The following is a 57671-nucleotide window of genomic DNA, read 5'->3' as shown; positions in this document are numbered from 1 at the left end:
GCCGCTCGGGGCATTCGGTGCGATGGCATTTACGATCGGTCGCTATGGCATCCGCTCGATGGGCTCGCTCGGGCTCCTGATCTTGACCTTTTATGTCGCCTGCGGGGCTTTCGTCGTGCTGGTCCTTGGGGCCTTGGCCCGGATCAACGGCTTTAGTCTCTGGAAGACCATCCGATACTTTCGGGAAGAACTGCTGATCGTCCTCGGCACCTCCTCTTCCGAACCCGCCCTGCCCGGCGCACTGCGCAAGCTGGAGCGGCTCGGCTGCCAGAAGGGAGTGTCCGGGTTGGTGCTGCCGCTGGGCTATTCGTTCAACCTGGACGGCAGCGCGATCTATCTGACGCTCGCGTCGCTGTTCATTGCCCAGGCCTGCGACGTCCATCTCTCATGGGGACAGATCGCGGCGATGCTCGGGCTGATGCTGCTAACCTCGAAGGGTGCGGCGGGGGTAACCGGCAGCGGCTTCGTCGCACTCGTTGCCACGCTTACCGTGATGCCGGACCTGCCGGTCGCCGGCGTCGCGCTCTTGATCGGGATCGATCGCTTCATGTCGGAAGCGCGTGCGCTGACCAGCATGATCAGCAATTGCGTCGCCAGCATCGTGGTCTCGCTATGGGAGAACGCTTGCGACCGGAGCACGCTGACGCGCGAACTTGATCAGAACGGCGCCGCCGCGGTCAGCTGCGTTGAGACCCGTCAATTCGCATGAGCAATTCCTGCCTGGAGATTCGACCATGAATTTGACCGACTGGATCGGCCGTAGCGAGACCGTGACCGACACCGCCACTCCCACGCCTTATGCTGCGCTCTCGGCCATGCTGGACGGCCCGGCCGAACGTCCGGCCGTGGGGACGCCTTTGCCTCCGCTGTGGCACTGGCTGTATTTCCTGCCGCTGCACCGGCAATCCGAGATCGGACCGGACGGCCATGCCAAGCGGGGCGGTTTTCTGCCTCCCGTGCCCCTGCCCCGCCGCATGTGGGCAGGAAGTCAGTTCCACTTTCACAGGCCGATTCGGATCGGAGACCGCCTGAAGCGCGTGTCGCGGATCGAAAATATTACGGAGAAGTCTGGCCGCAGCGGCTGTCTAGTTTTCGTGAAGGTGCGTCATGAGGTGAGCCGCAACGACGCAGCGGCGCCTTCCCTAACGGAATTCCATGACATCGTCTATCGTGGGCCTCCCAGACCCGAGGACAAGGCACCGCCGCCGATCGCGGCACCGGCCAACGCGGAATGGCAGCAAGAGTGGACGCCCGATGACGTGTTGCTGTTCCGCTATTCGGCCCTGACCTTCAACGGTCATCGCATCCACTACGATCGACGCTATGTCACGGAGGTCGAGGGCTACCCTGGGCTTGTTGTACACGGCCCCCTGATCGCAACGCTGCTGCTCGACCTGCTTCGTCACAAGCGAGCCGATGCCGAGTTGGTTGAGTTCCGGTTCCGGGCTGTGCGGCCAATCTTCGATGTGAACAAATTCTCCGTGTGCGGCGCGCCCGATCCGGATGGCAACATTCATCTGTGGGCCAGGGATCATGAGGGCTGGCTCACCATGGACGCGACGGCGGTGACGAAGTGAGGGACATGCGATGAGACCATTGGATGGAATAACCGTCATCACCCTTGAGCATGCGATCGCAGCTCCGTTTGCCACCCGGCAGCTCGCCGATCTCGGCGCGCGCGTCATCAAGGTCGAGCGACCTGGTGTGGGAGACTTTGCACGCGGTTATGACGCGCGGGTGCGCGGCCTGGCCTCTCATTTCGTATGGACCAACCGCTCCAAGGAAAGCCTGGCGCTCGATATCAAGCACCCCGAGGCGCGGCAAATCCTGAAGCGCCTGATCCAGGTGCATGCCGACGTCCTGGTGCAGAACCTCGCTCCGGGCGCTACAGCGCGGCTGGGCTTTGGTTATCAGGATCTCGTCGCACAAAAGCCTGGGATCATCGTCTGCGATATCTCGGGTTACGGCAATGACGGCCCCTACAGGGACAAGAAGGCTTACGACCTTCTGATCCAGGCAGAGGCCGGCTTTCTCTCGGTCACGGGGACCAAGGAGACACCCTCGAAGGCCGGGCCGTCGATCGCCGATATCGCCGCCGGAATGTACGCATTCAGCAACATCCTTGCCGCGTTGATCGAGCGTCAGAAAACCGGCAAGGGTCGGCACATCGACATCTCGATGCTCGAAGCGCTCGGCGAATGGATGTCGTACCCGCTCTACTACGCGTTTGACGGTGCGGCGCCACCGGCGCGGACCGGCGCCAGTCACGCGACCATCTATCCTTATGGCCTGTTTCAAGCCGGCGATGGAAACACCGTGCTCCTCGGCCTTCAGAACGAGCGCGAATGGGTGGCGTTTTGCGAGTACGTTCTGCGTCGTCCGGAGCTCGCGCGTGAAGAGAGATTTGCCGGCAACGCCCAGCGCAATGCGGCGCGACAGGAACTCGAAGCGATTATCGACGCAACGTTCGCAAGCCTTTCAGCTGCCGAGGTCATCGAGCGTCTTGAGCAAGCGAACATCGCGAACGCGCGGGCCAACGACATGGATGCGCTTTGGGCGCACCCGCAGCTCCAGGCGCGCGCCCGCTGGCGGAACGTTGGCACGCCAAGGGGCGAAGTGCCCGCCCTGCTGCCGCCGGGATCGTGGGAGGATGGCGATCCGAGGATGGATCCCGTGCCCGCATTGGGCGAGCACACCGGAGCGATTCTCGAACAGCTCGGTTATTCGGCGACGCAGATCGCAGGCCTGCGCGCAGAAGGAGCGATTTGACCCATGCGCCTTCCGATCACCTACCTTTTCGTACCCGGCGATCGGCCGGAGCGCTTTAAGCGGGCGCTTGGCTCGGGCGCTGACGTCGTGATCCTGGATCTCGAGGACGCCGTTCATCCCGATAGGAAAGCGGAGGCCCGCGCGGGCGTCGCGGAATGGTGCCATTGCAGGCCGGTTGCGAACAAACGGACGCTGGTTCGGATCAACGGCGCGACCACACCTTGGTTCGCAGATGACCTTGCGATGCTCCGCGCCCTGCACGGTGTCGGCGCGATGGTGCCAAAGGCAGAGGCGCGTGACGTATTGACGGATGTCCTCGCCGCGCTCGGCGAAGAGCCGGTGCTGGTGCCGCTGATCGAGAGCGCGCTGGGGCTCCGTGCAATTGACATGCTTGCCGGCACTGTGGGAGTCCAGCGTCTCGCCTTCGGGACGCTCGATTTTGCCCTGGACCTCGGCCTCAGCGAGGATCCGCGAGGGCTGCTGATGCCGGCCAGCCAGATCGCGCTGGCGTCGCGTTGCGCCGGCCTTGCCGCTCCGATCGCCGGCGTCACCGCGGCCATTCACGATCATGATGCCCTGGTCAACGACATTGCTTTCGCCCGGTCGCTGGGATTCGCCGCCAAGCTTTGCATTCATCCCCGACAGGTCCCGATCGTACGGGCGGCTTTCGCGCCTAGTGCCGAGGAACTGGACTGGGCGCGCCGTGTCGTTTCCGCCGTAGCAGCGGGCGTCGGCGCGGCACAGGTCGACGGACGGATGGTGGATGCTCCTGTGCTCCGCAGGGCGCAATCCATCATCGAACGCGCAGATTCATCCAGCAACCAAGAGGCCCAGTGATGCCAGCCACCATCATCGATTCCACTATCTTCGGCAACATCTTCAGCACCGACGCCATGAAGGCGGTCTGGTCGGACGAGAACCGAACGCGGAAATATCTGGACATCGAGGCAGCTCTGGCCCGCGTGCAGGCCCGGCTCGGCATCATCCCGCAGAAAGCAGCCGACGAGATCGTCGCCGCCTGCGACATCAACAAGATCGACATGGGAAAACTGCGCGCCCAGACCGAGCGCATCGGCTATCCCGTGCTCGGCGTCGTGTCACAGATCAACGCCTTGTGCCGCGACCGCCTCGGCGAATTTTGCCACTGGGGCGCCACGACCCAGGACATCACGGATACCGCCACCGTGCTGCAGATTCGCGAAGCGCTGGCGTTGGTCGATCAGGATCTTGCCGCGGTGTCGAAAGCTCTCGCGGCTCTGGCCCGGCGTTACCGCGATACTCCGATGATCGGACGCAGCAATCTGCAGCAGGCAGTGCCGGTCACCTTCGGCTACAAGATGGCCGGGCTGTTGTCGGCCATCGAGCGCCATCGCGAGCGGATGTTGCAGCTTCGCCCGCGCGTGCTGATGGGGGAGTTCGCGGGCGCCGCCGGCACGCTCGCCTCGATCGAAAAGGGCGCCATGGAGACGCAGGAAGGCCTGATGAGCGAACTCGACCTCGCACAGCCGGTGATCGCCTGGCACACCATCCGCGATACGATCGCGGAGGTTGGCGCCTTTCTCGGACTGGTCGGGGGCACGCTGGGCAAGCTGTCGATGGACATCAAATTGATGATGCAGACTGAGGTTGCCGAGGTGTATGAGCCCTTCGCTCATGGGCGCGGCTCCTCCTCAACCATGCCCCAAAAGCGCAATCCAATCTCTTCCTGCTACATCCACGCGGCCATTTCAGTCGTCCGACAACATGCCGCGGCGCTAATGGATGCGATGGTCGCCGATCACGAACGTTCGACCGGTCCGTGGGAAATCGAGTGGATCGTCTTGCCGGAGGCGTTCTGCCTTATCGCGGGAGCGCTAAAGCAGGCGCGCTTCGTGCTCGAAGGTCTTGAGGTCGATGAAAAGCAGATGCGGGCCAATCTGGACATGACCAACGGTCTGGTCGTCTCCGAAGCGGTCATGATGGGACTCGGACCTCGCCTGGGACGCGAATACGCCCACGATCTGGTGTACGATATCTGTCGCGAGGCGGTGCGGCAGAAGCGGCCGCTGCTGGGGCTCTTGCTGGAGAACAAGGAGATCGCGAGCGCGATGAGCCGCAGCGAACTCGAGGCGCTCTGCGATCCCGCGAACTATCTGGGCCAGGCTGGTGTCATGGTCGACCGTGTGCTGGCCCGGCTTGACGAGGGATCTGATTGACGTCCTTGTTGGACAGGCAAAGCCGCTCCTGATCATGAATAGACATCGATCTAGAGCAAGGGTCGTGGCACGGAGCGTAAAGCTGCGCTCTTTGCTCACGCGCCGACTGGTCGCGCGGCGCCCCCGTTCTTCGTGACACGGCGACAGCTCAGCTGTCGAGCTCAGCTGTCTACGCTGTCTCTTCGCTTTCGCCACAAGACGATCCCAGCTGCTCTAAGGCTTTGAGCTTTCGGAGTCGCGAGTGCGCCAGGTCGAACGGTCACCGCATTAACCGCGCTCAGGGCGCAATACAAAAAGCTACCGGCGTGGTCAAGCAAAACGGGAAGAAGATGGCATGACGACATCCGCGCAATCTAAGATCGGAATGGTTCTGCGCGTCACCAGCGGCAACTTCCTGGAGACGTTCGATTTCTTTCTATCCGGGGTATTTGCCTCCTCCATCGCCAGGGCATTCCTTCCGCTCGAAAGTCAGTATGCATCGCTCCTGTTGACGTTCGTGGCTTTCGGCGCCGGCTTCTTGATGCGTCCGCTCGGGGCTATCTTCCTAGGTGCCTACGTCGACCGAATCGGACGCCGCAAGGGCCTGATCGTGACACTCTCGATCATGGCTTGCGGAACCGTCTTGATTGCGTTCATCCCGAGCTAGGCAACCATAGGCATCGCAGCCTCCTTCTCGTGCTGATCGGAAGGCTGTTGCAGGGCTTCTCGGCGGGCGTAGAACTGGGCGGTGTTTCAGTCTATCTCTCCGAGATGGCGACGCCCGGCCACAAGGGTTTCTAGTTGGCAATCGGCGAGCCAGCAGGTCGCGATCATCGTGTCGGCCGCATTCGGCTTCGCGCTTAACGCCTGGCTTTCAGGTCAATGATTGGGGATGGAGGATTCCGTTCTTTGTTGGCTGCATGATCGTGCCGTTCGTGATCTTCATCCGGCGCTCCCTCCAGGAGACGGACGAATTTCTTGCGCGCAAGCATCATCCGACCGTAGGTCAGATTTATCACTCGATCCTCGCAAACTGGGCGATCGTGCTCTGCGGCATGATGATGGTCATTATGACGACAGTTTCATTCTACCTCATCACTGTCTATACGCCCACATTCGGGAAGTCGGTTTTGAAGCTTTCCGCCACCGACAGTCTGTTGGTCACAGCCTGCGTCGGCATTTCGAACTTCTTCTGGCTTCCGGTCATGGGAGCTTGGTCAGATAAAGTCGGCCGTACGTCCGATTCTCGTGGGCTTTTCTTTGCTGGGACTCGTGACAGCCTACCCTGCTCTCTCTTGGTTGGCAGCGGAGCCGACGCGATCTCGGCTCACGCCCCGAGCGGCACTGCCCCGACTAGCAACCTGTCTACGTGGCCTTCCAGTCTCCCAGCCGCTCGAATGCAAAAGCGGCCCGATAGATCGATGGCTCGTCGAAATGGCGACCGACCAGCATGAGCGAAACAGGCAAGCCGTCCACCATGCCGCAGGGGATGGCCATTGCGGGGTGGTGACTGATGTCGAAAGGCGCGGTGTTGGCGATCATGTTGAGCGCCCGATCAACACAGACTTCGCGGCTCGCATCGGGCGGGGGCAACTCCGTCGCCTTGATGGGCGTCGTCGGCATTGCAAGCAGGTCACATTCGGCGAGCGCGGCATCATAGGCTGCGGTCAGCCGACGGCAGATATTCATCGCCTTGCCATAGTAGCGGCTACCGTAATATCTGCGGATATAGGTGCCAAACATGGTGAAAAGCTTGGTGGTTTCAGAGAGTTCGTTAGCACGCGCACGCCAACCGCGGTGAAAATCCATTAGGCTCGTCACATAGAGATCGGGCCGGCTCACGCCGTAGCCATCGCCCCACATCATGGTTTGGGTGAGACCTTCGACGCCAATCGGCATCCAGATCGCGCCTGCCATGAGATGCATGGGGATGGAGACCTCGCTGACTTCGGCACCTTGGTCTTCAAGGCGACGGATCGCAGCGCGAACTTTTGCACTGACCGCCTCCTCCGCGTTCGGCTGTGCAAATCCTTCCCTCACCACCGCAATCTTCATGCCCTTGACGCCGCCTTCCGCAGCCCTGGTGTAGGGGTGAACCTCCACGTCGTACTGCCGCGGGTCATAGCCGTCGGGACCGGCGAGCACCTCGAGAAGCAGCGCGTTGTCGGCGACGGTGGCAGTGATTGGGCCAGTGTGGTCCACATAGATCTCGATCGGCATGATTCCCGTATAGGGCACGAGACCGTGCGTCGGCTTCATACCGTAGGTTCCGCAGAACGATGAGGGCATGCGGATCGATCCGCCCTGATCGCCCCCGAGCGCCATGTCGACCTCGCCGAGCGCGACAAGGACCGCACTGCCCGAGGACGAGCCGCCGGCGGAGTAGCCCATCTTGTGAGGATTATGCACCGGCCCAGCCGCACAGGTGTGGCTGCCGCCCGATAGGCAAAAGGACTCGCAATGCGCCTTTCCGACGATGGTCCCGCCGGCATCGAGGATCCGCTGCACGACCGTGGCGTCAATGTCGGGAGTATAGCCTTCGAGCGTCGAGGCCCCGTTCATCATCGGCACGCCGGCGAGCATGATGTTGTCCTTCAGCACAACCGTCTTGCCGCGCAGTTTTCCGCTCGACGCGCCCTGGACCTCGGTCTTGATGTACCAGGCGTTATGCCTGTTCTCCTCCGCCGGTGGACGATAGCCCGGGGTACGCGGATATCTAACCTTCGGCAAATTATCCGGCATCGCATCGACGACATTGTAGGCGGCGACACTGGGGCGCATCAGATTGATGAAGGAAATGATGTCCTCGCTCGTCAGCGACAAGCCCATGTCATCGGCAACGGCTCGGAGTTGATCGGGGGTCGGGACTTGAACCGCCATTGTATCCTCCTCTTTGTTTTTCGAAGCGATGGCGGCAAAGCCGCCTCTCTTCACGGCGAGAGATAGCGAAGCAGGTTGTCGTCGCCTCGGACCTGCGCGGATGGCCCCTCCAGCGCGATTGCGCCGCGATCCATGACATAGGCATACTCGGCGACATGCAGGGCAAGCTCGATATGCTGCTCCACCAGAATGATGCTGATGGATTTTGCGAGCGCTGTGAGCTGATCGGCAATCTCGTCGATCAGGCCGATCCAGACGCCCTCGGTCGGCTCGTCCAGCATGAGGAGCTTCGGACGTCCGACCAGCGCGCGCCCGATCGCGAGCATTTTCCGCTCGCCGCCGGACAGAGTGGCGGCCATCTGGCCGAGGCGTTGGCCAAGCTTGGGAAAGATCGCAAGAACCCGGTCGAGCCCCGACTTGTCCTTCTGGTTGATGGCACCGAGCAGCAGGTTTTCCCGCACGGTCATGCGGTCGAAAACGGCGTTCTCCTGCGGCACGTAGCCCAGACCACGACGGACGCGGCACTCGCTCGGCTCTTTCGCGGTGTGCTGCTGGTCGAACCGGATGACACCGCTGATCGGATTGATCTCGCCGGCGATGGTCTTGAGCAAAGTGCTCTTGCCGGCCCCGTTGCGGCCGAGGACGGCCACTGCCCCGCGCGCTGGCGCCAATATGGTCAGGTCAAAGAGAACCTGGCTGTGGCCGTAGCCGGCGTTGAGGTCTCTCACGTCGAGGAGGTAGGGTCCATCAGACACGGCTAGTATAGACCTCCTGGACCTTGGTCGAATTCTCGATCTCTTCGATGCTGCCCTCGTCCAGTACTCTGCCTTGATCGAGCACCGTCAGACGGTCGCACAGGTTCTTGATGAAGTCGATGTCGTGCTCGACGATGACCAGTGTGCAGTCCGATCTGATCGGACGCAACAACTCGCCCGTTACGCGACGTTCTTCCGGACTCATGCCTCCTGTCGGCTCGTCGAGCAGCAGCAGCTTCGGCCGGCACGCCAGCGCCAGCGCAATCTCGAGCCATTGCTGCTGGCCGTGGCTCAGCTCGCCCGCAAGATCGTCGGCGCGAGCGGCAAGTTTGAAGCGGTCGAGCGCCTCGATCACTTTGCCTTTGAGGATGCGGCGGGTGCCCGAGCCCAGCAGCGACAGCAAGCCTTCCGCGGATTGCAGCGCAAGCAGCACATTGTCGTAGACCGAGAGTTCAGGCAGCACCGAGGTGATCTGGAACTTGAGACTCAAGCCCGCGCGCACCCGCGCAAACGGCGGCAGCGTGGTTATATCCTTGCCATCGAAACGGATGCTGCCGCTGGTCGCGGGATGTGCGCCTGCAATCGCCTTCAGCAGTGTGCTCTTGCCCGAGCCGTTGGGCCCGATAAGACCGTGGAAGGTACCAGCGCGTACGGTGAGATCGACCCCGTCGAGCGCGCGGAGCTGACCGAACATCTTCTTGAGCGCCGCGACCTCCAACAATGCCATGAGGCTTCATCCTGCCGTTACGCGCCTTTGCGCCGTAAGCCGTAAGAGCCGATCCGTTCACGCGCACTGACTGCCAGGCCGAGAATGCCGCTCGGCTGGAATAGAATGATGCCAAGCAGAACGAGACCGAGAATGACCGGCCAGAACTGCCTGATGCTTTCGATGTCGGCGAGCACATAGGTCAGGACCTCGATCACGGCAGTGCCGATCACCGCTCCGATCAAGGTGCCGGAGCCCCCGAGCAGGCAATAGATCACGGCCTGGGTCGAAAGGCCGGGCCCCATATTGCCGGGACCGATGAAGCCCTGGTGATAGCTGTAGAGCGCACCGGCGATGCCGGAGATCATGCCAGCGAGGGAGAACACCAGCACCTTGAAGAGCTGGACGCGATAGCCGAGGAATGCGAGTCGCTCGTCGTTCTGGCGAATGCCGGCGAGGACCAAGCCGAATTGCGAGTGTACCAGCCCGCGGGCGGAGAGATAGACCGCGAGCAGGACGATGCACGCCAGCGTATAGAATTCGATACCCTCCACGAACTCGTAGGATCCCATCTGCAGGAGCTTCACAGCGGAAAGCCCGTTGCCGGCACCGACATATCGCCATCCCGAGACGAGACGCTCGGCCGCATAGGAGCCCGTGAGCGTACCGAGCGCCACGAAAATGGCGCTCGGGCGACGCCCCGAGAGCAGGAACAGTGCGACGACCAAAGCGAGCAACAGTCCGGTCAGCATCGCCAGCGGCAGCGTGAGCCAGATCTGGCTGAGGCCCAGATCGCGACCGATGAGCGCGATCACGTAGCCGGGGACGCCGAAGAACAGCGCCTGCCCGAAGGTCATGATGCCCGAAAAGCCCCAGCATAGATCGAAGCTGATCGCCAGCAGAGAAAGGATGACGATGTTGGTGATCAGCGTGATCAACTCGGGCCGCCCGCCGAGCGCAATCGGTGCGGCCACCATCACGACCAGCATTACGAGCTCGACCAGCGGCAGCGTGCGCAATGGCCGGCGCGGACTGCCCCGTTTGGATCGTTCACCGCGTGCGACACCGGATTGTGCGGAAACTGGCCGCTGCACGCCTAGCATTCCTTCGGGTCAACCATGGCCGCCTTGCTGATCACCTCGTACTTGGTCTTGCCGCCTTCGAGCCGGCAGACGGCGACATACATGTTCATCTTGCAATGCAACTTGCCCGGCACCATCTCGGCCGGCCCGCCCGGCCCGTTTTCGAGCCTGCTTGTATCCATCGCGGCGGCCACCTCCTCCCGCGCGAGCTTACCGCCGGTGGCCTTCACGGCGGCCTCGTAGAACTTCACGCCGCGATACATGCCGGTGGCGGCGCTGCCGGCAGTGAACGGGAAGGTCGTGTTAGGAAACTTCTTCGCGTACCCGGCCTGCAGTTCCCTGCTAAAGGGATCATCAATCGCCTGGAAATAGTCGAGACAGGTATAGAGACCTTCCATTTCCTCAGCCGCCACGTAGTTGAGCAGGTTCTCATCGAAGTAGACGCAGCTCAGGACTCCGCCGCTCTTCTGGAACCCGGACTCATAAAGCTGTTTGAAGAAGGGCTGCAGCCCGGGTGGTATGATGGTATTGAAGACACAGTCGACTTTGCCGTCGCGAACCTTCCCGATCGTTGCCGAATATTCCAGCTGATCGAGCGGGTAATATTCCTCGAACACCACCTCTCCGCCATTCGCCTCGATGACCTTGCGGGCATATTTGTTGAGGAGCTGCGGCCACACATAGTTGGCCGACGGCATGGCGAACCGCTTCTTCCCGACTGTCTTGATCAGATGGGGAATCAGCTCGTCGCATTGCTGCGCCGGCGTTGGGCCGGTGCAGAACAGGTACTTTGTACATTCCTGTCCTTCATAGAGCTGCGGATAGATGTAGAGGGTGCGACCGCGGTTGACGATCGGGTCCTTGATCGCCTGGCGCATTGCGCTGGTGATGCCGCCTAGCACGACATCGACTTTGCGCTCTTGAATGAGTTTGCGGACGTTTCCGACGGCTATTTTAGGATCCGAGGCGGTATCCTCAAGATAGAGCTCGACGGGACGGCCGAGAATCCCGCCGCCCTGGTTGATCTGCTCGACTGCATATTGCGCCACCTGCCAGTTGGCGTTGCCACCCGGCGCAATCGGCCCGGTGATGTCGGTCGCAATGCCCATCTTGATCGGGCCTTCGGCATGCGCCCATCTGGGACGAAGCAGGAAGCCGCTGGCAATCCCGCCCAACCAGCCGGCTGCCGTCAGCGCTGCGCCTCCGCGAAGCAGCTGGCGACGATCGATTCCCTGCGGTTGTTGCATGCGCAAAAAGTTCTGGGACATGACTAGAACCTCCCCTTGGCGATCAGGCCATGCGGCCTGAACTTCACAATGGCGAGCGCGATGATGAAAACGAGCGGATCAGCAAGGACAGGAAATACTAGCCAGGGCAGTCCGGCCGCCATTCCGCCGATCACCGTGGCGCCGAGGACCGGTCCTTCGAAGCTGCCAACGCCGCCCAACATGACCGACAAGAAAGCCTGCACCAGAAAGCGAATGCCGACATCGGCGGAGAGCCCGTAAAGGGGCACGATCAATGCGCCGGCAAGGCCCGCCAGCGCCGACCCGAATGCGAAGGTGAAGGCATAGAGTCGTGCCGTCGAGATGCCGCAGGCGCGCGCCAGCATCGGATTTTCGAGCGCGCCGCGTATCCGCAAGCCGATCGCGGTGCGGGCCAGGAAAAACCAGCTCGCCAGCATCACGATGAGCGTAATGCAAATTATGACCGTGCGCCACACCGAGAAGTCGAGGCCGGCGAGAGAGACAACGCCGGCGACAGGTTCAGGTATCGCTTTGTAGTGACCACCGAGGAGTCCGCGAATGATCTCTCGTACGACGAGTCCGATCGCGAAAGTTGCCAGCATCGCCATAATCGGATTGGCATAAAATCGGCGGATCACCGCGCGTTCGACCCCAAAGCCAACGAGCCCGAGCACGAACGGCGCTGCCACGATTCCCAGCCACAAGGGCCACGTGCGCTCGTGAAAAACATACAACGTGTAAGCGCCGAGGAGGACGAACTCGCCATGGGCGAAGTTGAAGACACCCATCATGCTGGCGATCACTCCGAGCCCAAGCACGATGAGAACCATCACGGAGGTGAAGGCCAGGATGTCGAAGGCGAGCTTGATATCGGCTTCCATTGCGGGTTCCGATCGGCTCAGAGCGAGGCAAGGAGTCTTACCATGGGGTCCCGGCTCTGAATACCTGCCCTTTTCCGCTCGGCATCAAACGTAACGTCGCAGAGCCGCCTCCTGATCTGCAGTTGTATCGGCGGCAAGCGGGAGCTTGATGCGGCCCGAAACAGATTGCGGAACTGCCGAACCTTGTCTTAAAGTGAGATGCGGTGGTCAACTGCAATCTGGTGCAACGTCGACTGGATCGGGCCAGATTCCGTGGAGCAGATATCATCCCTGTTCGGCATTGAGACGAATGCCGACTTCCACGTTGCTTGGCAGGACGACGAACTTGTGTTCTACAGACGGGACCGGCAGTGCGCTGACGCGCCGTCTGTGCTGGCCGTGCTTCCGCGCTCGGAGCACCCGAGGCCGCTCGTTCTCGAACGGCTCGCCCACGAATATGCGTTAAAGGATGAGCTGAGCGGCGTGTGGGCCGTGCGTCCGCTCGCGTTCGTGCGCGAGCAAGGCCGCGTGATGCTCACGCTCGAGGATCCCGGAGGCTGTCCGCTCGAACAGCTTCTCGGCGTGCCGATGGAAATCGAAAGATTCCTTGCGCTTGCCGTCGGCATAACCGCCACCCTCGCCAAAATGCACCAACGGAGCCTCGTTCATAGGGACGTCAACCCCCGCAACATCCTCGTGAACGAGGCGGCGGGAAACATACGCCTCTCCGGATTCGGCATGGCCTCCCGCCTGCTTCGGGAGCGCCAGTCGCCGGGCCCTCCCGAAATCATATCCGGGACTTTGGCGTATATGGCGCCCGAACAGACCGGTCGAATGAATCGCTCGATCGATTCGCGAACCGATTTGTATGCGCTGGGCGTCACGTTCTATCGAATGTTAACCGGCACCCTGCCGTTTTCGGCCGGCGATCCCATTGAATGGATCCATTGTCATATCGCCAAGGAGCCGGAGCCCCCGAGCGAGCGGCTCAAAAGTATCCCGACCCCGGTCTCGGCAATCGTCATGAAGCTTCTGGCTAAGAACGCCGAGGAGCGCTACCAGACCGCAGCCGGTGCCGGGAGTGACCTCGAACATTGTCTCGTCGAATGGCGCGCACATGCCTGTATCGCCGACTTCCAGCTCGGCGAGCAGGACATGCCGGATCGGCTGACTGTCCCCGAGAAGCTATATGGTCGCGAACAGGAGGTCTCCGCCCTCATTACCGCCTTTGATCGCGTCGCCAAGGGAGGGCGGGCCGAGCTGGCGCTCGTGTCGGGCTATTCGGGGGTCGGCAAGTCCGCTGTCGTGAATGAGCTGCAGAAGGTGGTGACGCCCCCGCGCGGACTGTTCGCTACCGGCAAGTTCGACCAGTTCAAGCGCGATATCCCATATTTGACCTTCGCGCAGGCATTCCAGAACCTGATCCGTTCACTGCTTGCACGAACGGAAGGCGAACTGCGCACCTGGCGCGACGCATTTGGCAACGCCTTGGGCATGAACGGGCAGATGATGGTGGACCTCGTCCCTGATCTGAAGCTCATCATCGGAGAGCAGCCACCGCTTCCCGAACTTCCGCCGAAGGAGGCCCGGCAGCGGTTCGAGGTCGTGCTTCGGCGCTTTATCGGCGTATTCGCGCGGCCCGAGCATCCGCTCGCTCTGTTTTTCGAGGATCTGCAGTGGGCCGACACGGCAACTCTGGAGTTGCTCGGGGATCTTCTGACGCAGAGCGAGTTGCGCAATCTGCTGCTGATCGGCTCCTACCGCAGCAATGAAGTCGACGACGCCCATCCGCTGATGGCCAAGCTCGATGCGATCCGCAGCGCCGGCGCAGCCATCATCGAGATTTCCCTTGGTCCTCTCAGCCTCGAGACCCTGCAGAGATTGGTGGCGGATGCACTGCGCTGCGAACCCGTCGAGGCCGCAGCGCTTGCGCAACTCACATACAACAGAACGCTCGGCAATCCATTCTTCGCCATTCAGTTTCTGACCGGCCTCGCCGACGAAGAGCTCATCCAGCATCACGGGCGCGGAACAACCTGGCAGTGGAGCCTCGATCGTATCCGTGCCAGGCCCCACACCGACAATGTCGTCGACCTGATGATTGCCAAGATGAAGCGTCTCCCGGTCAACACGCAGAGACTGCTGACACTGCTTGCATGCATGGGAAGCCTTGCCCAGAGGAGAACCCTGGAGATCGCCTATTTCGGCCCACGCGAGAGGCTTGAAGACGCCCTGCTCGATGCAACCCGGGCCGATCTCTTGTTGCCTATGGACGGTTCATACAAGTTCCTGCACGACCGGATTCAGGAGGCCGCCTACAAGTTGATCGACGAGAAGCAACGGACGGCGACCCACGTTCGGATCGGACGGACGCTTCTCGCCCACCTGACGCATGATGAGATCGCCGCGCAACTGTTCGAGATAGTCAATCAACTCAATCATGGCATCGTGGCCGTCGCCGACGACCAGACACAGCGCAGTACCGCAACGTTCGGCGACGGCGGAACTCTCTTCGACCGCTCTGAACGATTGGCCGTTGCCGCGCTCAACTTGCGCGCCGCACGCCGCGCCAAATCATCGAACGCCTATGCTTCGGCCTGCGTGTACCTGAAGGCGGGAATGGCTTTGTTGGCGCCCGACCTCTGGCAAGCCGATTACGAGCTCGTGTTCGGGCTTCATCTCGAACGGGCCGAGTGCGAGTTCCTGAGCGGCAATCCAGACATAGCCCGGCGGCTCATCCCAGAGCTGCTCGAACGCGCGGCTTCGAAAGTCGACCAAGCAGCCGTTTATCGTCTTAAGATCGTTATCCATGTGATGACCTCGGAGTACCAGCGCGCCGTCGAGAGTGCTCTCGTATGTCTTTCTCTGTTCGGGATCGAAATGCCGGCCCATCCGAGCGACGAGCAGGTCAAGAGCGCGTATGAGGAGGTCTGGCACAATCTGGGCCAGCGAACCATCGAGAGTTTGATCGATCTCCCACTCATGAGCAATCTGGACATGCTCGCGGCAATGGCCGTGCTCTCCGACCTTTCAGCGCCAGCACACGTCACCGACGTGAATTTGATGCGGCTCAATACTTGCTATCTGGTCAATCTGAGCCTGAAATTCGGCGCCACGTCGGCCTCGACCTTTGGCTTCGCATGGTTCGGCGTTCTTCTTGGCCCCGTATTCCATCGCTATGGGGATGGGTATCGTTTCGGCGAGCTTGCCGTGCGCCTCGCCGAGAAGCACGCGTTTGTGGCGCATAGGGCCAAGGTCAACCTCGCCAGGAGCCTGCTCGGGTTCTGGAGCCGGGACATCACGTCGGCAGTCGATTTCACCGGTGTGGCCTTTCAGGCAGCACTCGACACGGGTGACTATACTTTTGCCTGCTACAGTCTCAATTATAGGATCGAGGCTCTTCTCGCGCGCGGGGATCACCTCGATGAGGTCTGGAAAGAAGCAGAGGCGGCGCTTGCCTTTGCGCGCAGAGTCAATTTTCGCGATGCGGCTGACATCATCGTCGGCCAGCAGCGGCTCATTCAGAATATGCGAGGTCTGACCACCAATTTTTCGAGCTACAACGACGCGGAATTCGAGGAGACGGCATTCGAGGCACAGTTGACCCCCGACCGTATGGCAACGATGGTCTGCTGGTACTGGGTGCTGAAGCTGCAGGCCCGTTTCATCTCCGGGGACTTCGAGGCGGCGGTCGCGGCGGCCGACAAGGCGCGAGCGCTGTTGTGGTCTTCGGACGCCCAGATTCACGCCGCCAAGCTATGCTTCTATGACGCGCTTGCGACTGCGGCCATTTGCGGACCGGTCGGGACCGCGCACCGCGATAGGCGGCTGGCCGCGCTCAGGGCCCATCTTAGCCGATTGGGGGAATGGGCTGACAATTGCGCGGCGATCTTTGGCGAGCTGCACGCCCTTGTCGCTGCCGAAGTTGCTCGCGTCGAGCAACGGGAGCTGGATGCCGAGCGGCTCTACGAGGAAGCCATCCGGCTTGCGCGCAAGAGCAGCTTCACTCAGGACGAAGCCCTCTGCAACGAGCTGGCTGGACGATTCTACTCGGGGCGCGGCTTCGAAACGATTGCCCAGACCTATTTCCGAAATGCGCGGTACTGCTATGTCCGCTGGGGTGCTCTCGGCAAGGTCAAGCAGCTCGACGAGGAATATCCGCTTCTTCGGGAAGCAGGTGCGCTGCCCGCCGGGGGTGGCGCGATCGGCGCGCCGCTGGAATACTTGGATCTCGCCACCGTCATCAAACTGTCGCAAGCCCTCTCGAGCGAAATCGTCTTTGAGAAATTGATCCAGAAGCTCATGACGATCGCCGTCGAGCATGCGGGTGCGGACAGGGGGATCCTGATCCTCCCCACCGGTGACAACGTCCAGATCGAAGCGGAAGCCACCACTCGCCGCGACGGCATCGAAGTTTGTCTGGCCACGAAGCCCGCCATGGGATCGCAGCTTCCATTGACGATGCTGCAGTATGTGCTGCGGACGCGCGAGAGCGTGGTCCTTAGTGACGCTTTTGCTCACAATGAATTTTTATCCGATGACTACATCAGGACGAAGCGGTGCCGTTCGGCGTTCTGCCTACCCTTGCTGCGACAAACAAGGTTGATCGGTGTTTTGTATCTCGAAAATACCCTGGCCAAAGGCGCATTCTCGCCTGCGCGGGAATCGCTGCTCAAGCTGCTTGCGTCCCAGGCGGCAATCTCGCTCGAAAATAGCCATCTGTACCGCGAATTGGCAGAACGCGAACGCAGGATCCGCCGTCTTGTCGACGCTAATATCATCGGTATTGTCATCTTTGACTTCGAAGGTCGGATCATTGAGGCCAATGACACCTTTCTCCGCATGTTGCAGTTCGAGCGTGACGATTTCGACTCCGGCCGCGTACGCTGGACCGACCTGATTCCGCCCGAATGGCGCGACCGGGCTGCGCAGGCATTGGAAGCGGTAAAAACGACCGGTGCGACACAGCCATTCGAGCGGGAGTATCTTCGCAAAGATGGCAGCCGTGTGCCCGTACTAATCGGCGCGGCGAGCTTCGAGGACGGCGCCGACGAAGGAGTTGCTTTCGTGCTCGACTTGAGCGAACGCAAGCGCGCCGAACGTGCCCTTCGCGAGTTGCAGAACGAGTTCGCCCACGCAAACCGCGTCGCCACGATGGGGCAACTCGCGGCCTCGATCGCACACGAAATAAGCCAACCGATCGCAGCAGTAGCCACTAATGCCGCTGCGGCGCAGCGCTGGCTTGCCAAAACGCCGCCGAATCTCGACGAAACTCGTCATACGATCGAACAGATTGGCAGCGATGCGCGCCGCGCGACCAACATTATCAGCGGGATCCGCGCTCTCTTCAAGAAATCGGCGCCACGAAAGGATTGTTTCGACCTCAACGAGGCTGTCCGCGAAATCAGCGATCTGACCGGGGCGGAAGCGATCAAGCACGGCGTGTCGCTACACACCAGGCTTGCGGGAGGCCTGCCAGCAATCGAAGGAGATCGAGTCCAGTTGCAGCAGGTGATGCTCAACTTGGTTCTCAACGCAACCGAAGCAATGAGCGGCGTTGACACCGGCCCGCGGCAGTTGGTCATCAGAACTGAAGCGATCGAAACAGATTCAATCAAGGTCGCAGTCGAGGATTCCGGTCCCGGGCTCGATCCGGAGAGCTTCGAGATGGTCTTCACCCCCTTCCACTCAAGCAAGCCGAGTGGCCTCGGCATGGGACTCTCGATTTGCCGGTCAATCATTGAATCGCATGGCGGTCGAATATGGGTGTCTGCAAACAGACCGCGCGGAGCCGTCTTTCAGTTTACGATCCCCTTTCGCGGAGGCAGCGCAGGTCCTCTGCAATCTGGGTATGAACAGAACCCACCACGTTAATCACAACCGGCTTCCAATTGCGCTCGCCGAATAGTGCCCTCGCGTCCGCTTTGCGCCATAACCGGCCGATTTGCATGCCCAAGCTGAAGCGGAAGCGCGTTATCGGCAAGGCCTCTCGCAATACTAAGCGTACGCCCGCTGGGCGTCTCTCGGCGCAAGCCTGGACCGCCAGGAGCGAGCTCGCGCCGATCTGTGAAATGACACGCGATAGGACAGCAAACATCGCCGCCCTGATACCGCCGGCCCGGGTCACAGCTTCGAATGCGGTTCCTGATCCGCTGCCTGCAGTCCCCGCAGGCTCTTGATCCAGGATAACCATGGCTACCCATCTCGTAGCCGCGACCGAACAACGCACTCATGTATGACCTACCTATTAGATCAGTGCTTTTAGACTTTCAGAGGCCGCTTTCGGGCGGCCTTTCTGCTGTGGCACGTGACAGTAGATTGGCATTTCCGTCTCGGTGGCGGGCTGTCGCTCTCGCCGTGCCCAACTTCATCGATTTCCGGGAATTCCCCTTCTCTGCCGGCAACGCGCTATGATGAATTCACCGGAACGAATACGGGCAACCAAAGTTGATAGGCGCTATGGTCAAGCCCTCGCCCGGAATGCGCAGAGTGTTGAGGCAGGCGCACCTGTACGGCCGCCTGGTCGCCTACAATGGGAAGCTGTATTCCCCCGGCGACAACCACCGTTTATGCAGCGAGGAGACCGCAATCGCGATGGTCAAGGCAGGCTGGCTCAGGCATCGGGGCGAGGATTACGAGGTTACGCCCGACGGCCTAAGGGCCGATGCGCGGCGCGAATAACTTGGTCTGACCAGCGCGTCCGCCTCACGCAGAAGAAAATGCAGTGGGCCTGCCCGATGAAATGACGTTTGCGAGGACTGCGGTTGGGTGTGCGAAAATCACCCCCATAAGCCGGGGGAACGCATGAACAAGTGCTGCGGCGCTGGGGCGCATCCCCATCCGTAGTTTTCCCAAGTGGTCCGGCTGTCGCAGTTCGAGTAGCGCTCCAATTGGCATGCAAGTCCATATCAATTCCCAGCAACCTAATGCGAGCGCGAAATGATGCCGCTCGGACAATTGCCTCCAATCGGAGGCAGGAGAGCCGTGCGCGTCTATAAGTGCCTTCGCTGCCAGCGGATCACATCGACGCCGGTTCAGGACTGAGGCGAGGCTCGAAGTGCCTGGAGCCCGGCCCTCATGATCCTCAGCAGCCGAACATCAGGTTGTTCGGCTACGGGGCGACGCCGGGACCGAGATGACGCTCTGCGCTGGAGCATGCGACCGCCACCGCCGCGCAGGCGACCGCCGGTCACGAACATTTACGTCATCGCCGCTCTCGCGACGAATGTGCAATGCACAGCACACAACCTCAGCCACGGCTAATGGGTCAGGCTCTTGATACCGACTTTCATCGCATAGTCCTAGAACGCACCGGCTCCAATATGACAACTGCATGACACAGGGATGCCGCAGACGCCGGCTGATCCTTGTATTCAACATGAGTAAAAGATAGAGATTGTGCTACGCAACGTGCGTGGAGAAGAGCACCTTTTGCTGCGCCAGTGCTTGAGCGGCAACTGCATCGATACTGGCATTTGCACTTACTCTCTTCCCTTACTCGCCGCGCAATCCCGCCGCGGCCTCACACACCAACATTTATCCGCTCGTACAAACGAGGACTCAACGTTGAGCCGACGCACAGTTGGAATGCCCGAGGCCGATGAATTGAAAGACATGACGAGGTTGTTAGCAAGCTTATGGGAAGCCGCGCAACGGCTTCCTGAGGGATCAGAGCGGCAGGATGCGTTCAGACGGATCGGTAGCTTCCATAGCCGGGTGGCGGCATTAATTGCACGCGCCCTTTAGGATCTCAGGGACGTCGTCTCGGGCTCTGCGGTGGCTACCGATCCAACTCGCGCCGGAAGATTGCTATTTGGAAGTTGGCGAATTTGATAAGACTGGCATTATGCCATTGGGTTTTCCATGCCGTCGAAAATTGGGGTTTGGCACGATGCTTGGGCCAATGAGCCGATTTTGATTTATCCGACGCACTGGAGGATCTGGCGCGCGCCAACAAGTTGGTAAGCTGATTTTTGCGGACGCGCGTCCTTTTTGAAGAGGTGGAACCACGTTGTGAAGACAGCGCTTTGCTTCGCTATATTGCTCATTCCCACTCTTGCGCCCGCTCAAGGCGCAACACCGGCAAAGCGACCGACAGTTGGCGCGAAGCCGCTCGTTCCTCGAAATTCAAACAACGGACGACGCCCGCCAGGCCATTTTTCTTCTTGAACTCGCGAATAATTGCATCCGGCTGATCATCGGGCAGACCAATTTGGATGAAGAGATCAGAAAGTCGCTACTTGCTCAGTCTGCGATGATCGATATGCGCATTGAAACCGCGCGCAGGAATGCATCTATTTTGAAAAATTGATTGAAACATTGGGAATTTCAGATGATTGGAAACAATCGCAAGGCAAACCGCGTTCGGTTTGACCACAAACATACCGTTAGGATTATGGGAGCAGATGGAACATGGCAGCGACGCTGCATTCTTTCTCGACGCATCTGAAAGCGGTGCAAAACTTGAGGTCGAGGACTCAACCGATCCTCTAGAGGCACAAGAATTTTTCCTCGTTCTGTCCTCCACTGGTCTGGCATTTCGGCGGTGCGAACTGATTTGGGTCGATGGATCTCAGGTCGGAATTCATTTCGTCACGGCGAAGGCAACGGGGAAGGCGAGAGAAGAGAAACATCTCGTTCGTTCAGAATAGGACGAGCCTTTTGACCTTGCCCCCTGGACTTAATCCAGATTGAAGTTCGCTCTGGCCCATATGAGGACCAGAGCATGAAGCGCAGCCGCTTTACGGAAGAGCAGATCATCGGGATTTTGAAGGAGCACGAGGCTGGCGTGTCGGTTGCCGATCTGTGCCGGAAGCACGGCGTCAGCGATGCCAGCATCTACAAATGGAAAGCCAAGTTTGGCGGGATGGAGGTCCCGGAGGCCAAGCGGCTAGTCTTACCGGATCAAGTCGCAAGCGCGTCATCCAGTTCGCGGCAGCGCACCGCATTCCTTTTATGTATGAGGGCGATTTTATTGTTCGCGAAGGAGGACTCCTCTCCTATGGTCCCGATCTGACCGAAGTTGGCGAGCGTCAAGCCTCGCTCCTCGACAAGATTTTGCATGGGGCAAATGCGCGATCTCCCGTTCGAGCGACCGACGCTGTTCACGCTTGCAGTGAACCTCACAACGCAAAAGCACTCGGGCTTGCAATTCCGCCCACCATGCTCGCGAGAGCCAACGAGGTGGTCGAATAGCACGTATTTGCTGCACTGCATGAGTCCGGAGTTGTGCAGGTTTTCGGACGCCGGCAACAAGGAGGCTCCGCAGGCTCAACTGACCGGTGGCCGAAAAGCGCCAAGGCACGAAGTCGCGGGAAGTTGGGCACCGGCTCGGCAGCGGGCGCTATGGAGATTTAATGCCGGCGCCGATGTCGATGATGGACGGGACGCCAGGACAACGCCAGCTGTATATCTGCACATACGCGAGGTCGGGCGAGTCCAGGAGGCATTTTGGCTGGTGTTCGGATCGCATCAACGTGTGATCCGTGCACTGATAGATGTGATTGGGCTGAGGGAGATCGCCGCCGGCGTGGCGCCAGCGTATCGGAAGCGGGAGCCGCTTCGCTTGCAGGCGGTCTGGCTCATGACGTGTCGATCCTGATCAGTGTCGGCCGCCAGCTTGGCTGGCAGCCGGGCGCGAAGGTCTCGATGACGATCATGCGCGCGCCACAGCACGGGCATGGGTAGGGCAGCACGCGCGGGGTGCCCGAAGCAACATCTGGCTGCTCTTGCGGGTCGGCGTCAGGCGGCGCGACATTGAGGAGTGCGCGGGCTGTCGCGATGCTTTGGGCACGGTTGGTGGAGGCAAAGAGTCCGTAGTGGCGGATGCGGTGGAAGCCCTTGGGGAGCACGTGCATCAGGAAGCGTCTGATGAACTCGTGCGGCAGAAGCCGCATCGTCTTCCAGCGGTTCGGACCGGTGACGCGATAATCCTTCCAGCGGAACGCGATGCCGGCATCGTCAGCTGCAACGAGGCGGCGGTTGGAGATGGCGACCCGATGGGTGTAACGGGAGAGATAGCGCAGCACCTGCTGAGGCCCCGCGAACGGCCGCTTGCAGTATACCACCCACTTGATGTGCCGCAGCGGGGCGATGAAGCGCTTGAACGTTCGCTTGTCGGTGAGCGCGGCATGGGTGTTGAAGAACTTCAACTCGCCGGCGTGGTGGGCATGCATGAGCATCGCCAACATCTTGCCCTGGAACAGGCGCGCCAGCACGTTAACATGCATCAGGAAGTTGGAACGCGCGGCGAGCCATCGCGCACCATCGAGCGACAGGCCTCCGCCCGGCACGATCATATGCACGTGTGGATGATCATATGCACGTGTGGATGATGGGTGAGTGCCGAACCCCAGGTGTGCAGCACGGCGGTGATACCGATCCGCGCGCCGAGGCGCTTGGAATCGCGTGCGATCGCGATCGTCGCCTCAGCCGCCGCCTTCATCAGCAGGTTATAGACCACACGCTTGTTTTGATAGGCGATGTCGCGCAACTCGCTCGGCAACGTGTAGACGACGTGAAAATACGGCACCGGCAAGGGCTCCGCTTCGCGGTCGGCGAGCCATCGGCGTGACGCCGCGCCTTGGCACTTTGGACAATGCCGGTTGCCGCAGGAGTTGTACGAGATCTCGGCATGGCCGCACGCCGCGTTCTCCCAGCGTGCGACATGGCCGCCGAGCGCCGCCGTGCGACAGCGCTAGCTGTTTGGGTTTCCAATCTAGCCGCAGCATGTCGTCCACTCCATCGGCTATGCCGCCTACAAGGGGCTGATCAATAACGGCGGTCGTCTGGTACAACTAGCGTTCTGCTTCGCGCATGCGCGGCGGAAGTTCTGGGACGTCCACGTCGCGACGAAATCGCCGATTGCCGCGGAAGCGCTGCAGCGGATCGCGACGTTCTACGCCGTTGAGGATCGCATTCGCGGTTTGCCGGCGACGACGCAGCGAGCGGCGGCGCGACAATCCGACACCAGACCGCTGATCGAGGACTTCAAGCCCTGGCTCGAGGCGCGACTGCTGGAAGTCTCGAAGAAATCCGGCCTTGGCAAGGCGATCCGCTACACCCTCAACCATTGGGAAGGCCTGACGCGCTTTATCAATGATGGGCGCATCGAGATCGACAGCAATACAGTCGAACGCAGCATCAAGCCGATCGGGTTGGGAAAGAAAAACTATCTGTTCGCAGGCAGTGAGGGCGGCGCCGAAACCTGGGCCACTCTCGCATCGCTCATCAACTCGGCAAAGCTTCACGGCATCGACCCGCGGCACTATCTCACTGATGTTCTCGAGCGCATCGTCTCCGGACGCACCAAGATCAATCAGCTGAACACGCTGCTGCCGTGGAATTGGAAAGCCGAGCGCGACGGTTCCGAGGCAAAGCTCGCCGCTTGATCAGTTCGACGGCAAGGCGTCGGGAACTTCCTGCGCATCGCTGGCGTCGTCGTAGATCTCTTCGCGGATCACGCGCAGTGTCACCTCGTGCAGATACACTTGCAGCGCACCCTCCAGCTCGGTGAACTCCGGCAGCAGGACTCGATCGACGAAGCCCCGTGACGCACGGACCATCACCGTGTTGCGTCGCTGCCGGCGATAACGAAACGGCCGCAGCCCATATCGGCGGCAAAGTGCCAGAAAAAGGTGCCGAGACCACTGGTCGGGAAGTGAGAATTGCTGTTCGATTGGTGGATCGTGGCGGGCGAGTTCTTCGACCCGGGCCCGCACCCGCCGCAGCGCGGCTTCCGCCGCAAGGCGCTCACCAGCAGTTCCGGCACCCACGAACAACGCTTCGATCTTCCGAAGCTTCTCGCGCAGCTGCGACTCGCTGGTCATTCTGATCCCCGATGCCCGCTCCGAACCGGGATCACCCCATCACCGCGCGCCGGCGGCGTCAATCATCCCGACCGCGCTATCCAGAGCATTCCGCGCAAGTCAAGCCCGGGCACCGGTGATCCTCTCGTGACGCTCACCATCAGCACATCGGCAAGAGCTCGGAGTCGGCGCGAGGGGGATGCGCTTATGACGTCACCTCCGCGGCCTTGCGGGCTGCTCCGATGGCCGCGATCCGCTCCGCGGCGGATAGACCGGACGTCGACTTCGCCGTTCCCTGACGGACGCCAAGCTTCCCCAAGCCCCTCAGCACCAGGCGCTCGGCCATCTCAGCCGCTTCATTGGCGATTGCGCGCAGCATCCGCCGGGCGCGGACGATGACTTGCGCGCTCAAGGTCTCGACCGCAATCCTCTCCGTCGCGCTCGGATCGCGCCCCAGATCGAAGAGATCGGCTTCAACTTGGCGCCGCTTGGCTTCGTCCTGCGCGGCAAGCTCGCGCATGTCGGTCTCCCCATGTGAGTAACGCACTCGTTGGCGCCGCACTGTGTGGGTAGGCGCCCACTCCAACCATCGGATTACTGTCTCTCGATGATGTTGGGCGGATCAGTTGGGTCGAGCGGCGATGGCGTCTCTTCGGCTGTAGCCTTGTCGGCCTTGTCATAATTCTGAAGGGCCAGGATGTGCAGGGCTTGTGCCTTTTCGGGATCGGACTCCGCGAGCGCCAGCCGCGCCGCGAGTTCGGCCTGTTTCAGGTAGTAGTCTGCGGACGGCACAAATACTCTCCAGTAGCTGGCGCCGCAAACGTCAGGGCCGGAGAATTGTTCCGGGCTCGGCGGACAAATATTTGAGACTACTGCTCTTGATACCAGTTGGGTCCGATGCTGCTCTTAGCTTTTGGCGAATCGCCTGAACGGCAGGCGCCAAAACAGCAAGGCCTCAGTCCCCCCAGCCCCGGCCTGAGGCCTTTTTGTTTGAAGTTGAGAAAGCGCGTCATTCATTCGCGCGCTTGAAGCGGCGCGTTCCTCAGAACGGATCCTCATATTCGTCAGGCTCTTCCATCTTTTGAAAAACTCTCCGAGCGTCTTTTGGAGCAGCCCACCCAGACGCCCGAGATTGGCGCCATTTGTTCACTCCGGAACGTTAAAGGACTAACCGGCGTATGGGCCGTCAGGACGCGTGCGTTTCCGGATAGAATTGAGTTTTAGGGCTCCATATCGAAGTCTGGACCGGACTCGGTGCGAAGGGCCGCCCTCCCCCTCAAGCGCGCTTCTTTGCCTTGGCGGCAGTAGCGCGCTTGCTGCCCAGGCGACCCATTGGCGACGAGGCAACAATCCGATCCTTTGCCACAAGAGTTATCTTGTAGCCAAGGACACCCGTTGCCTTGCTCAGTGTATCGAGCGTTGGATTGCCGCCCACGCGAAACGTCTTGTAGATCGCCTCGCGGCTCAGTCCGGTCTCGCGGGAGAACCTCGAAACTCCCCGAGCCTTGGCCAGATCTCCAATAGCGGCAGCAATGAACGAAGGATCATCGCTCTCAAGCGCTGCTTCTAGATAGGCGACCTGCTGATCCGGCGTCTTCAGGTAGTCCTGAACGTTGAACTTGGTTGTCTTAAGGGGCATATCAAACCTCCTTTGCCATTCGCTTGGCGGTCCTGATGTCCTTGTTCTGGGTCCGCTTGTCGCCACCGCAGAGCAGGATAACCACGGTGTTGCCCTGCTGAACGAAGTAAATGCGATACCCTGGCCCGTAGTCGATCTTCAGTTCGCTGACGCCTTCGCCAACCGGTTCACATCGCCCAGGTTGCCCAGTTCGAGACGGCGGACGCGGGCGGCGATCCGTGCAATGGCGTTCGCGTCTTTGAGTGCCCGGAGCCAATTCACAAAAGTGTCGGTCTGGCGGACTTCGAGCATGTGCATTGTAATACACAGCGCCGCAACTATTGTCAACTACAATACACAATCCACTCATCCCGAAGCCAGCGACAGGGGGGACGACTGCGGCGTCAAGAGGCGCCCGTGTCAGACATCTCTTATACCTTCATCATTCCGCGATGTGCCTGGTAGAGCGGTTGCATCGCGTTTCGGACTAGTAGGTCGGGTCCGATCGCGAGCCCGCAGGCAAGAGCGCGCTCATTGCAACAGCGGCGGCGCCCGGGTCGGTGCAAAGCACATGACGTGTTCCGGTCCGTCGTGGCGCGATAGTTGTTTTCGAGACGACCGTACAGGGCGGCCGCCTTGATTTCCTTCGGGATAGCCCACCGCGCCGAACCATAGGTCGTCAACCTGGCTTTGGCGCGCGCGCCACACCGAATTGACGATCGCAAAAAGCGCGCCTGCAATGCCGCCGCCTGCTGCGATGGCTCCGCCAGGCTTCAACAGCCTGCAGCAGCAAGAACGCTTCGAGGCTTTTGTCCACGAGTTCAACACCGAACGGCCCCACGAGGCGCTCGACATGAAGTGCCCTCCGAGCTCTACACGACCTCACCACGGGCCTATACCGGCCTGCCGGATCTGACCTATCCCTTCCATGATCGCGATGTGATGGTCACCACTTGCGGACGCCTGTGCTTGCATCGCAAGAAGATCAACATCTCCGTCGTGCTGGCCGGCCAGAAACTCGGCATCAAGGAGGTCGACGAGGGCATTTGGCTCGTCAGCTTCATGCACTACGATTTGGGATACTTCGACTTGGAACAGAGGACCCTGCAGCCCCTCGACAAGCCGTTCGGCACCAGGTTGTCACCCATGTCTTAGGTACGACCTGTTACCCATGTCTCCGGGCTGGACAGGGGGGAAAGGTGGTAGCGGGGGAGCGCTACCTACGTTCCCCCCGACAGGTCTCCTTCTTCCCTTGTGGGAAAAGGTTAGCTATTCGCGGCCATCCTTTGTTATTCGGAAGACCCTGTAACCCATTGAACCACGAACCTTTCTCGATACGTTCCCGTGAACGGCCGTTCGCCGCCATAAGCCAAGCCGGGGACCTTTACAGTACCGATTCCAGTATCGGCACCCGCGCTGGCAATCGAAAGCCAAACCGGGAAGCATCATGAAAGCCATCACACCGACGTACAGGTCCGCAATCTCAAACCCGCCGCCAAGGATTATCGCCGCACGGTCGGCGGCAACCTCTATCTGCTCGTCAAGAGCAACGGGTCGAAGCTCTGGCGCTACGACTACAAAATCGAAACCCGCAAGACGCTCGCCATCGGCGCCTACCCGGACTTCTCGCTGGCGGATGCGATGGCCACGCCCGCGATCTGGTCAAGCAGGGCATTGATCCGAAGGACAGACCGGCGGATCAAGGCGGAGGCGGAGGCCGCCGAGAGCCCTTTTTCCGCTGACGCCGACGCATGGCTCAAGACCAGCGAGGGCGGCGCCAAGAAGACCTATCTGCGCGACGAGTTGATGGTTCGCTATCTCAAGGACGGCGTCGAAGGCATCCCGGGCTTCGGCGCGGTGGCTACCGATCAGGTCGCCATGAGCCACATCCTGCCGCTGCTCAAGGCTTTCAATCATCCGACCCGGCGGCGCCTCTTCTGGGCGGCGCGGGACGTGATCGCCTATGCGAAGGTCCACGGCCATTTCCCGCAGGATCGCCCGTCGCCCTTCGCCGACATCGACATCAATGCCGGGTTCGCGCCGCACAAATCGAAGAAGCGGGCCGCGATCATCCAGCCCGATGGGTTTGGCGACCTCATTCGCCAGACCGATGATTTCGAGACCATCATCCCGTCGATGTCAGCGCGGCGCCGGAAACTGATCCGCTACGCCCTGCAATTGCTTGTGCTGACCTTCCTCCGCCCGGGCACAGTTGAGACGGCCGAGTGGGCCCACTTCCATTTCGGCAAGGAGGGCAATTTCTGGATCGTGCCTCTCGCGAAGCTCAAGATGCGCACCGAGCGCGCGGCGAAGGGCCACGAGGACGATTTCGTGGTGCCGCTCTCCCGTCAGGCAGTCGCGCTCTTGAGGGAATTGCGCACCGTCACGGGCACGAGCCGTTACCTGTTCCCCGGTGCCGAGCGCGCGGCCACCGCGAAGAAGAAAGCCAGCAGCGGTATGATCGCCGAGGGCAGTCTCAACGATGCGCTGCATTTGCTCGGGTACAAGGGGAAGCATTGCGCCCATGGCGTGCGATCGAGCGCCTCGACCATGCTCAACCGCGAGCGGGTCAACGGCCGCCGCCGGTTCGAGCAGGCGCTGGTCGAGATGCAGCAGGACCGCCTCGACGCATCGACCCGTGCGATTTACGACCGCGACGATCGCTTGCCCGAGCGCATCGAGCTTATGCAGTTTTGGGCAGACATGGTGGATACCATGCGCGGCGCTGGCGCACCGAAGCTGCGAATGGCGGCCGCCGCATAACAGCAGGTGCCACAATCGATTGGGATCGGGCCGCCTCGCGCGGCGCTTTCGTCGCCGACTGTAGGGATCGCATCCATGCAATCCTAGGCGGCCTTGCCGACTTGCCTCAATTCGTCGGCGGCGGTGATGATCGCCTCACAAACTCTCTCGAAATACTCGGCATCGACGCGAGCCGCGAGATAGTCCTCTTTGCCGGTAAAGCCACCATCGGCGTCTCTGATGATGACGCCCTCGCCGACCAGCGCGTCGAGACAGCGCACGACATTCGAGCGCGGCAGGCCGAGATACTGGAAATATCCGCGATCGTGCGCGGCGGCGCGCCGAGATCGTCGCTGACCCGGATCATCATCGCTACCAGGAGTTCTTCGAAGACGGCGCCGATGTGCTTGCGACTATAGCCGCGCCGCATCGCCATGAAGGCCGAGACCAGCAGGCGGCCCACGACCGCCGATCGCCTGTGCCGCTCCGTCACCATCGCCTTCCGAGAAATTCCAGATCGCTCTAACACCAAGATAGTCCACCTTCGCTGTTAGCCCCGGTCGCCGTTTAGCAAAGGTGAGCCGAAAGCCAACGTGCAGAGATGCAGTCCAGCCAAGACCTAATGTTCGGCGCCGCAATTCCCTATGCGCTCTTTATATCGCCTTATGAGGCAACGAACCTGTTGCAGATTGATCGGCTGTGCAAAGAAGACCGGTGGCGGGAGTTCACAAAAAAACCCGCCCTCGCGAGCAGCGCGAGGGCGGGCCAGTCAAGGCGGGGACCGACTGATCAAGAGGATCAGAACGGCGCGTGTGTGTATTCCCGCCACAACCTCAATACGTCGAATGTCCCAATTCGGTCACGGTGAAAATCGCATCGCGTCCGAATCGCTGATTGCCGCACTCGCCGCATGCGCAGCGAGATGGCTGATCTCAGCGAGCTGGTGGTGCGCCTCGTCAAGATCGTGACCGGTGTTCGCGACACCATCGCGGCCTATGTGCCGAAGCCCGTGGAAGCCGCTCCAAAACCGGCCTCGTCGCGCAGCGTCAAATGGTGACCATAGACACGCTGCCGCGCGACACCGGGCTCACGGCAGAGCAGATCAAGCTGAAGCTGCAGTATCTGAAGAACCACGACGAGATCGAGATATTCCGGGGACAGGTCAAGCTGAAGCCCGGCAAGGCAGCGAAGAAGAAGGTCCACTGGAAGACCGCGCAGAAGATGGCGAGGGAGGCGGCCGAGGCCGCAAAGAATGGGAAGACCGTCAAGGGAGCACTTCTTGCCGCAGGGTCCGTCCGTCCCGCTCGTGCCGCTCGCGCAGTTCTCGGAGATGCGGCTCACGGACGAACAGAGGGCAAGGCCAGATCAAGGAAATTGATGTCAACGCGAGCGCAAGCTAGTGCCGACTGGCTCGCAAAACAGAACAGCGGCGCCAAGATGAAGCGGAAGGCCAACGGCCACGCAAAAATGCGAAGGAAAGTGGAAATCATGGGACGTAAGGCAGCGGCATATCGGAAGATCAGCAACACAACAAGCGTTCTGCCGACGAGCGCGATGTGCGGATCGGTCAGCGTCTTCGCACGCGCCGGATGGAACTGAAGATCAGCCAACAGGAGCTTGGCGATGTGCTCGGCGTCAGCTTCCAGCAAATCCAGAAGTACGAGAAAGGCGTCAATCGGATCGGCGCCGCGCGGCTGGTGCAACTCGCCGAGGCGCTCGACACGAACACCGGGTATTTCATCGGCGAACTGGAAAGGGGGCGCAGCCACGAGAGCGAGTTCGGCGGATTCCTGGCGACCCGCGAAGGCGTCGCGATCGTCGAGGCGATGATCACCATCGACGAGGAGCGAGTGCGACGGCTCATTATCGGATATCGCCCGCACGCTTGGGGATATCTGCAAGGCAGCATGATGGATCAGGCGGACTTGCTGAAACGGATTGGCGATCTGACCCTCGTTTGGCATCCGACCGAGCGGGAGCGGATCGAGATCGCGGGCATGCTGCGCGAGCGGAATGCTATGCTCGACATGCCCGCTTCGGGTGCGGTCGCGGCACTCGTTGCCGATCTGCGGAAGGGCCAGCACTGGCAAATCCATGACGGCATGGCGACTGTCGCGACCGCGCTGGAAGCAAGCCGGTCTGCCAGCAGGCCACCGATCTGCTCGAACGCTTCGATCGGCTCACCGTCGCGTTCCTGCGGCGCGTGGCCCGATCGGCGCGATCCGAAGAAGCGGAAGCGAGAAAATGATGGACGACGGCCACGAGCGGCACATTGCGGATGCGGCGCGGATCATCGATCAATATGCCTTTGGTAAAAATCCGAACGAGGCGATGCTCCGCCGCCAGCAAATCGCGACGCGCAAAGCGACCGACATCCTGGGCCTGCCGCACGCAATGATCGCGGAACTGGTCGGCGAACTTGCGCTGCGCACAAGCAGATTGCCGACATGCTCGCAATCTCGTCGACCTTGAGCAGCAATTTTCAGAACGAGCTCGGACCGGGCATCGGGCGGCGCACCGAATTGCTCACCCGCCATGGGAGGACGCCCGATGACCGACAATTATGATTTCCAAGCGGCCTTGCGCGAGAACGATGGGCTGGTCGAGCAGATCAGGCCGATCCTCGCCCGGCAAAGCCCGGAGGTGGCCAGCGCGACCGTCGCGCAATTGCTCGCGATCTTCGTGGCCGCGCCTCCGCTTCGCGAGGACGCGCTGCGCCTGCTGGCGATAGCGCCAAGGAATTGATCCGGGTCACGGTTGGCGAAATGTTCGAGGCGGGGCCGCGTACCGCCGGAATGGCTGGAGCGACGCTACGTCGCATTAGCCATAGGTCCGTTTTGAAGCCCTTATGTGATGTATGTCACATTGGAGGGGTTGGCTTTCGATGACGCTCCAAATACTCTCAGGAATTGCATCCAAGGGGCTGCAAGTGATTCCGTTTCGACTGTTTCTGTTTGGATTGTTGATTTTTGCAATCTTGCTCGCCTGCGGACCGGCACATGCCGAGAAGCGGGTCGCGCTCGTCATCGGCAATTCCGCCTACAAGAGCGTGCCGAGGCTTGCCAACCCGACCAGCGATGCCGCCCTGATCGGCGGAATGTTCAGACGAGCCGGCTTTGACGCTGTGGACGTCAAGTTGGATCTGAGTGCCGCAGAGATGCGAAAGGCGCTTCGCGAATACGGCACCAGGGCCCGCGATGCTGATGTGGCGGTGGTCTATTACGCAGGCCACGGCATGGAAGTCGATGGCAACAATTATCTCATCCCGACCGATGCTATTCTCGAGACCGATACCGACGTGTTCGACGAAGCGTTCCCGCTCGACAGGGTGCTGGTCGCCATAGAGCCGGCGAAGCAGCTTCGCCTCGTCATTCTGGATGCCTGTCGCGACAATCCGTTCGCCAAGACGATGAAGCGTACGGTGGCCTCCCGCGCGATCGGTCGCGGGCTTGCGAAGGTCGAGCCGACCAGCCCGAACACGATGGTTGCTTTTGCCGCCAAAGCGGGTTCGACGGCGTCCGATGGCGATTCCAGGAACAGCCCGTTTGCGATCGCCTTGTCCGATCATCTACCGAAGCCCGGGCTCGATCTACGCAAGGCGTTCGGCTTCGTCCGCGACGACGTGTTGAAGAGCACTGCCAACAAGCAGGAGCCTTTCGTTTACGGCTCGCTGGGCGGTGACGACGTGGCCCTCGTTCCGCCAAAACCGGTCGCGACCGGTCCGCAGCCCAACCCTCAATCGGAGCTCAGGCGAGACTATGAGCTCGCTCTGCAGATGGGCGATCGTGACGCGTGGGAAGCGTTCCTGCGGGCCTACCCGGACGGATTTTACGCCGATCTCGCCAAGGTTCAGCTCAAGAAGATCGCCGCCGAAGAGGCCCGCGCGGCCGCGACAGAAAAAGCGCGGTTGGCGGAAGAGGAGAAGGCGCGCCTTGCGACTGAGCGCGCAAAGAAAGCTGAACAAGACAAGGCGGTCGCGGCGGCGAAGGCCGCCGAGGAAGCGCGGATCGCAGCGGAGAAAGCCAAGCAGATCGAGCAGGCCAAGGCGGAAGCTGCCGAGCAGCAGCGCAAGGCGGCTGAAGCTGCCGCTGCCAAGGCCCTCGCCGAGAAACAAGCCGCAGAAAAGGCGGCCGCTGAAGCTAAGGCTGAAGCCGCGGCGAAGCAAGCGGCCGACAGGCAGGCGGCCGAAGCCGAGAGCAGGAAGATTGCGGCATTGTCGGCCCCGCCTGCGCCGAGTGCATCTCCGGGAGATTTGGCAAAGCCGGTGCAGGTCGAACTACGGCGGGTTGGCTGCATGACCGCGACGGCTGATGGCGAATGGAATTCCGCTTCGCAACGTTCATTGGCGCTGTTCAATAAATATGCCGGCACAAAACTTGACGCTAAGCTCGCCAGCGCCGACGCGCTGGACGCGCTGAAGGCAAAATCGGGGCGCGTCTGCCCATTGGTCTGCGATCACGGATTCAGGGCCGATGGCGATCAGTGCGTGAAGATCACCTGCCGCGCAGGTTATCGTGTCAGCGACGACAATGAATGCGAGAAGGTTCAGGAAAAGAAGCCGGTCGCGACGCGCGACGATTCCAGGAAGCGCGACGCGGAGCGGAAGCAGTCTGAGTCGGCACCGAAGTCGGAAGCGTCCGGGCAGATCATCTGCAACCAAGCGGGCTGCAGACCGGTTGCAAAGGGTTGCCGCCTCGGTTCAGTACCCACGGCCGGCAGCGGAATCATGAAAATGACTGGCGAGATCTGCAACTGACAAAATGACTGGCGAGATCTACAACTGACGGACCCCGTTTCGCCAAGTACGTGGATAAAGGCGATCAAACAAGAAGCGATGCCGCGGACCCGATACCCGCGGAACCAGCCATGGTCCCGGGTAGGCCGGCGCCTTGTCTGCCAGTCGTGCGGCGCTGGCGCCTCGAACGTCCTGCCGAAACTGGCATGACATGCCGGGGCGCGTGACGCCGTAAACTCATACGGCAGTAGTTTCACGGACCGTCTTTGTTCTTCGGCCATTAATCTCTACCGGCTATAGGGGCCGCATGAGCCACGCTTGCGCGAAAGCAGATACTCGTTGAGCAACTTGGCACAAACGAAGTTGGGTTCACGCTGGCGGGCCTATCACCTCACTCGTCTGGTTCGGGCCTGTCGAGGAAGTCCAGCGCGGTATTAATTTGCTCAAGCCGACGAGCGAGAGAAGATCCAATACGTGCGGGCCTGAGTCGTTTAACTGCGGTGTGAGCGCGGAACCGAAGCCCGCGCTCTCTTCTCGCGCTGCAGTTATGCACCGCTTATCCACGGGCTGTGAACAGATCGGCGATCAACCGTGAACAGGGCTGGCGGCCCGGCACACGCCCCCGCCGAAGATGTGCCGAGCCTAGCCGTGCCAGTGCGCTGGTCGATCCGACCGGCTGGAACCAATCATGGCGACAATGTGGCTGCACCGCTAGGGCTTGGATGCAACACTGTCGACGGAAATAGAAACCCGCCGGGCTGTGAACGTCGGCGGGCCAAAGTTTTCATTCGTTCGGTGTCACCTTTCGGGCCCTGTGGTCCTTGTGGTCCCTGGGCCTTGGGGACCAGGCACTCCTTGAATCCCTTGGGCGCCCTGCGGGCCGGCAGGGCCCTGCGGTCCTGGATCACCCTTCGGTCCGGGCTCTCTGCCACATGCTGCGAGTACTAGCGTGGCGCCAATTACGGTTACCGCAATTACTTTTTGCATTGCAATCTCTCTCGGAAAGCGGCGGTAGAATTCATAAACGCGATCGAGACCCGCGCGATCGAGGCGATCCGCCACGCGGATCACTTCACCGCATCCCTGTTTCTTGGGCGCGGTCAATACCGCGTCGAGCGACGGCCTACCGTTCTCGCGGCGATGCAAGCCGCCCGCGAGATAGAGCAAGACCCGACGGCGCATACGCGCCGCGCGCTTGTGTACGCCATCGCGCCGACGGTCACGCCACGTTGCTGACCGCCGCGCTATTGCGAAACTGCTTTCCATGCAGCCGAAAGGGCCTTAGCGCAAAATGGATCGAGGATTTTAGTAATGTGATGCGGCGTTTGGACAGTGTGTCTGTCGGATTACGTCGCTTGCGGTGAAACAAGTTTGAGCGTTGAATTCCGCGCGTGGGCCAAGCGAGGCTAGTTTGGCTTGACACTGGCGCAACTCTTGCGGGTTACCAAGCTACCTCCTGCCCGGGCCAATTCGTCAGAGAGGAGTGACCATCATGTGCGCAGGCGATGATCAAACGTGCCCGCAATTTGAGCTGCATCGACAGAAACTTCTTGAGGACCTCGACCAAGAGCGGCGCACATTTCTTAAGAGCGCATTCGTCGCGGGCGGTGGCGCGGCCGCATGGGCTGCAAGCGGCACGCTGGCCACCCCGGCATCGGCGCAAGCCAAGCCCGGCAAGCCGAGCTACCACTACTTGCCCGCCAACTCGGACACGGTGCATTGGGGCTATTTCAGCAAGCTATTGAAGCCTCAGCTCGAAGTGGAGTCGGGCGATTACATCACCATCGAGGCCGTGACCCACCACGCTGGCGACGATGTCGAACGGATGGTCAAAGGCGATCCGGGTGTTGAGAGCATTTATCTTTGGACCAAGGATAAGAAAGGCGTCGATCGCCGCGGCGCCGGCCCGATCGACGGCAAGCAGCTCGGGCGCGGCGCAGGCGAAGGCTTCGGCGTGCATATCTTGACCGGTCCAGTGTTTGTTCGCGGCGCCGAGCCGGGCGATGTCCTTGAAGTCCGCATCATGGATGTAAAGCCCCGGCCTTGCGCTAATCCGGCGTACCCGGGCAAGTCATTCGGCAGCAACGCGGCGGCCTGGTGGGGCTTTCATTACAATGATCTGCTCACTGAACCGAAGCCGCGCGAGGTGTGCACTATCTACGAAATCGATACCAGCGGGCAGCAAAATTGGGCGCACGCGGTCTATAACTTCCGCTGGATGCCTCAGACCGATCCGTATGGTGTCGTGCATAAGATCATCGACTATCCCGGCGTGCCGGTCGACCATTCGATCGTGCAAGAGAGCCACAACATCCTCAAAAACGTCCGCATCCCGATCCGACCGCATTTCGGCGTCATGGGCCTGGCGCCAAAAGAAGCCGACATCGTCGATTCGATTCCGCCGAGCTATTTCGGCGGCAACATCGATAATTGGCGTATCGGCAAGGGGGCGACCCTGTACTATCCGGTCGCAGTACCAGGCGCCTTGTTCTCAGTCGGCGACTCGCACGCCGCGCAAGGCGATTCTGAATTGTGCGGCACCGCCATCGAAATGTCGCTGACCGGGACCTTCCAGGTCATCCTGCGCAAGCAGAATTCACTGAGCGGTTCGCTCGCCGGGCTGAATTACCCGTTGCTTGAAACGCAGGACGAATGGGTTTTGCACGGATTCAGCTTCCCCAATTATCTTGCGGAGCTCGGCCCTACGGCGCAGCAGGACATCTACAAGAAATCCTCGATCGATCTGGCGCTAAGGGATGCGTTTCGCAAAATGCGCAGCTTCCTGATGACCACCAAGGGACTGACGGAGGACGAGGCGATTTCGCTCATGTCCATCGGAGTCGACTTCGGCGTCACGCAGGTGGTCGATGGCAATTGGGGCATCCACGCGATCATCAAGAAGAACCTGTTTGCCGGTATAGCGACGGCTTGAAGGTCTAGCACCCATGAAGCGACGGGAATGTTAGAATCGGACCGCCAGTAACCCTCGGGCGGAGAGCGCGCGATGTCCGAGAGTCCTGGCTTTTGTCGGCTCAAACCGGAGCGTGGCGGTCGCCGCTGCCGCGCCGCTGTGCCGAGGGGGCCTCGGCCATCGCCTGCTTGCCACGCGCAATCCCGCGATACATGCCGGCGCCGCGCCGCTCTATCTCCGCATAGGGGATTTCTTTGCAGACGAGCCGCGCCCGCGCGTCGGGATTGAGAAAATAGATGTATCGCATCTGGGGATCAGCGCGTCGGCGTCGCGCTTCGCGATCGGCGCGACGTGGATGTCCTTAGCATGTCCAGTGAGGCCGAGCTGCACGGATAGGCCATTGGCGACCATGACAGCGTGGCAGCCCGTCGCGGAGCCGCCAATGCTCTGAATTTACTTCCGCTTTCGGGGCATAGCGGATAGGGCCGGACTTGCTGCTGGCTCGACACAGCCACCTTGCAACGACCACGACAGTTCTATTCTCGTAATTTGCGGGCCACTTGCGCCGCCGGTCTATTGAGGCTGGCAATCAGCCAAGCATCAAGCTCCGGGTAAGACGTGAGTCCAACTTTAAACGGGTGAGGACATACAGCACGCACGCGACCATAAAGTCGGCCATGTTCCATGTATCACCGCCGAGAAATGGGGTCTGGGCGAGTTGATCCTCAAGGATCGCCAGCTTCGCGCGCAGGGTTTGTTCTGCCTGAACGGCTAAGGTCCTCGTTCCTCTGGTCAGGTGGAAAGAAGATCCGATTTCGGAACAGCGTTATCAGCGCCGGTTCGACCTCGGTGGTCGCGAAGAACGTCCACTGGAGCATCCGGCCTCGACTTTGCGGCGTCGACGGATAGCGCGAGTTCTTGTAGGTCTCGGCGAGATAGAGATTAATCGCCGCGGTCTCCCACATGACAAAGCCGCCGTCATGGGCACAAGTCCGTTCGGGTTCAGCGCGAGATACCAAGGTTCTTTGCATTGCGCGTTCGGCACGCTGAACGTTACAGGAATGTGTTCGTAGGGAATGCCGATTTCGTTTGCGAGCCAGATGACGCGAAACGCACGCGAATGAGGGGCTCCAAAAATCTTGAGCATGCGATCCTCCTGCATCCTTGCGGATGCCTGCGCACGGCTTGGGGTCGATGCGGTTTGCTATTCCTTCATCGTAGTGGACTTGCACCACCTACTCCTTGCCGGTCTCCCGGCGCACCTGTGCAAAAAACGCGAAGGATCGAACCACGGCTAGAATTACATTCTTCAGTTCGCCGTCTAAGATGAAGGCGGTTGCGAGCCTGAGCGCTAGAACGGTCTTGGACGAATAACTTCTTATCGAGCTCAAGCGTCTTGGAGTTTTCACACAACCAAGACCCAACCCAGACATATTACGAATTGGGAACTTCCCCTCGCACGCACCAAGCTCTCGCTGTTAGCGTGAATGGGCCATCTTGGCGATCCCCTAGCAAGCGCTTGCGCACGCGAGCTTCGAGCTGTTGCCGACGATCCTCGGGAAGCGACACGACGAACGCGCCTCCGGGGCCCGCCCCCTTCGTGAACGGCTCCCAATAGTCGTTGAACGATGAATACGCTTGGTCGATGATCAGCGGCTGCTCCTTGACATTGATGAGTCCAGCCTTCCTCCAGAGGTCGCCCAGCTCACCTTGGCGCGAGAACTTCATGTGTCGCTCGTCCTTTGGCTCGATGGCCGGATCGAGCGCGACGGCTTCATCCCAGAAAAACCTGAGCATCTGCATGCCAGCGTCGTAGTCCCAGACGCAGGCACTTACAATGCCTTGCGGACGCGTCACGCGGCGCATTTCCGCGATTGCTTTGTTGGGATCGGGGACGAAGTTCATGACGAGCAAGGCTAGAGTGTTGTCGAATGCTCCATCCTTGAACTTCAGCGCCTGGGCATCGCCGACTTCAAAGTGCGCGCGGGTAGACGTGACGTTCTTCTGTGCGTAGGCGATGAATCCCTCCGAAGGGTCCACACCAACAATCTCGCTCGCTGGCATTCCCGCTTCTACTGCCGCGGCGGCCGATCCGGTCCCGGTTCCTACGTCGAGGACGCGGTCACCGTTCTTGACGCCGGCAAACGCAATGTAGTTCGGTGCCAGCAGGCGACTCCAGCGGCCCATGAAACGCTCGTAACCGGCGCTCACAGCGAACATCTTTGCTTCGGCTTCTGTCGCTTTGGTCGTTTGAGCCAAGGTCTGCTGACCAAGGAGTGCCGCGATTGTTAGCGAGGACAAGGCGATGCTTCTTAAGAGGTTCTTCATCTCGGCCTCCCAGCTCATCGGTCATGGACGGCGGATTTGCGAACGACATCGCTGAGAGCCAGTTTGACTCATACGAATGCTTCAATAAAGCCCTCATAGGGTCCGCGTTTGGTTGTGAGGGGCAAGTTCCGGTCGTGTGCAGATGCTATGGGGCGAGCGGCGAGGACGTGGCACCATGGGCGCTGTTCGACGGCTACCGATGGAGCTCACCCATGTCGCAACATTTTCGTTTTGACGCGAGCAGGTCCCTCACCGCTCTCGAGCAGGATAGCACAATCATCGCCGTGATCGAGATGAGCCAAACGAAGTGGCTGGTTGCGGCACTCGTTCCCGGCATCGAACGCCACTTAAGAAATTCGACGCCAACGAGGAAACGTTGCTGAAGCTCTTGCATCGTTGGCGCCGCGAAGCCGGCAAGGCTGGGCGCAACATCAAGCGTATCGTCGTCGCCTTTGAGGCTGGCCGCGACGGGTTCTGGCTCGCGCGCTGGCTGCGGGCGCGCGATGTTGAGGCCTACGTCATCCATCCCACCAGCATCGCGGTGTCGCGCGAACACCGGCGCGCGAAGACCGATCGTCTCGATACGGAACTTCTGATGCGCGTCTTTCTCGGCTGGCTGCGCGGCGAGAGGCGCCATTGCAGCATGGTGGCGATCCCGACGATCGAGGAGGAGGACGCGAGGCGACCAAACCGTGAGCACCAGAATCTGGTGACTGAGCAAACGCGGCTTATCAACCAGATCAAGGCGATGTTTACCCGCTTCGGCATCCGCACTTTGCGCCGACCAAGTGCAAGCTTGCCGAAGGGCTCGAAGATCTGCGCACGGCAGAAGGCACGCCGTTGCCGCAGAACACGCTTTCGGAACTGCGCCGTCATCTCGCGCGGCTACGCGTCGTACGCGACCAGATCCGTGCGGTCGAACAGGAACGCCTGCGCAAACTCGCGGTGGCTCCTGCTGCGGAGACGAAAAGCCCGGACGCGATGGTCCGCCTGATTGCCCGCGTCCTTGGCTCTGGTATCGAAACGGCGGACATGCTGGTCAACGAGATCTTCTCGCGCCACTGGCGCGATCGCAAGGCCGTCGCCCGCTACGCCGGTCTTACTGGTTCGCCCGACGAGAGCGGCAGCCGTCGACGCGAACGGGGGCTTGCGCGGGCTGGCAATGTCCGCGTCCGCAGCGGCATGATCCAGCTGGCTTGGCGTTTTATCAGGTTCCAAAAGAACAGCGCCCTGGCCCAATGGTTCGCGGCGCGAACCGCCGACGGACGCGCCAGCACACGCAAGACGATGATTGTGGCGCTGGCGCGTAAGCTGCTCATCGCCCTCTGGCGTCTCGTGACAAGGGGCGAGGTTCCGCAGGGCGTCGTGTTACGTCCGGCATCATGAACGACAGCATGGGCAAGAGAGCAACGATATAGCACAAACGGTTTGGCAGCCCCGTGTGCTCGGGTCTGCCGATAAATCCGAGGTGGCGGTGCCCCGACCTAGACTCTAAAACCATGGCTTCAAATGCCGCTGTGCAGAATGGGCCCGCCGCCCCGGAGCTTCGCCGATGATGCGTATGACTGCATCGTGGTTGCGATCCCCACACGGATCGACCGAATACAAGGCTGTGGCGTGACTTCTGCGCCCCGATGGCAAGCTCCCCTCGGATCAGTCGTGCCGATCTTCAGGCTGCAAAACTACTCATGTCGGTGAAAGGAGAGCCCAGAACGCTTCCACAACTTCCGCGTTTCGGCATGAGGGTTGCACAAGAGTACTTTTAATGTTCGCGACATGTGTAATTTCAAATAGTTGCGCGTGGCAGAAATAACACATCCGACAACCACTGCGCGATTAATCGCTCGATCGATGTCCCGCGACATGGCGTGTATCAATTTCTTGCGAAGCCGAAATATAGACGGCACATTCAAGCAAACTGGTTGGCGCTTTCGTCAAGGCAATTTTCTATCATTGCGTTGTCGGTGCGGCCGATGATGTGGCTGGCCGCATGAAGATGCTGACCCGCGCGCGATCATGTGTTGCACGCCAACACTAGGCTGGTTGATCGTGTTGACCTTGCCACCCCGCTCTTGCTGTCCTCTCAGCCGGCTACCGGCCTCTCGGCTCCTGCTCCCGCGTAGCGGGCTGGAGCGCAGCGACTTTGTGCTCTGACCCTGAGCGGACGCGGCCATCCTCCCGTCAGCATGCTGCCAGAGCGGGTGGACGGTCTGCGCTTCAGTTTGCCGGTGTCTAGCGGTAAGCTTCGCAAGAAAGGAGATTTTCCATGGTCTTGTTTAAGCGTCTCGTTATCGTTGCCGCGATCAGCGTGTTCGGCACATCCGCCCACGCCCTGACCATGCAGGAGTGCAGGGCTCAGTACAAAGCCGATGCCGCCGCCAAAGTGCTCCACTTGGCCTGGGTTGACTACCAAGTAAAGCGCTGCGGCATTGACCCCAAGGCCAGCGTACCGACGCCAAGTCCTGCTGCTCCCGTGAAACACTGATACCACTAGCACGCGGCGATCTGTCCAAGTGCTCAAAGACAATCCGCGGCCTGGCACATTCGCCGGCTGCAAGACGCAGGAGCCGTTTCCCAACGGGATAAGACCGCCCCGGTTGGCGGCCTATTCATTTCTATAATGTCTCCGATGTGCCCAACCCGGACCACAAGTGATGTTCGCTTTAGCGCCGCTGTCGGAGCCATAGCGGACAAGGCGCTCGCTATTCGGACCGGCCTTGCCGGCCGCATCAACGCCGGCCCTTGGCGCGCTATATTCGCGGCCTCTGATCGCCCGCCGGAGGATGCCGCTAGGCGGGTTAACGATGAAAGCATCGGCAGGTTTGTCAGATGTCTCATATTTTGAGATTGCGGTACGCCTTGGGCGCCAAACCATCACTTTCCGACCAAAGAAGGCGACCGGTATTGTCGCCTTCAGCCGCGAATTGCAGGCTGATGGGGCTGGAGGGCTTGGTTTCGAAAGCATCGCGGGCGCGCCTACCGGGGCGGCCGGTGCGATCTGGCATCTCATTCACATCGGCAATCTCATGCTGTCCGGCGCCGGCCTCGTCATCATGGAGGCGACCGCAGTGGAGGCCGTCGGCCGCGGGACGCACGGCTGCCTCGGCCTTTACACCGATGCGTAGGAGATGGCGCTTTCGACACTCGTTTCCGGGGTCCGCGGATTGTCGAGAGGCAAGCTCGGGCTACAGCTTACGCACTGCGGTCGCAAAGCCTCGACACGCACCATTCCCGAACGCTGGAGGGGCGAGCCGCTCCCACCGGAGGAAGGTTCCTGGACGCCCGTGGCGCCGTCTGCAATCCCATTTGACGCGGGTTGGGCAACCCCGGACGAGCTCGATGAAGCGAGCATCAATCGGATCATCAGGATGTTTGCTGCGTCGGCAGAACGCGCTTGCCAGGCGGGGTTTGATTTGATCGAGATTCACGGCGCCCACGGTTATCTCGTTCACAGCTTCTTTTCGCCCATCACCAATCGACGGACGGATCAATGGGGCGGCGCACTCCAGAACAAGACCCGTTTTCCGGTCGAGATCGCTCGCGCGGTGCGGCGCGCATGGCCAAAAGAAAAAGCCCTCGGCTTCCGTATTAACAGCACGGACTGGCATCCCGACGGCGTGACGCTCGATGACGCGGTGTTGCTCGCGAAGGCCCTCGAACAAGAAGGCGTCGACTACGTCGCAATGTCCTCCGGCAATGTTGCGCCCGGCATCGCGATTCCGCCGGCGTCTCCCGGCCATCAGGTTCCATTCGCGACCGAAATCAAGCGGCGCACCGGCCTGACCGCGATGGCGGTAGGCATGATCGCACGGCCGGATCAGGCCGAGGCGATCATCGCTGAGCATCGGGCGGACTTCGTCGCGCTCGCGCGCCCAATGCTCGATAACCCCCGTTGGGGTCTTCACGCGGCCGCCGCGCTGGGCGTTGATGTCGATTATGCGCCTCAATACATCCGCGCCCGGCCGAATAACTGGCTCGGCTTTACCTATGTCCACCCCGACGCAAGGCCGCCCGAAACGATACGCCAACTCGACCGACCGCGAAGCGCGACCTGGGATCGGCCAAAGATCAGCTAGTGGCAAAGGATCTACACCGACAGCTTCAAACAGCGCCTGAGCTACAGCATCGGGGTTGCCTTTGCGCCCGATTGGGAGGAGGGGGGCGCTCAGCCTCTACACCGGCGTCACCACCGAATTGCGGCTGCTGACAGCAGGCCGCACACAAACCGTCGTCACCGGCTACAGCGTCGGGGAGATGGCGGCCTGGAGCATCGCTGGGATCTGGACCGCCGACAAGGCCTTGCGGCTCACGGATATTCGCGCCCGCTTGATGCAAGACGCGGCAGGCCTCGATAGCCGCCTGGGCCATGTTCGCGGGCTAGACCAGGTCGCGCTCGAACCGCTGCTTGCCAAACACCGCTGCGAGATCGCGATCAAGAATCCGGACCTTCTTTTCGTGATCGGAGGCGCTGAGCGGGCTGTCATCGCGCTCTGCGAGGAGGCCGCCATAGAGGGTGCACGCACGGGCCTTCTCGCCGTTAAGAAGCGATCGACGCCATCGCGAAGGCGGAAGAGAACCGCTGGCTTGCGGTCGCATGCATTCCCTTGCTGAGCAGCCGGGTCATCGCAATCGAGAGACTCACCGTTCACACCGGCATTGTGGTGCCAATTCACGGAGGCGATGTCGCTTTTCGACGCGACGTTCGCCGACCGCGCAAACCGTTTCCGTGGACGAACTAGGTATCAAAGTCAGCAAGACGACGACGACGATTGTCGCGCGTAATGGCACGCTGCAATCGCTTGCTGCGATCGCCAATGGTTGCCGAGGCGATGCGCGCCTATGCAGAAGAGACCAATCGGACCAATCGGCTTAATCGCGAACGACGTTCGAACGATGAAGCTTGGCGGTCAGAACTGACCAAGGTGGAGAAGCAAATCCAAGGCATTATTGGACGTCATCAACGAGGGCATGTTCCCAGCCGTCCATGAAAGCGGCGATGGATGGACCCGAAAGTCGCAAGGCAGAATTGGTTAGCTGAACGTCCATAAGACAAGGCAATCTTGCGCGATCTGGAGATCAAGCGTCTTGATCCGCATTACGGTGACAAAGCACTCAATAGCGCCTTGCCAAATTCATTTGGTTGCGGGTTCCAAGGTGCCAGAATGCAAAAGCCCTTGAAATCTCCAAGATTCCAAGGGCTTAAGCTTAAGGGTTGCGGGGAGGCGCAACCGCCGATACCGACATTCCGTTCGGGTGGCGATCTGACCGAGGGCGTTCCCTGCCTCCCGAACGTACCGGCCAGATCACCACTTCTCCCACCTTCAACAACTTAGCACCACTCACCACGACCCGAGACTCGCGAAAAAAGGGTCTCGAGCAACCCTGCGTGCAGGTTGCGTGCAAAAGTGAATAACGAGTGCCGGCGCCCTTGTCACCCAGCCTTGCATGGGTGGCAGGCCGTATCGGCGAGGTCAGGTCATGACCGCGCTTGAGCTCCAGGAATGCATCGACGCCCTGCCTCCGGACATCCGGAAAGAGCTCGATGAGATCAGAGAGGCCGGCCGCGGTCCGTTCCGACGCGCTCAGACCCAGCAGATTGTCGACGAGCACCTGGCGTTGCTGCTCCGGCTTCGGCGCGATTACCACGCCACCCACGCCGACCTGGTCGAGGTGCTCGGCCTTTGCGGCATCACCGGGCCGGACGGCGCGGCACTGACCGCCGCCACGCTGTCGTCTTCGATCAGCCGGTCTCGGGCCAGGTCCAAAGTCAGCTCCCGCTCCTCCAAGTCCCGCGCCCGGACCGCGCCTCCTGCTCGAGCCGCCACCCCTTCCCCGGCCTCGAGCTTCCCTCGCCGGTCTGCCGATGCAGGCAATCCGGAGCCCGACCTCGCCCTTGTGAACGAGGCTGCGTCGCCGCCGCGGACTGCCGCGCCGAATGAGGTCGATCTGGTGTTTGGCACGCAGATTTCCTCTTCGGGCCATGAGGCCACCGAAAACCGCCGCTCCGCCCACAGAGAGCGGCAGATCGACTTTCTCGCTCGCGCCATGAAGGACTAAATGACCGACACCGTCGCTATCACCGCCCCCGAGACTTCGACCGGGCCCGTCACCGAGTTCGTTCCCGCATATCGCTTCATCGAGTTCGTTTCGGTCGCCATGTCGGCAAGTCGACGATGGCGGAATTCACGAAGCAGCTGCTCGCCCAGTTCGGCATCCCGATCAGATTCATCCGCATCGAGTCCAAAGCAGCCCGGTCGCGACAGTCGGGCGACGTCATCCACATCGATACGGAGAATTTCGCGGCGGCGGCCCGCCTTGCCGGTGCAGAAGCGGCCGTGCTTCGGCCGGTCTTCGAGATCATGGAGGAGGTAGCTCTCGACGAGGCATATCCGGTGATCGTTATCGACTGGGCGGTGGCCTTTCCCAGCTGCGTGCCCAGATTTTCGCGGCCACGCAGTTCGACGCTCAGCTCTCGGAGCTGGGCATGCGCGGTCTCAGCGTGGTGATGACGAACAGCCTGACCGACCGGATGGCTCAGGCGCGCGAGCTGATCGAACTGACCCGGGACATCGTGCCCGGCATCGACGTCGCACTGCTGCTTAATCGCCGGACCGGTTCCTTCGCCTTCGTGGACGGTACCGAAGAGAAGCGGACCTTTCAGGGACTGCTCAAGGCGCCACCTCGAAGGCGTTCTATCTGCACAAACGTCAGAGCGCGGCCGAACGACTGGATGCGCTGGCCATCATCGCCGCGCTCTCCGGGCACGGAAGCGACGAAACGGCGAGCACGCACTACGCCCGGCCCAATGCGGCTTCCGGCAAGAGGCCTGTGCCGGCGGCCGGTACGGAACGTGCGACAAGTCATCGAGAGCGCCGGACGATTGATGGCACGGGCCATCTCACCTCAGATGTCGACGTGCAAGCGATTCATAGCGAGCATGGGGTTTCGATATTCCTGAACAGCTTCGCTGCATCTGTTGAGGCGCAGGCGGATGGCCGGGTGTGCGGGGTGTCGCTGAGTGACGGACGTTTCCTGCCCGCCGACGGTGTAATGGCGCTGCCGATCAATCGACATTGGATCATCATCGGCAATGGCGCATCAGGGTAACATCCGCAGATGTGGCAATACGGGAGGTCAATATTGCATACGATGACGTAATTGCGGCCGGCGCCCGCGGCACGAAAGGTCCGCTATCTTCCATACGTCCTGCAATCTCACGAATCGGAGGGGGCTATGAAGCAATATGTTGGGCTGGATGTCTCGCAAAAAGAAACGTCAGTATGCGTGGTCAATGAAGTGGGTGAGGTCGTGTTCGAGGGAAAGGCCAAGTCTGATCCGGGATCGCTCACTGCGCTGCTTCGCAAGCGTGCGCCGCATGCGGAGCGCATCGGATTTGAGACCGGAGCGATGGCGAGTTGGCTGTGGCATGAACTTCGTAGGGTTGATCTTCCGGTGGTTTGCATCGACGCGCGGCATGCCCACGCGGCTTTGTCCGTACGCATGAACAAAAGCGATCAGAATGATGCCCGAGGTCTGGCAGAACTGGTGCGGGTTGGCTGGTATCGAGAAGTCAAAGTCAAGAGCGAGGAAAGTCAGAAGATCCGCGCGATACTCGTCGCGAGATCCCGGCTCCTCGCCATCCGTCGTGATATCGAGAACCAGGTCCGCAGTCTGATCAAAGAATACGGCTTGCTGTTCCCGCGCGCGATCGGACTGCAGTTTCGCAATCAGGTCCGTGAGCTACTGGGCGAAGATCATCAGCTCCTCGGTGTGATCGCGCCGCTTCTGTCGATCCATGAGCAGATCTGCAAGCAACAAAGCAAGTTCGACAACGAGGTCCGCCAGTTGGCGAAGTCGGATGAGACGACGCGTCGTCTGATGACGGTTCCTGGTGTCGGCGTGGTGACGGCGTTGACGTTCCGCCACACCATCGATGACCCGTCCCGCTTCCGATCGACCGCTGGCGCCTATCTGGGTCTTACACCTCGGCGCAACCAATCTGGCGAAACGGACATCAATGGCAAGATATCACGCTGGGGCGACAGGCTCCTCCGAACGTATCTGTTCGAGGCAGCGACTGTTCTGCTTTATCGAACGAAGAAATGGTCCTCCCTCAAGGCCTGGGGAATGAAGCTTGCCAAGCGGATTGGCATGAGGAAGGCAAAGGTCGCCATCGAGCGCAAGATTGCCGTTGTTCTGCACTGCATCTGGGTCGACGGTACATCATTCGACTGGGGGCAGCCCAAAGAGGTGTGATCCTTTTTTGCAAGTTTCTGGCCCGGTTCTCGACCGGCCGGCGATGTCCCGCTGGGACGGTGGTTGTGGCGACCTCGGTCATTCGGCTGTTGGCGGCTTGTCTGCACTCCGCTGCATAGGTTGAGGCGCCCGACCCGGACATCATCATGAGGCGCTATGCGACCTCGGAAAGGACCATGACCCCAGCGATGGCATCAAAGGTTCAACTATAGATCGGTCCAATGCCTGACTAACCATCATATCTCAGCCGCGCTCGCGCCGTCTCCGCAACCCCGACCGGCTCCAACGGCACGAGCGCTACCGCCGTGCCGTTGGCGAGTTCAAAAAGGAAAGCTTGACAACAAACCGCAATTAAAGGGCCGAATGACAGGCGACGCGGCAGAAGCAGGGCTCGAATGCATCGGATCAACCGCGAGAAGCGATGCTGGCGGCGTTGAAGGATTGCTGAACGTGCTTAGCTCCGTTGCTCAGTTCGAGCGGGAGGTCATGTTGGAGCGCTCGAAGATGTGCGGCTCCGCGGCCGCGCAATTTTGCTGTGATGCACAACACAACCCTCGTTCTGTAATGTGATAGGGTGTAGCCCTTGGTCGGGCGGAAATCCCATGCGGCGGCGGGAATTCATTGCGTCCATTGTGAGCATCATCACGGCATGGCCGTTTGAGGGCGTCGCTCAGACTGCGTCAAAGGTGTATCGCATTGGGATCCTCAGTACCGATGAACCCGTCGACGAGAAAAGCATTTTTGATGCGATGCTCAGTGCTTTAGCGAGCCACGGCTACATACCCGATCGCAATATGGCGCTCGAAATTCGTGCCAGCGGGATCTACTCTGAACAGCTGCCACAGCTTGCCAAGGATCTCGTGGCGAGCAACGTAGACGTGATCCTTACCTTCAGCTTTCCGGCAGCCCTGGCCGCCAAAAACGCCACGACAACCATTCCAATCGTATCGACCGAAGTGGGCGGAGGTCCCGTTGAAACGGGGTTGGTCAAAAACCTGTCACGGCCAGGCGGCAACGTAACTGGCGTCTCTGATATGGCCATCGAACTTGCTCCCAAGCGTCTCGAACTGATCAAAGACATGGTGCCTTTGGTGCGTACCGTCGCAATGCTCTGGAACGCACGCGATCTGGGCATGACGCTGCGATACCAGGGGGCGGCAGATGCCGCGCGGGCAATTGGGGCTCGGGTGCAACCACTCGCCGTCCTTGAGCCGGACGATTTTGACGAAGCTTTCGCGAGCATGGTACGCGATCCACCGGATGCAATTCTCTTGGTCTCGGATGCGCTCACTCTCCTGAATCGCCGACGCGTCTACGAATTTGTCGATGAACATCGGCTGCCTGCCACCTACGAGCGGGCACACTATGTGCGCGAAGGCGGCTTGTCGTCCTATAGCCCAGACCTGGATGAAATCTACGATCGCGCGACCTCTTTGATTGATCGCATTTTGAAGGGAGCCAACCCCGCGGACCTACCATTCGAGCAACCTACGCGTTTCCACCTCAGCATCAATCTCAAGACAGCTAAGTCGTTGGGCATAACCGTGCCTACTTCAGTGATTGCTCGCGCCGACGAAGTGATCGAATAGTTTGTATTTGCTGCGTTGCACTTTGGTCTTAATGGCACCTTCGCGACATATTGCGCCGCCGCAAGACCCCTGAGCGAACAGGGCATAGCGGAAGTTGACGGACAGCGAGTGTTGCAAAGGGCAACGCTCGTGGACCATCGCGTCATTTCCGGCGGACGATTTGCTTTGCCGCCCTGCTCCCTCGCAACGGTGTGATAGAAGACTCTGGTTCTTCCAAATCGAGGGGCCAATCCATGAGGCGACGCGAATTAATCGCCTTACTCAGTCGGCGTCCGCTCGGTTACGAGGTATGGGAGTATGCGGAGCGAGGGTCAGAAGTTCCGCTCGCGCGCACGCCGATAGCGAGTGACCGAAGAGCGTTCGCCGGCGGTAAAGGCAACGCGTGTGTTTCCCATGGCACTGCGCATCACGGTGTTGAGCGCCTCGTCCGGTACTGGCTGATGACGCCATCCCTGCCCGACACGTTCGCATTCCAGCACGCTAGCCTCACAGAGGAGATCTATTGCCCCGCAATACCTTGAGGTAGTCTCAACGAACTACTCGTCCGAGGGCCGCATGGGCATGTTTCGGACACTTGCATTTATGCTTCTCGCCACTTGGCTCGGTTGCGGGTCTGCCTTCGCCGAGAAGCGTGTCGCGTTAATCATCGGCGATTCAGCCTACAGGAACGTCCCGAGACTAACCAACCCGGTGAACGACGCCTTACTGGTCACCGATACATTTAGGAATGCGGACTTTGACGCGGTCACGACAAAATTGGATCTAACCGTCAGCGAAATGCGCAAGACCTTGCGCCACGCGGGGTCTCGATCTCAGGAAGACGTTTGGATACGTCCGTGACGACGCGTTGAAAGCCACCCACAACAAGCAGGAGCCTTATGTCTACGGCTCGCTCGGCGGCGACGACTTCCCACTGGTTGCCGCTGCAAAACCATCGTCGCGGATCCGGCCGCAAGAAGCCCGCAGCCAAACCCTCAAGACAACATTCGCCGCGATTACGAGCTTGCGCCTACAGCTCAGCACCCGCGAAGGCTAGAACGCATTCCTCGGGCAGTATCCTGAGGGGTTCTACACCGACCTCGCAAAGACACAACTTAATAAGATAGCAGCAGAAGAAGCGCGCGCAGTGGCAGCCGAGAAGGCTCTCTTGGCCGAAGAAGAGGAAGCCCGACTAGCAGCCATGGGTGCGAAACAGGCCGAGCAAGCCAAATCGGCGGCTGCGGCGAGGGTACCCTCGCCGCATGAACTTTATGAACCTCGCCCCTTTCGCCGACCCCCATGACGCCGCGCGCAAGCTGGTCGAGATAGCCAATGCGACTGATGTCGTGCGGGGCGGTCGCTTCCAATCGAACAAAGTGTGATCGCCGACACATAACCAGACGCGGAGCCTCCGTAACTAATCATGCGCGAGGCGGACCATGCCCGACGACATCCTCCTTGCGGGGTTCTTGCGAAGCTCGAGCGAACGGCAAGGGAGAGCGTGCAGCGATGCGATTCATTCGCGGTACCACGTTCGCGTGGGGACGGAGCCGCCATCAAGCAGCGAACCATCGATCATCTGGATTGGCGATCGCGGCGATGACATTGTTGCTCGCGGTATGCGGCTGGATCGTTGGTGGAATTGAGGGAGTTCACCAGGCGCTGGCTCTAAGCGCGCCGGGACCGAACGGTTCTGCGATCTCGCACGAGACCATGTTTCGATGGTTCGGCGTCCGGCTGCTGGGTCCTGCCGAACTGCCGGAATTGTTTAGTATACTGATAGACGTCTGCAACCGAGCCCGCTTGTCTCGATTGCCCGATATCTATTGCCTTCCAGGTCCCGGCGACATGAACGCCTACGCGCTGGGTGGTCCGGAGGGCGCCGCCATCATATTAACCGAGGGCCTACTCCGTCGCATGACTCGCGACGAGATCGCCGGCATCTTGGCTCATGAGGTCGCCCACATCCTCAACAATGATGCCTGGACGATGAGCTGGGCGGCAGCACTGCATCGCTCGATTGAATTGACCTCGTTTACGGGTCTCGCGTTGTTGCGCGCGCAGCCCAGTGGCGCGCCGAACAGTCGGCCGCTGGCTGCACTGCTGCGCGCCGCACCTTCGATCGCCCACTTGCTTCGTTTGGCGCTGTCACGTACCCGCGAACTGGATGCCGATGCCACCGCGCTTGAATTGACCGGAGATTCGCGAGCGTTAATCGCCGCGCTCGACAAGCTGGAACGCCACCACGCGGTCCTGTCGGCGACTGCGTGCGAGGATGGTCCAACGCGTCTCCTTCGCAGCCATCCCGCAACCTCGGAACGCGTCGGCGCCCTGCTCAGCCTTGCGAACGGACATTCTAGTCGAGCTACGTAAATGAATTCGCCGGTTAGGCGGGGGAGACCACGGCGATATGGCGCGGGGAAGAGCGAGGCCACAGGGACATCGGAAGAGTGTCGTCGTCAGGGGATCGACGACGGTTAAGAGGCAATCGAATCAATCGGCTGTTTGCAGCGGTTTATGAGTCAGCAGTTGTGCAGATGCTATGGGGCGAGCGGCGAGGACGTGGCACCATGGGCGCTGTTCAACGGCTACCGATGGAGCTCACCCATGTCGCAACATTTTCGTTTTGACGCGAGCAGGTCCCTCACCGCTCTCGAGCAGGATAGCACAATCATCGCCGTGATCGAGATGAGCCAAACGAAGTGGCTGGTTGCGGCACTCGTTCCCGGCATCGAACGCCACTTAAGAAATTCGACGCCAACGAGGAAACGTTGCTGAAGCTCTTGCATCGTTGGCGCCGCGAAGCCGGCAAGGCTGGGCGCAACATCAAGCGTATCGTCGTCGCCTTTGAGGCTGGCCGCGAAGGGTTCTGGCTCGCGCGCTGGCTGCGGGCGCGCGATGTTGAGGCCTACGTCATCCATCCCACCAGCATCGCGGTGTCGCGCGAACACCGGCGCGCGAAGACCGATCGTCTCGATACGGAACTTCTGATGCGCGTCTTTCTCGGCTGGCTGCGCGGCGAGAGGCGCCATTGCAGCATGGTGGCGATCCCGACGATCGAGGAGGAGGACGCGAGGCGACCAAACCGTGAGCACCAGAATCTGGTGACTGAGCAAACGCGGCTTATCAACCAGATCAAGGCGATGTTTACCCGCTTCGGCATCCGCACTTTGCGCCGACCAAGTGCAAGCTTGCCGAAGGGCTCGAAGATCTGCGCACGGCAGAAGGCACGCCGTTGCCGCAGAACACGCTTTCGGAACTGCGCCGTCATCTCGCGCGGCTACGCGTCGTACGCGACCAGATCCGTGCGGTCGAACAGGAACGCCTGCGCAAACTCGCGGTGGCTCCTGCTGCGGAGACGAAAAGCCCGGACGCGATGGTCCGCCTGATTGCCCGCGTCCTTGGCTCTGGTATCGAAACGGCGGACATGCTGGTCAACGAGATCTTCTCGCGCCACTGGCGCGATCGCAAGGCCGTCGCCCGCTACGCCGGTCTTACTGGTTCGCCCGACGAGAGCGGCAGCCGTCGACGCGAACGGGGGCTTGCGCGGGCTGGCAATGTCCGCGTCCGCAGCGGCATGATCCAGCTGGCTTGGCGTTTTATCAGGTTCCAAAAGAACAGCGCCCTGGCCCAATGGTTCGCGGCGCGAACCGCCGACGGACGCGCCAGCACACGCAAGACGATGATTGTGGCGCTGGCGCGTAAGCTGCTCATCGCCCTCTGGCGTCTCGTGACAAGGGGCGAGGTTCCGCAGGGCGTCGTGTTACGTCCGGCATCATGAACGACAGCATGGGCAAGAGAGCAACGATATAGCACAAACGGTTTGGCAGCCCCGTGTGCTCGGGTCTGCCGATAAATCCGAGGTGGCGGTGCCCCGACCTAGACTAAGCCCTCCAGGGGGCTCTCGATCTTGGCAATCAGTCCGATCGCCACGCGACAGTAGCGGGCTGTCGTCTCGGGCTTGGAATGTCCGAGCAAGGCCTGGATGACGCGAAGGTCCCTGCCGCGCTCGAGCAGGTGGGTCGCAAAGCTATGGCGAAGCGAATGCAAAGAGACCGGTTTGCGCAGCCTCGCGGCGTTGGCGGCCTCCTTGAACAACCGGCTGAACTGACGCGTGGTCAGTGGCTGACGTTGACTACGGCCTGGAAACAGCCAGCGGTGTTCGGGCGCGACGCCGTTGTTGGACGCGGTCGGCCGCGCCTTCCACCATTGCCGCAACAGCTTCAGGACCTCGGCCGGCAGCACCACGTGCCGGTCCTTGCGGCCCTCGACTGCACGATGCGGATAATCTTCTGCTCGCTGTCGATATCGCCTGCTCGCAACCGCACCACCTCGCCGGCTCGCAGCCCGCAACCGTAGGCCAGCGTCAGCATCGCGCGCGCCTTCAGACTGGTCGCCATGGTCAAAACACGCTTGACCTCCTCGGGGCTCAGCACCGGCGGCAGCCTCTCGGGCTCCTTGAGGTGCCAGACCTCGGCCGCCAGATCATGGCGACGGAGCGTGACGCGGAACAAGAACCGCACCCCGGTCATGGATCCGATTGCGGTTGCAGATGCTGGTCCCGCTCTCGATCAGGTGCAGCTGAAATTGCCGCACCTCGTCGGGGGTTGCCGTATCGGGCGAGCGTTTGAGCCAGGCGGCGAACCGCTTGCAGCTGCAAATGTGGCTACGCTGGGTGTGCGGGTTGAGCTTGTGCGCAGCCATATCTTCGATCATACGCTGACGCAGCGGGCTGACAGTGTTAGTCTCGCTCATGGAGAGCTCCTTCCTGAGTAGGTTGACAACACCTCCATTCTCAGGACGGGGGCTCTCCAGTGCCATTACTATCCTCTCAACCGGCTACCGGCCTCTCGGCTCTTGCTCCCGCGCAGCGGGCTGGAGCGCAGCGACTTTGTGCTTTGGCCCATCGCTTCGATTAGGGCGTAGCGGCGAGTTGTCCAGAGTCGGGGGTAGACCGGAAGCGCCCGACCAATGGTCAAAACGGCGCTTGCCTTCTCTTATGTCGTCATGTTCGGAATGCTAGCATGGAAGCAAAGCAGAAAAGGAGAATCCGCTATGAGATCAGTAGCGACTATTTGCGCGATGCTAGCGATGCTTTCGGTGATCTGCGCGGAGGCCGCGGAACGGGTTTGGCGCTTGGGCTTGCTCACACTTCCGGGAACCACTGGCAGTAAAGCTTTCAGTTCTATCATGCTGCCCTACTTGGCGACTCGCGGCTTCGTCGAAGGCCCAATCTAATTGTCGATTTTCGCGAGGGTGTGGAGGGGCAAATGCAGGCGTTAGCCCAGGCGCTGGTTGGCGACAAACCAGATGTCATTGTCGCCTCTTCCGATTGGTCGCTCCACGCTGCTCGCGCAGTGACGAAAACAATTCCAATTGTCGCCGCACCCATAGGCGCCGACCCAGTCGCCGCCGGTGTCGCCGAGAGTTGGGCGCGTCCGGGCGGCAATGTCACGGACGTTTGCTTGATCGCACCGGAGCTTGAGGTCAAGCGTCTAGCCCTCCTTCATGAAGCCTTGCCGTCAGTGCGTCGCATAGCGGTGATGGCCTCCCATCGCAAGGTCGTGGAAGCGGGTTTTCCAACCTTGCGCAAGGCTGCTGCCGAGGCCGGATTGGAACTGATCGAAATCTGGGTAGAGAGCCCAAGCGAGTATGCAGCCGCCTTTGACGCGATGCGCGGCAGGGCGCAGAAGTCCTCGTGATTGTGCCTGTCCCAGAATTGCATCGCGATAGCGAAGTGCTCGCCGTTCTGTCGGTAAGGGCCGGATTGCCGACCATTGGAGGCTTCCGAGAGAGCGCTCAACGAGGCTTGATGATTGGCTATGGTCCAAGTCTCCGAGAACTGGGCGAGCAGGGGGGATGTCCCGATCGCTGTTGAACTACGCCGGGCCGACGTTGCCGGAATGAATGTTACGCGGCCCTCGTGACGTGGGCAACGGGCTTGATCGTCATGCGATCGTGGTGAGCTTGAAGGGCCGCACGCAGAACCGACAATTGCTTATACGCCTTCAATCGTCGGAAGCCCTTGTTGGCCTCGATCATGCCGGCCGCGACCCAGCGCAAGGCCATACCAGCATCCCGCCAGCGTTTGACGTTGCGAGCGACGCGGCGAATGGTGCCCATCATGTTCTCGGCGATGTTGGTACAGGCGAGCGATCGACGAAGCTCCTTCGGCAGCTTCAGCCGGACGACAATCAGGATTTCATCGAGGCCTTCAAGGATGCTGGCCGCTACGCCGGGCCATTGCTGGTCGAGTCGACGCGCGAGATTGCGGATCAATTTTTCAGCCTTGTCGGCGTCATCGAGCTCCCAGGCCTGGCGCAGCACCCGACGGGTGGCCGCATGATGCTCTTTCGGCAGGCGTTCCATGATGTTGCGCGCCTTGTGGATCTGGCAGCGCTGGATCGCAGCGGCCGAACCGAAGGTGCGGCGGATCGCCTTCGACAACGCCTTCGCGCCGTCGGCGATGAACAGTCTTGGCACCGTCGGGTCGAGCCCGCGCGAGACCAGGTTGTCCAGCAGGGCCTGAACCGTTGCGGCGTTCTCGGTCGCCCCTTCCACCAGCGCCAGCGGATGCTTGTTGCCTTCGCCGTCAACCCCGATCGCGGCCACCAGCACGAGATCGTCGCCGAGATGCAGCCCGTCGATTTGGACCACCAGAAGGTCGAGCGCGGACAGATCGGCAGCCATGAAGTCGGCCAGCCGCGCCGCCGACAGCGCGACGAACCTCCGCGAGGCCGCCGACTTCGAAACCCCGATCCGGGCGGTGCCGGCACGTCACCCTCGGGCAGCCGGACAGCGCGGCCGAACCGGCGCGTCGACACATTGATCAGCATCAGGTTCATCGCCCAGCGACCGAGCCAATCCTCCTGCGCCGCCGTTTCCCAGCTCGGGATCGTGACCTCGCGGCCGTCCACGCCCCGGACCCGCGGGCGCTCGACCTCGATCTTGCCGCCGTGGAAGCCGATCCGGCCCCGCGTTCGGCCCCAACGGTGCGCCTGCCGCCCCGCATCGCGACCGTGGCGCGGCCCGCAGGCCGCCGTGACATCCGCCTCCATCATCGTGCCGAGCGCCTCGATCCCTGCCGCAAGGCAGAACCGATCGAAGCTCGCCCGCACTTCTGCAAACGCTTCGTCCACAGCCCCGGTCGCCGGCGAACCAGCCGGTGTGATATCTCTCGTCATGGCGTTGCTCTCCTTTGTGGAATCAGCACCCCGAGCCTACCGGCTCAAGGTGGGCAACGCCGACATCTTCAGAAATTCAACAGAACCCGGGACATCCCCCGAGCAGGCAGCAACTTATGTAGTGCGCATATTCAATGGCGTACCCCCAGGCGAGTTACCGTTTCAAGGACCCACCCGCTTCGACTTCACCATCAACATGAAGACGGCCAAAGCGCTTGGCGTCACGATCCCGCCGTCTCTCCTCGTGAGCGCCGAAGTTATTGACTGAGGTCTTCTGTTGACCAAAAGCAGGCGTTGGACTCTGCGCAGGTCTGGTCGCTATAGTACAGACTGCGATCACGGATACCTTGTCGCCCACTGAGTGACCAAATGGGAAGGATTACAGCTACGATCGCATTTCTGGCAGTGTTGCTCCTGTTCGGTGCGCCAGCTGGAAGCGAAGCCGCAGGGACCGCACCACGCGTCGCGATCCTGTGCGTCCCGTCCTGCAGCGGAACCACCTTCGAGGCTTTGTTGGACGAGCTTCGCAATCTCGGCTGGGTAGAGAATGCTACGATCGTCCTTGAACGTAAGGAAGCGGGTTCGCGGCTCGATCAGTTACCGGTGTTCGCTGCCGACCTCGTGCGATCGAAACCCGATCTCATCGTCGCGATCACTCCTCAGGCAGTGCGCGCTGTCAAGGAGGCGACCTCGGACATACCGATCGTGATGCTCTTCGTGGCTGATCCGGTTGGTGTAGGGCTTGCGTCAAGCCTTGCTCATCCAGGCGGAAACCTGACGGGTGTCGCTACGCTAGTTCCAGGCGCTTTCATGGGCAAGATGCTTGAAGTGCTTCGGGAGCTTCTCCCGCACGCGAAGCGCGTCGCGGCTTTTCTCAACCCCTCGAGCGAGACTTTGCGCCTTTTATTTCCAAGGGAAGCACCCGCAGCAGCCGCTAACCTCGGCTTTGAGCTTGACGTCATCAACGTGAAGGAGACGAACGAAATTCCAGGCGCAGTTGCCGCCGCTAAGGCTGGAGGGGCAGAAGCCTTGTGGATAGTGGGCGATCCCATCTTCCACAGTCCGCCGCACCGGGTGCCAGATCTCGCAGTCCAGGCACGTTTGCCGTCGATCTATCTTGTCCGCAACCTAGTACAGGCGGGCGGATTGATTTCGTATGGGCCGGACTTTCCCGGTGAGGCTCGACGGGGAGCCCACTATGTCGATCGGATACTGAAGGGCGCCAAACCGGCCGACCTGCCAATTGAACAGCCCGCCAAGTATCTGCTCGCCATTAATCTCAAAACTGCAAAATCGCTTGGTGTCGAGATCCCGCCTTCCCTTCTCGCGCGTGCAGATGAGGTCTTTGAATAGTAGCGCGCCGTTCGATGCGGCCGCTTGCCCAATCGGCGTTCCACCAGATCAGCATCCACGATCACGACCTGATGCCTCATGGCGAGCCGCCAGCTCGTGCGACCGTCACAAACCCTTAGCTTGGATTTCTGGATTTTGGGCGTCATCGCAACAAAGGCTTAGAGTTTGAAGATCGTTTTGCTTATGGTTAAGGCCGAGCCTTCGAAGCATATGGCCAAAGCGGGACGCGAAAAATCTTGAAGCCAGCGATTTCAGGAAACCCGTCCGCTGCGTCAGGAGACACGAGGGCCAGCACAGCAGCCGTCACCTCGCCATTGCTGAGCCGATCGATCGCCGCGCTGTGTCCTGCACTCACCTTGACTGAGACCCCTGCCACCACAAACCCGACCCAAACATCAACGCTGGATGCAGAATACCTTTCATCCATCGCAACACTTTTACCCGCAAGATCGGCTACCGACTTGATCTGCGGACGAGCCATTACAACGGCAACCAGGAGGTCCGTGGGTTCGACATTGTCCGTCATTCGCTCCGCGACCTCGGTCGCAGCCGCCACCTGCTCTTTCATGGTTCTGCTTTTAGAATTCGGAGAGAGACCCACAGTGGGCTGCCCTATCGTACCCAAATCCGCATCGGCTTTGCTTTTCGGCTCGAGTTGCGTCCTCAACGAGGGAGGTGGGAGCGGGACGCGAGTTG

At 60.8% G+C, this 57671-nt stretch carries 49 protein-coding genes and 12 pseudogenes (2 of these 61 cut by a window edge); 38 read left to right on the top strand and 23 right to left on the bottom strand.

What is annotated here, in order from left to right; genetic code table 11:
- The 6 genes and pseudogenes from dctA to tcuC form a co-directional block, all read left to right on the top strand.
- A protein-coding gene (dctA, locus tag QA640_RS45520; RefSeq protein ID WP_283043792.1) for a C4-dicarboxylate transporter DctA crosses the window boundary here: on the top strand, positions 1-709 show its 3' portion. 626 nt of this gene lie to the left of the window's left edge; 709 of the gene's 1335 nt are visible here — the last part of the coding sequence; the start codon falls outside the window, past its left edge; the stop codon is at positions 707-709.
- A 25-nt stretch (positions 710-734) separates the two neighbouring features.
- The gene (locus QA640_RS45515) at positions 735-1577 is read left to right on the top strand and encodes a MaoC family dehydratase N-terminal domain-containing protein (protein ID WP_283043791.1); all 843 of its coding nucleotides are present in this window, start codon (positions 735-737) and stop codon (positions 1575-1577) included.
- A 10-nt stretch (positions 1578-1587) separates the two neighbouring features.
- A complete protein-coding gene (locus tag QA640_RS45510; protein WP_283043790.1) occupies positions 1588-2769 on the top strand; it encodes a CaiB/BaiF CoA-transferase family protein in 1182 nt (393 codons plus the stop codon).
- 3 nt (positions 2770-2772) lie between these two features.
- Positions 2773-3606, top strand: coding sequence for a CoA ester lyase (locus QA640_RS45505; RefSeq protein WP_283043789.1), 834 nt, complete (start codon positions 2773-2775; stop codon positions 3604-3606).
- Positions 3606-4964 (top strand): adenylosuccinate lyase family protein, encoded by a 1359-nt coding sequence (locus QA640_RS45500; RefSeq protein ID WP_283043788.1) that lies wholly within the window; start codon positions 3606-3608, stop codon positions 4962-4964. The genes QA640_RS45505 and QA640_RS45500 overlap by 1 nt, the downstream gene beginning before the upstream one ends.
- Positions 4965-5298: 334 nt before the next feature.
- Positions 5299-6269: pseudogene (gene tcuC, locus QA640_RS45495) on the top strand (tricarballylate/proton symporter TcuC); the annotation flags it as partial.
- A gap of 39 nt (positions 6270-6308) precedes the next feature.
- Here tcuC and QA640_RS45490 read toward each other — a convergent pair.
- From QA640_RS45490 to QA640_RS45465, 6 genes are read right to left on the bottom strand one after another with little or no spacing between them, the layout of a single operon-like run.
- Positions 6309-7823 (bottom strand): amidase, encoded by a 1515-nt coding sequence (locus QA640_RS45490; RefSeq protein ID WP_283043787.1) that lies wholly within the window; start codon positions 7821-7823, stop codon positions 6309-6311.
- Positions 7824-7873: 50 nt separating this feature from the next.
- Entirely contained in the window at positions 7874-8578 is a 705-nt protein-coding gene (locus QA640_RS45485) for an ABC transporter ATP-binding protein (RefSeq protein WP_283043786.1), read from the bottom strand.
- Complete coding sequence (locus QA640_RS45480) at positions 8571-9305, bottom strand: ABC transporter ATP-binding protein (RefSeq protein WP_283043785.1); 735 nt, start codon at positions 9303-9305, stop codon at positions 8571-8573. Before QA640_RS45480 ends, QA640_RS45485 begins: the two co-directional genes overlap by 8 nt.
- A 17-nt stretch (positions 9306-9322) precedes the next feature.
- Positions 9323-10378 carry a branched-chain amino acid ABC transporter permease gene (locus QA640_RS45475; RefSeq protein WP_283043784.1) on the bottom strand — a complete coding sequence of 352 codons (1056 nt, stop codon included), beginning with the start codon at positions 10376-10378 and terminating at the stop codon, positions 9323-9325.
- 2 nt (positions 10379-10380) lie between these two features.
- Positions 10381-11634, bottom strand: a complete 1254-nt coding sequence (locus QA640_RS45470) for an ABC transporter substrate-binding protein (protein ID WP_283043783.1) — start codon at positions 11632-11634, stop codon at positions 10381-10383.
- Between the two features lie 2 nt (positions 11635-11636).
- A complete protein-coding gene (locus QA640_RS45465) occupies positions 11637-12494 on the bottom strand; it encodes a branched-chain amino acid ABC transporter permease (protein WP_283043782.1) in 858 nt (285 codons plus the stop codon).
- Positions 12495-12746: 252 nt separating this feature from the next.
- Here QA640_RS45465 and QA640_RS45460 point away from each other — a divergent pair, with 252 nt between their 5' ends.
- The 5 genes and pseudogenes from QA640_RS45460 to QA640_RS45440 all read left to right on the top strand — a co-directional run.
- A complete protein-coding gene (locus tag QA640_RS45460; protein ID WP_283043781.1) occupies positions 12747-18347 on the top strand; it encodes an ATP-binding sensor histidine kinase in 5601 nt (1866 codons plus the stop codon).
- Positions 18348-18932: 585 nt separating this feature from the next.
- Positions 18933-19154, top strand: coding sequence for a hypothetical protein (locus QA640_RS45455; protein ID WP_283043780.1), 222 nt, complete (start codon positions 18933-18935; stop codon positions 19152-19154).
- 1375 nt (positions 19155-20529) lie between these two features.
- Positions 20530-20784 (top strand): hypothetical protein, encoded by a 255-nt coding sequence (locus QA640_RS45450; RefSeq protein ID WP_283043779.1) that lies wholly within the window; start codon positions 20530-20532, stop codon positions 20782-20784.
- A gap of 21 nt (positions 20785-20805) precedes the next feature.
- Positions 20806-21124 (top strand): annotated as a pseudogene (locus QA640_RS45445) (PilZ domain-containing protein).
- Between the two features lie 74 nt (positions 21125-21198).
- Positions 21199-21366: pseudogene (locus tag QA640_RS45440) on the top strand (transposase); the annotation flags it as partial.
- Positions 21367-22054: 688 nt separating this feature from the next.
- On the opposite strand, the pseudogene QA640_RS45435 reads toward QA640_RS45440, so the two are convergent.
- Positions 22055-23169 (bottom strand): annotated as a pseudogene (locus QA640_RS45435) (IS91 family transposase); the annotation flags it as partial.
- Positions 23170-23215: 46 nt separating this feature from the next.
- Between QA640_RS45435 and QA640_RS45430 the strand changes: the two are divergent.
- Positions 23216-23863 (top strand): IS66 family transposase, encoded by a 648-nt coding sequence (locus tag QA640_RS45430; RefSeq protein ID WP_349253788.1) that lies wholly within the window; start codon positions 23216-23218, stop codon positions 23861-23863.
- Here the strand turns inward: QA640_RS45430 and QA640_RS45425 are convergent, their stop codons facing one another.
- The 6 genes and pseudogenes from QA640_RS45425 to QA640_RS45400 form a co-directional block, all read right to left on the bottom strand.
- Positions 23864-24301, bottom strand: coding sequence for a hypothetical protein (locus QA640_RS45425; protein ID WP_283043778.1), 438 nt, complete (start codon positions 24299-24301; stop codon positions 23864-23866).
- 184 nt (positions 24302-24485) lie between these two features.
- Positions 24486-24800 (bottom strand): hypothetical protein, encoded by a 315-nt coding sequence (locus QA640_RS45420; RefSeq protein ID WP_283043777.1) that lies wholly within the window; start codon positions 24798-24800, stop codon positions 24486-24488.
- Positions 24801-24874: 74 nt separating this feature from the next.
- Positions 24875-25072, bottom strand: a complete 198-nt coding sequence (locus QA640_RS45415; RefSeq protein ID WP_283043776.1) for a hypothetical protein — start codon at positions 25070-25072, stop codon at positions 24875-24877.
- 484 nt (positions 25073-25556) lie between these two features.
- On the bottom strand, positions 25557-25919 hold the full coding sequence (locus tag QA640_RS45410; protein ID WP_283043775.1) for an addiction module antidote protein: 363 nt from the start codon (positions 25917-25919) through the stop codon (positions 25557-25559).
- A 1-nt stretch (position 25920) separates the two neighbouring features.
- Positions 25921-26210: pseudogene (locus tag QA640_RS45405) on the bottom strand (type II toxin-antitoxin system RelE/ParE family toxin).
- A 237-nt stretch (positions 26211-26447) separates the two neighbouring features.
- A pseudogene (locus tag QA640_RS45400) lies at positions 26448-26666 on the bottom strand (conjugal transfer protein TraG); the annotation flags it as partial.
- On the opposite strand from QA640_RS45400, the pseudogene QA640_RS45395 reads away from it, so the two are divergent.
- A pseudogene (locus QA640_RS45395) lies at positions 26662-27053 on the top strand (IS481 family transposase); the annotation flags it as partial. The pseudogenes QA640_RS45400 and QA640_RS45395 sit on opposite strands and share 5 nt — an antisense overlap.
- A 486-nt stretch (positions 27054-27539) precedes the next feature.
- Positions 27540-28661 carry a hypothetical protein gene (locus QA640_RS45390; RefSeq protein WP_283043774.1) on the top strand — a complete coding sequence of 374 codons (1122 nt, stop codon included), beginning with the start codon at positions 27540-27542 and terminating at the stop codon, positions 28659-28661.
- 83 nt (positions 28662-28744) lie between these two features.
- On the opposite strand, the gene QA640_RS45385 is transcribed toward QA640_RS45390, so the two are convergent.
- The gene (locus QA640_RS45385; RefSeq protein ID WP_283043773.1) at positions 28745-28921 is read right to left on the bottom strand and encodes a hypothetical protein; all 177 of its coding nucleotides are present in this window, start codon (positions 28919-28921) and stop codon (positions 28745-28747) included.
- A 641-nt stretch (positions 28922-29562) separates the two neighbouring features.
- Here QA640_RS45385 and QA640_RS45380 point away from each other — a divergent pair.
- The 7 genes and pseudogenes from QA640_RS45380 (at position 29563) to QA640_RS45350 (ending at position 36307) form a co-directional block, all read left to right on the top strand.
- Positions 29563-29697, top strand: coding sequence for a hypothetical protein (locus tag QA640_RS45380; protein ID WP_283043772.1), 135 nt, complete (start codon positions 29563-29565; stop codon positions 29695-29697).
- Positions 29691-30239: a hypothetical protein gene (locus QA640_RS45375; RefSeq protein WP_283043771.1), complete on the top strand. Its 549-nt coding sequence runs from the start codon at positions 29691-29693 to the stop codon at positions 30237-30239. Before QA640_RS45380 ends, QA640_RS45375 begins: the two co-directional genes overlap by 7 nt.
- A pseudogene (locus tag QA640_RS45370) lies at positions 30149-30361 on the top strand (helix-turn-helix transcriptional regulator); the annotation flags it as partial. The gene QA640_RS45375 and the pseudogene QA640_RS45370, both read left to right, overlap by 91 nt.
- Before the next feature lie 523 nt (positions 30362-30884).
- Positions 30885-31112, top strand: a complete 228-nt coding sequence (locus tag QA640_RS45365; protein ID WP_283043770.1) for a hypothetical protein — start codon at positions 30885-30887, stop codon at positions 31110-31112.
- Positions 31113-31190: 78 nt separating this feature from the next.
- Positions 31191-31385, top strand: coding sequence for a hypothetical protein (locus QA640_RS45360; RefSeq protein ID WP_283043769.1), 195 nt, complete (start codon positions 31191-31193; stop codon positions 31383-31385).
- Between the two features lie 139 nt (positions 31386-31524).
- A complete protein-coding gene (locus tag QA640_RS45355) occupies positions 31525-33396 on the top strand; it encodes a caspase family protein (RefSeq protein ID WP_283043768.1) in 1872 nt (623 codons plus the stop codon).
- A gap of 1471 nt (positions 33397-34867) precedes the next feature.
- Positions 34868-36307: an acetamidase/formamidase family protein gene (locus QA640_RS45350; protein ID WP_283043767.1), complete on the top strand. Its 1440-nt coding sequence runs from the start codon at positions 34868-34870 to the stop codon at positions 36305-36307.
- 100 nt (positions 36308-36407) lie between these two features.
- Here the strand turns inward: QA640_RS45350 and QA640_RS45345 are convergent, their stop codons facing one another.
- From QA640_RS45345 to QA640_RS45335, 3 genes are all read right to left on the bottom strand, one after another.
- Positions 36408-36593: a hypothetical protein gene (locus tag QA640_RS45345; protein WP_283043766.1), complete on the bottom strand. Its 186-nt coding sequence runs from the start codon at positions 36591-36593 to the stop codon at positions 36408-36410.
- A 418-nt stretch (positions 36594-37011) separates the two neighbouring features.
- On the bottom strand, positions 37012-37518 hold the full coding sequence (locus tag QA640_RS45340) for a glutathione S-transferase family protein (protein ID WP_283043765.1): 507 nt from the start codon (positions 37516-37518) through the stop codon (positions 37012-37014).
- Positions 37519-37720: 202 nt separating this feature from the next.
- A complete protein-coding gene (locus tag QA640_RS45335; RefSeq protein WP_283043764.1) occupies positions 37721-38614 on the bottom strand; it encodes a methyltransferase domain-containing protein in 894 nt (297 codons plus the stop codon).
- Positions 38615-38921: 307 nt separating this feature from the next.
- Here QA640_RS45335 and QA640_RS45330 point away from each other — a divergent pair.
- From QA640_RS45330 to QA640_RS45310, 5 genes and pseudogenes are all read left to right on the top strand, one after another.
- Positions 38922-39314, top strand: a pseudogene (locus QA640_RS45330) (IS110 family transposase); the annotation flags it as partial.
- A gap of 140 nt (positions 39315-39454) precedes the next feature.
- A complete protein-coding gene (locus QA640_RS45325; RefSeq protein WP_283043753.1) occupies positions 39455-40000 on the top strand; it encodes a transposase in 546 nt (181 codons plus the stop codon).
- Positions 40001-40880: 880 nt separating this feature from the next.
- Entirely contained in the window at positions 40881-41099 is a 219-nt protein-coding gene (locus QA640_RS45320) for a hypothetical protein (protein WP_283043763.1), read from the top strand.
- Between the two features lie 319 nt (positions 41100-41418).
- Positions 41419-41739 carry a hypothetical protein gene (locus tag QA640_RS45315; RefSeq protein ID WP_283043762.1) on the top strand — a complete coding sequence of 107 codons (321 nt, stop codon included), beginning with the start codon at positions 41419-41421 and terminating at the stop codon, positions 41737-41739.
- A gap of 3 nt (positions 41740-41742) precedes the next feature.
- On the top strand, positions 41743-42690 hold the full coding sequence (locus QA640_RS45310) for an oxidoreductase (RefSeq protein WP_283043761.1): 948 nt from the start codon (positions 41743-41745) through the stop codon (positions 42688-42690).
- A 301-nt stretch (positions 42691-42991) separates the two neighbouring features.
- Here the strand turns inward: QA640_RS45310 and QA640_RS45305 are convergent, their stop codons facing one another.
- Positions 42992-43210, bottom strand: coding sequence for a hypothetical protein (locus QA640_RS45305; RefSeq protein WP_283043760.1), 219 nt, complete (start codon positions 43208-43210; stop codon positions 42992-42994).
- 882 nt (positions 43211-44092) lie between these two features.
- Here QA640_RS45305 and QA640_RS45300 point away from each other — a divergent pair.
- The 9 genes and pseudogenes from QA640_RS45300 (at position 44093) to QA640_RS45260 (ending at position 52219) form a co-directional block, all read left to right on the top strand.
- On the top strand, positions 44093-44671 hold the full coding sequence (locus tag QA640_RS45300; RefSeq protein WP_283043759.1) for a hypothetical protein: 579 nt from the start codon (positions 44093-44095) through the stop codon (positions 44669-44671).
- A 116-nt stretch (positions 44672-44787) separates the two neighbouring features.
- Positions 44788-45120: a hypothetical protein gene (locus QA640_RS45295; RefSeq protein WP_283043758.1), complete on the top strand. Its 333-nt coding sequence runs from the start codon at positions 44788-44790 to the stop codon at positions 45118-45120.
- A gap of 409 nt (positions 45121-45529) precedes the next feature.
- The gene (locus QA640_RS45290) at positions 45530-45721 is read left to right on the top strand and encodes a hypothetical protein (protein ID WP_283043757.1); all 192 of its coding nucleotides are present in this window, start codon (positions 45530-45532) and stop codon (positions 45719-45721) included.
- Positions 45722-45847: 126 nt separating this feature from the next.
- On the top strand, positions 45848-46870 hold the full coding sequence (locus QA640_RS45285; protein ID WP_283043756.1) for an IS110 family transposase: 1023 nt from the start codon (positions 45848-45850) through the stop codon (positions 46868-46870).
- A gap of 602 nt (positions 46871-47472) precedes the next feature.
- Positions 47473-48459 (top strand): ABC transporter substrate-binding protein, encoded by a 987-nt coding sequence (locus QA640_RS45280; protein ID WP_283043755.1) that lies wholly within the window; start codon positions 47473-47475, stop codon positions 48457-48459.
- Positions 48460-49014: 555 nt separating this feature from the next.
- Positions 49015-49687, top strand: a pseudogene (locus QA640_RS45275) (caspase family protein); the annotation flags it as partial.
- A gap of 350 nt (positions 49688-50037) precedes the next feature.
- Positions 50038-50811 carry a M48 family metalloprotease gene (locus QA640_RS45270; RefSeq protein WP_283043754.1) on the top strand — a complete coding sequence of 258 codons (774 nt, stop codon included), beginning with the start codon at positions 50038-50040 and terminating at the stop codon, positions 50809-50811.
- 329 nt (positions 50812-51140) lie between these two features.
- A pseudogene (locus tag QA640_RS45265) lies at positions 51141-51533 on the top strand (IS110 family transposase); the annotation flags it as partial.
- 140 nt (positions 51534-51673) lie between these two features.
- Positions 51674-52219 carry a transposase gene (locus tag QA640_RS45260; RefSeq protein ID WP_283043753.1) on the top strand — a complete coding sequence of 182 codons (546 nt, stop codon included), beginning with the start codon at positions 51674-51676 and terminating at the stop codon, positions 52217-52219.
- A gap of 98 nt (positions 52220-52317) precedes the next feature.
- On the opposite strand, the gene QA640_RS48520 is transcribed toward QA640_RS45260, so the two are convergent.
- The 3 genes from QA640_RS48520 to QA640_RS48510 are packed head-to-tail and all read right to left on the bottom strand — an operon-like array spanning position 52318 to position 53193.
- Positions 52318-52686: a tyrosine-type recombinase/integrase gene (locus tag QA640_RS48520; protein ID WP_349253785.1), complete on the bottom strand. Its 369-nt coding sequence runs from the start codon at positions 52684-52686 to the stop codon at positions 52318-52320.
- Positions 52662-52970, bottom strand: coding sequence for a tyrosine-type recombinase/integrase (locus QA640_RS48515; protein WP_349253784.1), 309 nt, complete (start codon positions 52968-52970; stop codon positions 52662-52664). Before QA640_RS48515 ends, QA640_RS48520 begins: the two co-directional genes overlap by 25 nt.
- Positions 52924-53193, bottom strand: coding sequence for a phage integrase N-terminal SAM-like domain-containing protein (locus QA640_RS48510; protein ID WP_349253783.1), 270 nt, complete (start codon positions 53191-53193; stop codon positions 52924-52926). The genes QA640_RS48515 and QA640_RS48510 overlap by 47 nt, the downstream gene beginning before the upstream one ends.
- Positions 53194-53708: 515 nt before the next feature.
- On the opposite strand from QA640_RS48510, the gene QA640_RS45250 reads away from it, so the two are divergent.
- Positions 53709-54140, top strand: coding sequence for an ABC transporter substrate binding protein (locus tag QA640_RS45250; RefSeq protein WP_283043752.1), 432 nt, complete (start codon positions 53709-53711; stop codon positions 54138-54140).
- A 208-nt stretch (positions 54141-54348) separates the two neighbouring features.
- On the opposite strand, the pseudogene QA640_RS45245 reads toward QA640_RS45250, so the two are convergent.
- Positions 54349-55556, bottom strand: a pseudogene (locus QA640_RS45245) (IS256 family transposase).
- On the opposite strand from QA640_RS45245, the gene QA640_RS45240 reads away from it, so the two are divergent.
- A complete protein-coding gene (locus QA640_RS45240) occupies positions 55480-55890 on the top strand; it encodes an ABC transporter substrate binding protein (protein WP_283043751.1) in 411 nt (136 codons plus the stop codon). The pseudogene QA640_RS45245 and the gene QA640_RS45240 overlap by 77 nt on opposite strands.
- 245 nt (positions 55891-56135) lie before the next feature.
- A complete protein-coding gene (locus tag QA640_RS45235) occupies positions 56136-56975 on the top strand; it encodes an ABC transporter substrate-binding protein (RefSeq protein ID WP_283043750.1) in 840 nt (279 codons plus the stop codon).
- A 187-nt stretch (positions 56976-57162) separates the two neighbouring features.
- Here QA640_RS45235 and QA640_RS45230 read toward each other — a convergent pair whose 3' ends face one another.
- Positions 57163-57671 carry the 3' portion of a hypothetical protein gene (locus QA640_RS45230; RefSeq protein WP_283043749.1) on the bottom strand. Its footprint extends 235 nt past the window's final position, so only the last 509 of its 744 coding nucleotides appear in the window; the start codon falls outside the window, past its right edge — the gene reads right to left on this strand; its stop codon occupies positions 57163-57165.

Source organism: Bradyrhizobium sp. CB82 (genome assembly GCF_029714405.1).
Classification (GTDB): Bacteria; Pseudomonadota; Alphaproteobacteria; order Rhizobiales; family Xanthobacteraceae; genus Bradyrhizobium.
This window is presented reverse-complemented; position numbering and strand designations above follow the sequence as displayed.

Bases quoted from the DNA above. Each gene is read 5' to 3' on its own strand.
- QA640_RS45500 (WP_283043788.1), top strand. From the start codon at position 3,606: ATGCCAGCCACCATCATCGATTCCACTATCTTCGGCAACATCTTCAGC.
- QA640_RS45420 (WP_283043777.1), bottom strand. From the start codon at position 24,800: ATGCGCGAGCTTGCCGCGCAGGACGAAGCCAAGCGGCGCCAAGTTGAA.
- QA640_RS45515 (WP_283043791.1), top strand. From the start codon at position 735: ATGAATTTGACCGACTGGATCGGCCGTAGCGAGACCGTGACCGACACC.
- QA640_RS45480 (WP_283043785.1), bottom strand. From the start codon at position 9,305: ATGGCATTGTTGGAGGTCGCGGCGCTCAAGAAGATGTTCGGTCAGCTC.
- QA640_RS45470 (WP_283043783.1), bottom strand. From the start codon at position 11,634: ATGTCCCAGAACTTTTTGCGCATGCAACAACCGCAGGGAATCGATCGT.
- QA640_RS48510 (WP_349253783.1), bottom strand. From the start codon at position 53,193: ATGAGCGAGACTAACACTGTCAGCCCGCTGCGTCAGCGTATGATCGAA.
- QA640_RS45490 (WP_283043787.1), bottom strand. From the start codon at position 7,823: ATGGCGGTTCAAGTCCCGACCCCCGATCAACTCCGAGCCGTTGCCGAT.
- QA640_RS45360 (WP_283043769.1), top strand. From the start codon at position 31,191: ATGACCGACAATTATGATTTCCAAGCGGCCTTGCGCGAGAACGATGGG.
- QA640_RS45285 (WP_283043756.1), top strand. From the start codon at position 45,848: ATGAAGCAATATGTTGGGCTGGATGTCTCGCAAAAAGAAACGTCAGTA.
- QA640_RS45465 (WP_283043782.1), bottom strand. From the start codon at position 12,494: ATGGAAGCCGATATCAAGCTCGCCTTCGACATCCTGGCCTTCACCTCC.
- QA640_RS45300 (WP_283043759.1), top strand. From the start codon at position 44,093: ATGACCGCGCTTGAGCTCCAGGAATGCATCGACGCCCTGCCTCCGGAC.
- QA640_RS45355 (WP_283043768.1), top strand. From the start codon at position 31,525: ATGACGCTCCAAATACTCTCAGGAATTGCATCCAAGGGGCTGCAAGTG.
- QA640_RS45380 (WP_283043772.1), top strand. From the start codon at position 29,563: ATGGCTGATCTCAGCGAGCTGGTGGTGCGCCTCGTCAAGATCGTGACC.
- QA640_RS48515 (WP_349253784.1), bottom strand. From the start codon at position 52,970: ATGACCGGGGTGCGGTTCTTGTTCCGCGTCACGCTCCGTCGCCATGAT.
- QA640_RS45310 (WP_283043761.1), top strand. From the start codon at position 41,743: ATGGCGCTTTCGACACTCGTTTCCGGGGTCCGCGGATTGTCGAGAGGC.
- QA640_RS45250 (WP_283043752.1), top strand. From the start codon at position 53,709: ATGCAGGCGTTAGCCCAGGCGCTGGTTGGCGACAAACCAGATGTCATT.
- QA640_RS45280 (WP_283043755.1), top strand. From the start codon at position 47,473: ATGCGGCGGCGGGAATTCATTGCGTCCATTGTGAGCATCATCACGGCA.
- QA640_RS45350 (WP_283043767.1), top strand. From the start codon at position 34,868: ATGTGCGCAGGCGATGATCAAACGTGCCCGCAATTTGAGCTGCATCGA.
- QA640_RS45345 (WP_283043766.1), bottom strand. From the start codon at position 36,593: ATGCGATACATCTATTTTCTCAATCCCGACGCGCGGGCGCGGCTCGTC.
- QA640_RS45425 (WP_283043778.1), bottom strand. From the start codon at position 24,301: ATGACCAGCGAGTCGCAGCTGCGCGAGAAGCTTCGGAAGATCGAAGCG.
- QA640_RS45305 (WP_283043760.1), bottom strand. From the start codon at position 43,210: ATGCGACCGCAAGCCAGCGGTTCTCTTCCGCCTTCGCGATGGCGTCGA.
- QA640_RS45505 (WP_283043789.1), top strand. From the start codon at position 2,773: ATGCGCCTTCCGATCACCTACCTTTTCGTACCCGGCGATCGGCCGGAG.
- QA640_RS45335 (WP_283043764.1), bottom strand. From the start codon at position 38,614: ATGAAGAACCTCTTAAGAAGCATCGCCTTGTCCTCGCTAACAATCGCG.
- QA640_RS45455 (WP_283043780.1), top strand. From the start codon at position 18,933: ATGGTCAAGCCCTCGCCCGGAATGCGCAGAGTGTTGAGGCAGGCGCAC.
- QA640_RS45410 (WP_283043775.1), bottom strand. From the start codon at position 25,919: ATGCCCCTTAAGACAACCAAGTTCAACGTTCAGGACTACCTGAAGACG.
- QA640_RS45510 (WP_283043790.1), top strand. From the start codon at position 1,588: ATGAGACCATTGGATGGAATAACCGTCATCACCCTTGAGCATGCGATC.
- QA640_RS45320 (WP_283043763.1), top strand. From the start codon at position 40,881: ATGGTCTTGTTTAAGCGTCTCGTTATCGTTGCCGCGATCAGCGTGTTC.
- QA640_RS45375 (WP_283043771.1), top strand. From the start codon at position 29,691: ATGGTGACCATAGACACGCTGCCGCGCGACACCGGGCTCACGGCAGAG.
- QA640_RS45390 (WP_283043774.1), top strand. From the start codon at position 27,540: ATGGCCACGCCCGCGATCTGGTCAAGCAGGGCATTGATCCGAAGGACA.
- QA640_RS45315 (WP_283043762.1), top strand. From the start codon at position 41,419: ATGAAAGCATCGGCAGGTTTGTCAGATGTCTCATATTTTGAGATTGCG.
- QA640_RS45365 (WP_283043770.1), top strand. From the start codon at position 30,885: ATGATGGACGACGGCCACGAGCGGCACATTGCGGATGCGGCGCGGATC.
- QA640_RS45270 (WP_283043754.1), top strand. From the start codon at position 50,038: ATGACATTGTTGCTCGCGGTATGCGGCTGGATCGTTGGTGGAATTGAG.
- QA640_RS45295 (WP_283043758.1), top strand. From the start codon at position 44,788: ATGGCGGAATTCACGAAGCAGCTGCTCGCCCAGTTCGGCATCCCGATC.